General features: G+C 42.1%; 46 protein-coding genes, 1 tRNA gene and 2 pseudogenes. 42 read left to right on the top strand and 7 right to left on the bottom strand.

Annotation, left to right across the window (positions count from 1 at the left end):
• Nucleotides 1-575 precede the first annotated feature (575 nt).
• The 6 genes from DW862_RS11765 (at nt 576) to DW862_RS11740 (ending at nt 14,226) form a co-directional block, all read left to right on the top strand.
• The gene (locus DW862_RS11765) at nt 576-3,899 is read left to right on the top strand and encodes a TonB-dependent receptor (protein WP_162612964.1); all 3,324 of its coding nucleotides are present in this window, start codon (nt 576-578) and stop codon (nt 3,897-3,899) included.
• 16 nt (nt 3,900-3,915) lie between these two features.
• Nucleotides 3,916-5,784 carry a RagB/SusD family nutrient uptake outer membrane protein gene (locus tag DW862_RS11760; RefSeq protein ID WP_087318023.1) on the top strand — a complete coding sequence of 623 codons (1,869 nt, stop codon included), beginning with the start codon at nt 3,916-3,918 and terminating at the stop codon, nt 5,782-5,784.
• A gap of 22 nt (nt 5,785-5,806) precedes the next feature.
• Entirely contained in the window at nt 5,807-7,690 is a 1,884-nt protein-coding gene (locus DW862_RS11755) for a DUF5006 domain-containing protein (RefSeq protein ID WP_087318039.1), read from the top strand.
• Nucleotides 7,691-7,796: 106 nt separating this feature from the next.
• Nucleotides 7,797-10,121, top strand: coding sequence for a family 20 glycosylhydrolase (locus DW862_RS11750; protein WP_120068347.1), 2,325 nt, complete (start codon nt 7,797-7,799; stop codon nt 10,119-10,121).
• A gap of 72 nt (nt 10,122-10,193) precedes the next feature.
• Entirely contained in the window at nt 10,194-11,327 is a 1,134-nt protein-coding gene (locus DW862_RS11745; RefSeq protein ID WP_087318025.1) for an acyltransferase family protein, read from the top strand.
• Between the two features lie 22 nt (nt 11,328-11,349).
• Complete coding sequence (locus DW862_RS11740) at nt 11,350-14,226, top strand: Ig-like domain-containing protein (RefSeq protein ID WP_087318026.1); 2,877 nt, start codon at nt 11,350-11,352, stop codon at nt 14,224-14,226.
• 191 nt (nt 14,227-14,417) lie between these two features.
• On the opposite strand, the gene DW862_RS11735 is transcribed toward DW862_RS11740, so the two are convergent.
• Nucleotides 14,418-16,097, bottom strand: coding sequence for a SulP family inorganic anion transporter (locus tag DW862_RS11735; protein WP_087318027.1), 1,680 nt, complete (start codon nt 16,095-16,097; stop codon nt 14,418-14,420).
• 249 nt (nt 16,098-16,346) lie between these two features.
• Between DW862_RS11735 and rbr the strand changes: the two genes are divergently transcribed.
• A complete protein-coding gene (gene rbr, locus DW862_RS11730) occupies nt 16,347-16,925 on the top strand; it encodes a rubrerythrin (RefSeq protein WP_087318028.1) in 579 nt (192 codons plus the stop codon).
• Nucleotides 16,926-17,082: 157 nt separating this feature from the next.
• On the opposite strand, the gene DW862_RS11725 is transcribed toward rbr, so the two are convergent.
• Nucleotides 17,083-17,358, bottom strand: coding sequence for a DUF4884 domain-containing protein (locus tag DW862_RS11725; protein ID WP_004312856.1), 276 nt, complete (start codon nt 17,356-17,358; stop codon nt 17,083-17,085).
• A 2-nt stretch (nt 17,359-17,360) separates the two neighbouring features.
• A complete protein-coding gene (gene nadB, locus DW862_RS11720) occupies nt 17,361-18,932 on the bottom strand; it encodes an L-aspartate oxidase (protein WP_049701485.1) in 1,572 nt (523 codons plus the stop codon).
• A 106-nt stretch (nt 18,933-19,038) separates the two neighbouring features.
• Here nadB and DW862_RS11715 point away from each other — a divergent pair, with 106 nt between their 5' ends.
• The 3 genes from DW862_RS11715 to dacB all read left to right on the top strand — a co-directional run bounded on the left by DW862_RS11715 (nt 19,039) and on the right by dacB (nt 22,439).
• Nucleotides 19,039-19,491 carry a PH domain-containing protein gene (locus tag DW862_RS11715; protein WP_087318029.1) on the top strand — a complete coding sequence of 151 codons (453 nt, stop codon included), beginning with the start codon at nt 19,039-19,041 and terminating at the stop codon, nt 19,489-19,491.
• Nucleotides 19,492-19,532: 41 nt separating this feature from the next.
• Nucleotides 19,533-20,876 carry a dihydrolipoyl dehydrogenase gene (gene lpdA / locus DW862_RS11710; RefSeq protein ID WP_117683621.1) on the top strand — a complete coding sequence of 448 codons (1,344 nt, stop codon included), beginning with the start codon at nt 19,533-19,535 and terminating at the stop codon, nt 20,874-20,876.
• Nucleotides 20,877-21,032: 156 nt separating this feature from the next.
• Nucleotides 21,033-22,439: a D-alanyl-D-alanine carboxypeptidase/D-alanyl-D-alanine-endopeptidase gene (gene dacB, locus DW862_RS11705; RefSeq protein WP_120068344.1), complete on the top strand. Its 1,407-nt coding sequence runs from the start codon at nt 21,033-21,035 to the stop codon at nt 22,437-22,439.
• A 314-nt stretch (nt 22,440-22,753) separates the two neighbouring features.
• Here the strand turns inward: dacB and DW862_RS11700 are convergent, their stop codons facing one another.
• Together DW862_RS11700 and DW862_RS11695 are read right to left on the bottom strand one after the other, a co-directional pair.
• Nucleotides 22,754-24,253 (bottom strand): acetyl-CoA hydrolase/transferase family protein, encoded by a 1,500-nt coding sequence (locus DW862_RS11700; RefSeq protein ID WP_120068341.1) that lies wholly within the window; start codon nt 24,251-24,253, stop codon nt 22,754-22,756.
• Between the two features lie 136 nt (nt 24,254-24,389).
• Nucleotides 24,390-24,851, bottom strand: coding sequence for a hypothetical protein (locus tag DW862_RS11695; protein ID WP_008023697.1), 462 nt, complete (start codon nt 24,849-24,851; stop codon nt 24,390-24,392).
• Between the two features lie 336 nt (nt 24,852-25,187).
• On the opposite strand from DW862_RS11695, the gene miaB reads away from it, so the two are divergent.
• The gene (miaB, locus tag DW862_RS11690) at nt 25,188-26,561 is read left to right on the top strand and encodes a tRNA (N6-isopentenyl adenosine(37)-C2)-methylthiotransferase MiaB (protein WP_120068338.1); all 1,374 of its coding nucleotides are present in this window, start codon (nt 25,188-25,190) and stop codon (nt 26,559-26,561) included.
• Between the two features lie 174 nt (nt 26,562-26,735).
• Here the strand turns inward: miaB and DW862_RS11685 are convergent, their stop codons facing one another.
• Nucleotides 26,736-27,449 (bottom strand): S24 family peptidase, encoded by a 714-nt coding sequence (locus DW862_RS11685; protein WP_008023698.1) that lies wholly within the window; start codon nt 27,447-27,449, stop codon nt 26,736-26,738.
• A 481-nt stretch (nt 27,450-27,930) separates the two neighbouring features.
• Between DW862_RS11685 and DW862_RS11680 the strand changes: the two genes are divergently transcribed.
• The 20 genes and pseudogenes from DW862_RS11680 (at nt 27,931) to folK (ending at nt 47,454) form a co-directional block, all read left to right on the top strand.
• On the top strand, nt 27,931-28,332 hold the full coding sequence (locus DW862_RS11680) for a hypothetical protein (RefSeq protein ID WP_008023700.1): 402 nt from the start codon (nt 27,931-27,933) through the stop codon (nt 28,330-28,332).
• 21 nt (nt 28,333-28,353) lie between these two features.
• Nucleotides 28,354-29,223 carry a DUF4373 domain-containing protein gene (locus DW862_RS11675; RefSeq protein ID WP_049701490.1) on the top strand — a complete coding sequence of 290 codons (870 nt, stop codon included), beginning with the start codon at nt 28,354-28,356 and terminating at the stop codon, nt 29,221-29,223.
• Between the two features lie 204 nt (nt 29,224-29,427).
• Nucleotides 29,428-29,946: an HU family DNA-binding protein gene (locus DW862_RS11670; RefSeq protein WP_004312452.1), complete on the top strand. Its 519-nt coding sequence runs from the start codon at nt 29,428-29,430 to the stop codon at nt 29,944-29,946.
• Nucleotides 29,947-30,047: 101 nt separating this feature from the next.
• Nucleotides 30,048-30,581 (top strand): N-acetylmuramoyl-L-alanine amidase, encoded by a 534-nt coding sequence (locus DW862_RS11665; RefSeq protein ID WP_120068335.1) that lies wholly within the window; start codon nt 30,048-30,050, stop codon nt 30,579-30,581.
• A 5-nt stretch (nt 30,582-30,586) separates the two neighbouring features.
• The gene (locus DW862_RS25915) at nt 30,587-30,682 is read left to right on the top strand and encodes a smalltalk protein (RefSeq protein WP_005681936.1); all 96 of its coding nucleotides are present in this window, start codon (nt 30,587-30,589) and stop codon (nt 30,680-30,682) included.
• A 116-nt stretch (nt 30,683-30,798) separates the two neighbouring features.
• Nucleotides 30,799-33,786: a hypothetical protein gene (locus DW862_RS11660; RefSeq protein WP_243636481.1), complete on the top strand. Its 2,988-nt coding sequence runs from the start codon at nt 30,799-30,801 to the stop codon at nt 33,784-33,786.
• Nucleotides 33,783-38,084: an RHS repeat-associated core domain-containing protein gene (locus tag DW862_RS11655; protein ID WP_243636480.1), complete on the top strand. Its 4,302-nt coding sequence runs from the start codon at nt 33,783-33,785 to the stop codon at nt 38,082-38,084. The genes DW862_RS11660 and DW862_RS11655 overlap by 4 nt, the downstream gene beginning before the upstream one ends.
• Complete coding sequence (locus tag DW862_RS11650; protein WP_120068329.1) at nt 38,035-38,520, top strand: hypothetical protein; 486 nt, start codon at nt 38,035-38,037, stop codon at nt 38,518-38,520. The genes DW862_RS11655 and DW862_RS11650 overlap by 50 nt, the downstream gene beginning before the upstream one ends.
• 105 nt (nt 38,521-38,625) lie before the next feature.
• Nucleotides 38,626-39,446: pseudogene (locus DW862_RS11645) on the top strand (RHS repeat-associated core domain-containing protein); the annotation flags it as partial.
• The gene (locus DW862_RS11640; RefSeq protein WP_120068325.1) at nt 39,406-39,975 is read left to right on the top strand and encodes a hypothetical protein; all 570 of its coding nucleotides are present in this window, start codon (nt 39,406-39,408) and stop codon (nt 39,973-39,975) included. The pseudogene DW862_RS11645 and the gene DW862_RS11640, both read left to right, overlap by 41 nt.
• A gap of 61 nt (nt 39,976-40,036) precedes the next feature.
• Nucleotides 40,037-40,628 (top strand): annotated as a pseudogene (locus DW862_RS11635) (RHS repeat-associated core domain-containing protein); the annotation flags it as partial.
• 76 nt (nt 40,629-40,704) lie between these two features.
• Nucleotides 40,705-41,250: a JAB-like toxin 1 domain-containing protein gene (locus DW862_RS11630; RefSeq protein WP_133304320.1), complete on the top strand. Its 546-nt coding sequence runs from the start codon at nt 40,705-40,707 to the stop codon at nt 41,248-41,250.
• The gene (locus tag DW862_RS11625; protein WP_120068319.1) at nt 41,240-41,965 is read left to right on the top strand and encodes a hypothetical protein; all 726 of its coding nucleotides are present in this window, start codon (nt 41,240-41,242) and stop codon (nt 41,963-41,965) included. The genes DW862_RS11630 and DW862_RS11625 overlap by 11 nt, the downstream gene beginning before the upstream one ends.
• 217 nt (nt 41,966-42,182) lie before the next feature.
• The gene (locus DW862_RS11620) at nt 42,183-43,082 is read left to right on the top strand and encodes a methyltransferase domain-containing protein (RefSeq protein ID WP_004298876.1); all 900 of its coding nucleotides are present in this window, start codon (nt 42,183-42,185) and stop codon (nt 43,080-43,082) included.
• A gap of 3 nt (nt 43,083-43,085) precedes the next feature.
• Nucleotides 43,086-43,967, top strand: a complete 882-nt coding sequence (locus DW862_RS11615; protein ID WP_074706993.1) for an ABC transporter permease — start codon at nt 43,086-43,088, stop codon at nt 43,965-43,967.
• 113 nt (nt 43,968-44,080) lie between these two features.
• Nucleotides 44,081-44,323, top strand: a complete 243-nt coding sequence (locus DW862_RS11610; protein ID WP_004298881.1) for a DUF3098 domain-containing protein — start codon at nt 44,081-44,083, stop codon at nt 44,321-44,323.
• A gap of 2 nt (nt 44,324-44,325) precedes the next feature.
• Entirely contained in the window at nt 44,326-45,180 is an 855-nt protein-coding gene (locus DW862_RS11605; RefSeq protein ID WP_004313684.1) for an undecaprenyl-diphosphate phosphatase, read from the top strand.
• On the top strand, nt 45,180-45,902 hold the full coding sequence (gene truB / locus DW862_RS11600) for a tRNA pseudouridine(55) synthase TruB (protein WP_074706990.1): 723 nt from the start codon (nt 45,180-45,182) through the stop codon (nt 45,900-45,902). Before DW862_RS11605 ends, truB begins: the two co-directional genes overlap by 1 nt.
• A gap of 17 nt (nt 45,903-45,919) precedes the next feature.
• The gene (gene queA / locus DW862_RS11595) at nt 45,920-46,978 is read left to right on the top strand and encodes a tRNA preQ1(34) S-adenosylmethionine ribosyltransferase-isomerase QueA (protein ID WP_004302895.1); all 1,059 of its coding nucleotides are present in this window, start codon (nt 45,920-45,922) and stop codon (nt 46,976-46,978) included.
• Nucleotides 46,978-47,454 (top strand): 2-amino-4-hydroxy-6-hydroxymethyldihydropteridine diphosphokinase, encoded by a 477-nt coding sequence (gene folK, locus DW862_RS11590; protein WP_009040709.1) that lies wholly within the window; start codon nt 46,978-46,980, stop codon nt 47,452-47,454. The genes queA and folK overlap by 1 nt, the downstream gene beginning before the upstream one ends.
• 106 nt (nt 47,455-47,560) lie before the next feature.
• Here folK and DW862_RS11585 read toward each other — a convergent pair whose 3' ends face one another.
• Nucleotides 47,561-47,746, bottom strand: coding sequence for a hypothetical protein (locus DW862_RS11585; protein ID WP_009040710.1), 186 nt, complete (start codon nt 47,744-47,746; stop codon nt 47,561-47,563).
• A gap of 228 nt (nt 47,747-47,974) precedes the next feature.
• Between DW862_RS11585 and metK the strand changes: the two genes are divergently transcribed.
• The 11 genes from metK (at nt 47,975) to DW862_RS11530 (ending at nt 57,219) form a co-directional block, all read left to right on the top strand.
• Nucleotides 47,975-49,267, top strand: a complete 1,293-nt coding sequence (gene metK, locus DW862_RS11580; RefSeq protein WP_008023738.1) for a methionine adenosyltransferase — start codon at nt 47,975-47,977, stop codon at nt 49,265-49,267.
• Between the two features lie 182 nt (nt 49,268-49,449).
• Nucleotides 49,450-51,117, top strand: coding sequence for a tetratricopeptide repeat protein (locus DW862_RS11575; protein ID WP_120068316.1), 1,668 nt, complete (start codon nt 49,450-49,452; stop codon nt 51,115-51,117).
• 126 nt (nt 51,118-51,243) lie between these two features.
• The gene (locus DW862_RS11570) at nt 51,244-51,615 is read left to right on the top strand and encodes a DUF3244 domain-containing protein (RefSeq protein ID WP_120068312.1); all 372 of its coding nucleotides are present in this window, start codon (nt 51,244-51,246) and stop codon (nt 51,613-51,615) included.
• Nucleotides 51,616-52,115: 500 nt separating this feature from the next.
• A complete protein-coding gene (locus tag DW862_RS11565) occupies nt 52,116-52,703 on the top strand; it encodes a TIGR00730 family Rossman fold protein (protein WP_032841920.1) in 588 nt (195 codons plus the stop codon).
• Nucleotides 52,700-53,533 carry a DUF4271 domain-containing protein gene (locus DW862_RS11560; protein WP_165861909.1) on the top strand — a complete coding sequence of 278 codons (834 nt, stop codon included), beginning with the start codon at nt 52,700-52,702 and terminating at the stop codon, nt 53,531-53,533. Before DW862_RS11565 ends, DW862_RS11560 begins: the two co-directional genes overlap by 4 nt.
• Before the next feature lie 4 nt (nt 53,534-53,537).
• Complete coding sequence (locus DW862_RS11555) at nt 53,538-54,284, top strand: uroporphyrinogen-III synthase (RefSeq protein WP_008023747.1); 747 nt, start codon at nt 53,538-53,540, stop codon at nt 54,282-54,284.
• Between the two features lie 5 nt (nt 54,285-54,289).
• A complete protein-coding gene (gene rnpA / locus DW862_RS11550) occupies nt 54,290-54,679 on the top strand; it encodes a ribonuclease P protein component (RefSeq protein ID WP_118408260.1) in 390 nt (129 codons plus the stop codon).
• Nucleotides 54,676-54,951, top strand: a complete 276-nt coding sequence (gene yidD, locus DW862_RS11545; protein WP_008641574.1) for a membrane protein insertion efficiency factor YidD — start codon at nt 54,676-54,678, stop codon at nt 54,949-54,951. The genes rnpA and yidD overlap by 4 nt, the downstream gene beginning before the upstream one ends.
• 24 nt (nt 54,952-54,975) lie before the next feature.
• Nucleotides 54,976-55,662, top strand: coding sequence for a TatD family hydrolase (locus tag DW862_RS11540; RefSeq protein ID WP_120068309.1), 687 nt, complete (start codon nt 54,976-54,978; stop codon nt 55,660-55,662).
• Between the two features lie 86 nt (nt 55,663-55,748).
• The gene (tyrS, locus tag DW862_RS11535; protein ID WP_008641576.1) at nt 55,749-57,041 is read left to right on the top strand and encodes a tyrosine--tRNA ligase; all 1,293 of its coding nucleotides are present in this window, start codon (nt 55,749-55,751) and stop codon (nt 57,039-57,041) included.
• Between the two features lie 107 nt (nt 57,042-57,148).
• Nucleotides 57,149-57,219: transfer RNA gene (locus DW862_RS11530), tRNA-Gln, on the top strand.
• Nucleotides 57,220-57,671: the final 452 nt, after the last annotated feature.

Below are 57,671 nucleotides of genomic sequence, written 5' to 3'. Positions count from 1 at the left end.
AATTTGATTCGATTATGAACTTGTTCAAACACCGACTTTTGCCCATATGATGAATCTATATACCCTGCTTGTCGGACATATATATTCAGCGTGGTGAGTATATATACCTACTACGCTGGATATATAGATCCATCAGCTAATTTGAAAGAACTGAATGCGCTGAAAGCACTCTACCTTGTTTGCAGTATCTTTCTGCGAGGGACGTCTTTTTTCGCTTTCAGCCGCTATTTCCTTCTATCAAGGCGTTTGCAGACAAAATTGAAACGGATGGAACCGGATTATAACATGAATATTCAATAAGAGGGCTTTGGTAAGGTTAGAACCGGATAGTTGGATATTGTAATCATTGTCTTTTTGTGATAAGAACCATTTCTCCGATGGAACGGGTTGATTTGGTGAAAAGTGAATATTTAATGGCTATTTTTAAAATACCTCTTTTTAAAAGCTACTCTACCTTTGTGACAAGAATGTTAGTTGGAAAAGCTATCTCGGCTCTTCATTCTTAAATCTGATGTCTATGAGACTTATTTTGTTAGCTAATGAATATATGAATCTTTATTATTAAATGTAGTATTATGAAAAAAAAGAGGCTTATGAAAAAACAAGGCTGCTTTGTTGTTCTTATGATGATGCTCTTGCTATTTCCTTCAGGAGCGTTTGCACAGCAACAAATGATTAAAGGACAAGTGGTAGATGATAAGGGGGAAACCATTATTGGAGCTACGGTCATGGTAAAAGGGGCAAAAGAAGGTACTTTGACCGACATTGACGGTAACTTTTCTGTCAAAGGTAAAATTGGCAATACCTTAACCATCTCTTACGTGGGTTATTCTCCCCTCGAAGTAAAAGTGACAAAACTTGAAGGCAACCGCTTCGTATTGCGGGAAGATTCAAAACTTCTTGATGAGGTTGTTGTAGTGGGTATGGACAAGCAGAAACGTAGCACCATTACGGCTGCTGTGTCTACTGTAAAGTCCGACGCTATTGTCAACCGCCCTATTACCGACTTGACAAGTGCCCTGCAAGGTAACGTAGCCGGTTTGAATTTTGATACAGATGCAGTATCCGGTGGTGTTGGTGGTGAAACTGGTGCTGAAATTAAATTCAATATCCGTGGTGCAGGTTCTATTAATGGAAGTGAACCATACGTGTTGGTAGATGGAGTGGAACAGAGTCTTCAGAATGTAAATCCGAATGATATCGAATCAATCAGTGTATTGAAAGACGCCTCTGCAGCGGCTGTATATGGTGCGCGCGCTGCTTATGGTGTAGTATTGGTTACTACGAAAAGCGGTCGGAAAGAAAAGGCACAGGTCACTTATCGTGGAACGGTCGGGTTCAGTTCACCTATTAATATGCCGGATCAGATGAACTCTATTCAGTATGCTAATTACATAAATGAAATGGCTGCCAATGGAGGTAATAAGCAGATAATTTCTGATGATCTTATTAAGAAGATGGAGGGGTTCATGCAAAATCCTTATTCGGCAGAGTTTCCGGGTATAAATGCGAATGCACTCGGGACAGATTGGGCATCTTCGAGAGATGCAGTATATGCAAATACAGACTGGTTCGATTTCTATTTTAAAGATGCTGCTATCCGTCATTCACACAATCTGAATGTAACGGGAGGTTCGGATAAGTTCAACTATTATGTAGGGCTAGGATACACTTATCAGGAAGGCCTGCTTGACCAGGTAGACGATAATCTGAGTAAATACAATGTAAATACGAAACTCCAGATTAAGGCTAATGACTGGCTGAAATTCAATTTTAACAATAATATAACGTTGAATATTATTAAGCGTCCGATGCCAAACCAGCTTATTTTCTACGCACGCGTTGGACAATCAATTCCGAATGCTCCGACGCATTATCCGATTGAATCCCAATATAATGACGCTACGGAACTTCGTAATATGAAGGAATCGCATTATGTACAGAATCGTATTTCGGATGCAATGTCTTTTTCTGCTACTGTTACTCCGTTGAAAGGATGGGATATAGTGGGAGAAATGAAAGTCCGTTTTGATGTGGAAGACAATAGTTTCAAGCGTGGATTTCCTACTTATGAAAAACCTGACGGAAGATTAGTCATGAACTCAGGTACAGATCAAGGGTATGCGTATCCGGGAATGAGTTACCTCAACTCGAAATGGGGTTCTTATACCCATGGCAATGCCTTTAATTATTATCTTTCTCCCAATGTGTCTTCATCTTATACTCATCAATGGGGAAGTCATTTCTTTAAGGCTATGGCAGGTTTCCAGATGGAATTACAGGAAAACTCCAGCGACTATACTTATAAAGACGGTCTTCTAACTGACGACATTTATTCTTTTGCCAGTGCCAATGGTATGTTATATGCGGGAGATGACCGTACGCATTGGGCTACGATGGGTATGTATGCCAAGTTGAACTGGAACTATAAGGAGACATATTTTCTGGAATTTAGTGGGCGTTATGATGGCTCTTCCCGTTTTGCACCGGGAAATCGTTGGGGATTCTTCCCTTCTTTCTCTGCCGGTTATGATATAGCCCATACGGACTATTTTAAGAATTGGAATCTTCCATTTTCCCAACTGAAAATACGTGTTTCTTATGGACGCTTGGGTAATCAAAATACGAAAGGACTTTATGATTATCTTGGGCTAGTGGATTTGTCGGCTGGTTCATCCAATGCCTGGCTGTTGCCGGGAGTGAATGCCACTCCTTCCAAAGGAGTAATTGTCAATACACCTAAGATGGTCAGCCCTTATATTACGTGGGAGAAAGTGGATAATGCCAATCTTGGTATCGACTTGATGTTACTGAACGACCGGCTTTCTGTTACTGCCGATATTTATCAGCGTACAACACATGACATGATTGGCCCGGCTGAGGCTATTCCGGCTATCGGGGGTATTAGTGATGATAATGCGGCAAAGGTAAATAATGCTACGCTACGAAATCGTGGTTGGGAATTGTCTGTACAGTGGCAGGATAAATTGAAATGTGGTTTTAGCTACGGTGTCGGATTCAATGTGTTCAACTATAAGGCGGTAGTTACAAAATATAATAACCCGGAAGGACTGCTTTTCAACAACCATACCGGCTTACCGGGGAATAAAGGATATTATGAAGGAATGGATTTGGGTGAAATATGGGGATATCAGGCAGATGACCTTTTTATGAGCAATCGAGAAGTGGATGAATACCTCAAGAAGGTGGACCTTAGCTTTTTCAAATCAAGCGACAGGTGGCAGCGTGGTGACGTGAAATACATTGATTCTGACGGTAATGGAAAAGTAGATCCGGGTAAAGGTACATTGGCAGATCATGGTGACCTAAAGAAGATTGGCAATGCTACTCCTAAATATTCTTTCGGTATCAACTTGAATGCCGGATACAAAGGATTTGAAGTGTCAGCTCTCTTCCAGGGAGTGGCTAAGAGACAATTCGCGATGGCAGGTGCCCAGTATCTTTATGGTGCAAACTGCTATTTCAAAGAACATCTTGATTATTTCAGCGCCCAGAATCCCGGCGGATATTTACCGCGCTTGGTTGACTCTAGTACTAAAGACTATGAAGCGAATGCAGGCTATAATACAACTCGTTATTTATTGAATGCGGCTTATATGCGTCTGAAAAATTTGACGGTTTCTTATAACTTTAAACCTCAATTGGTGAAGAATATGGGTCTGAGTGGCTTGAAAGTATATTTCACTTGCGACAACTTATTCACTGTCACTAAGTTGCCGAAACAATTTGATCCCGAAACAATCAATCAGGTGAACTGGATAGTTGGTGGTAGCAATGCTGCCGCTCCGGGACTTACTTCACCCTTGACTCAAAATGGTAATGGTAGAGTATATCCGATGAACCGGAATTTTGTATTTGGAATTGATGTCACATTTTAATTAGAGAGGAACTATCATGAAAAAGAAAATAATTATCCTGACAGCCTTCATGGGGCTGCTATTGTCGGCCTGTTCTGATTTTCTAGATCGGAAACCATTGACGCAGCCTGAAGATAAAGGCTTTTTAGTAGGTCGGGAACAGCTGGAGAACTACATTAATGGTTTATATAGCGCATTGCCGACACCCACTCAATTTGGTATGAGTGTCAGAGGAGAAGAAGTGAATAGTGACAACATTTTGGCAGAGAAGTATGACAAACGCCTGAATGGTGAGAATAATCAGTTCAGTGGTGCTACTGACTGGGAGAAGGGTTATCAAAATTTGCGTAATGTCAACTATTTCTTCTATCATTATGAGGTTCCGGAGAACTTGGAAACAGATGAAGTTCTTTCACTCAGGGGAGAAGCTTATTTCTTACGTGCATATTGGCACTTCTATTTGCTTACCCGCTTTGGAGATATACCTATTATGGATGATTTTTGGGATGGAAACGCGACATTGGAAGGTTTGCAGATTCCGGCTTCGAAACGTTCGGATGTTGCCCGGTTTATATTAAGCGACTTGAAGGCTGCTATCGGTGAGATTCCCGAAGCAAAGGCAAGTCTGTTTCCCCGTAGCAAATATTCGGGATTACGTATTAACAAAGAGGCGGCTGCTATTTTGGCTATGAGAGTGGCGCTTTATGAAGGCTCATGGGAAAAATACCATAAAGGGACTGATTTTGCTAAGGAAGATAATTCTGCCGAGTTCTTTCAAGAAGTATTGAACTGGGGTGACCAGCAACTTTTTCCTGCAGGTTTGACTTTGAATACAAAGGAGACTGATGATGAGGCTGTTAATCCGGAAGATGCGTTTGCACACTTATTTAATAAAGGGGATTATTCCCAAATTTCGGAAGCGGTATTCTGGAAGAAATATTCCGTGGATGGTGGTGTATATCATGTGTTAGGCCAATTGCTTGCCGGAGGAGTGATAGATAACCAGGGACCTGCAGGATTATCAAAATCATTGGTCGACAATTATTTGAATGCAGATGGTTCTTTTATTAATCCGGAGGATGAAAAGTATAAAGATTTCAATCAGATGTTCGAAGGCCGTGATGGGCGACTTCTTGCCACTGTGATGCATACGGGATCCAAATTTCGTTCAGCAGCCGGATCGAAAGCTGCTAAACCAATGAATGTGAAAGCTTATGATGCTACTGGTACTGAAGAAGAAATGAAAGAAAAAAATGCTGATATTGTTTGTCCGAACTTGACTGGTGACGGTAAATACAAAAGTGTTACGGGATTCCATATTAATTTGGGTATTGACACTGCTTATGTAGAGGGAAACTGTGAAACGGGTATTATTTTATTCCGGTATGCGGAAGGATTGCTCTGTTATGCGGAAGCTGCGGCAGAATTGGAAGGAAAATGGAACGACGCTGTATTGAATAAAACATTAAAACCACTGCGCGAAAGGGCAGGTGTGACATGGGTAGAGCCGAAAGCTGATCCTAATTTCCCATTTACCGGCCTTACTCCTTTGTTGCAGGAAATTCGCCGTGAACGACGTTCGGAACTGGCTCTTCAAGGATTCCGTCTGGACGATTTGATGCGTTGGGCAGAAGCCGGAACATTGAAAGGTATGAAAGGACGTGGCAGAGGTGCTTATTTGGGTGAAGACGGTATCCTGTATCAAAGTTACTCGCCCAAAGATCATGAGACATTGAAGTCTGTATTGGTAGATAATGACAAATGGATGGATCCGTTGCAACAGTATTTGCCGAATGGATATCTTTTTAATTTGAACCGGGATTATTTATTGCCGATACCACAGGATGAATTACAGATGAATCATCAGATACATCAAAATCCGGGTTGGGAGACAGTTAGCGAATAAATACTTAATGAACCATATTATTATGATAAAGAAAATACTATATAGATTTTTGCCCGTTTGCCTGCTAGTGGCAGGATTCTCGGGTTGTAAGGACGATACGATGGAGCCATTGCCGGAAACTGTGCCTTTGATAGTGGAAGCAAATGCGAAGAGCTTTGTAATGGGGGAGAAATTGATACTTACTGTAAAAGTGAATGATACAAAGAATCCGGATCGGGTTTCTAATGAGGATTTTGATATTTATCTCACTGCCAAAGACGGAGAGAAAGACGCTTCAAGAACGGCATTCAAATCTTTCCCTTCAATGGTTACTTTTCCAAAAGGAGAAAAATCATTCGATATAGAATTACCGATTATCGAGAGAGGATTGGAAGCTAAACAGAAGTTGTATGTGAATGTAACATCTTTTGTGCGTGGTTATGCCATGAAGGAAGCTACTCAATCTATTGTTGTCTCCGATCTCCATTATACCATAGTATCTTTAAAAAACAATTCGGATAGAGTGATAAATGAAGGTGACGAGTTTACTATTCAGGCAGAAGTTCCTGTTCCGGTAACGGATGATATGGATATTAATATCACTGTACCTGATGAGCAAAAAGATTTTTATGTGACGTTACCCCCTGCTACATTGACTATTAAAGCTGGAGAAAAAACAGGAGAAGTGAAAGCTAAGACCAAGCATAACACAGAACCTACCCAGACTGAAACACTGATTTTGAATTTTACTACCCTTTCCGGTATCCATCCGTTGGATAATGGAAAGTTGGAAATTACGATGAACGACCTTGAGGCTAAAAAGGGAAGTGAAATTGATGATGAACGATGGGTGTATGATCAGCCTGGGATTGCGTTTGCTTCAAGTGCTAAATTGACTGCAGCTAATGCACAATATGGACAGGCAAAGGAAATAAAGGAAATGGATCCGCATCCGAATGCTGAATTGGCCAAGGCAGGTTGGAAGTTTTATAATGCATGGGAGTTCCATAGTTTTGGAAATTCCGGCGATATGTGGAACAATACTAATAGCTATGGAAATAAGTTACCTCAGTTTTTGGCAGCACGTAGTACAATAATTGTACAAAATCATGCAGCTTGTATCAATGAGCAGTTCTCCAATATCACAGAACAGGGTTATCTACAGATGATACAGATGAAAGTTGCATCGCAGGCTACATCACCGGCAAAAGGGGCAAGAGAGTATGGAACTTCTGCTTATTATGGTTGTGGGACAGGTTCTGCATGGAAGTCTAATAGTCAGTTGATATCAGCAGGCTGCAGAATGGAAATCCGTGCCCGTCTCCGTGGACAGCGGAATGGTTTCAATATGGGTATCTGGCTGATGTCTGATGATGCTGCTACTCAAAAGACTTATTCGGAAATTGATATTCTTGAAAATCCGGTCGGTTCGGCTACCGGAAACAGGGCACATCAGACATTCCACGGTGGACCTACTACTGTTGATAAGAATAGCAAGACAGCCAATAACACTATAAATATGGAGAATTGGAATATTTATTGGTTGGAATGGCGTTCTGATACTGAAGTTGCATTGGGAATTAACGGAAAAGAAACTGTATGTCTGAAGAAGAGTGAGTGGACTGACGATCAGTGGACTTTTACAAATGAGAAGAATCCGAAGGGGCTTAAGTTTATTCTTACGATGGGAGCCCCCAGCCCATGGGCACTTGGCAAAGAAAATGGTACAGAAACAGGTGGCGTATGGAGTCCTAATCCTGAATTAAAGTGGGATGCTGGCTTTGCCGATTTTAATAATTATGAACGTGACAAGAATAACGATGCTATTCCCCGTATGGAGATTGATTGGATTCGTACTTATATAAATAAATCTTCGGTAGAGGAGTATGACAATAATAGAAATAGAAATAAAACGAAGTTCTATTAATCACAAACTGTCTTAATTAAATTTCGCAAGTGCCTTGTAAGGCTTCCATAAAAAGGGGCGGAAGAGGTACTTGCGATTTTTTTAACAACCAACTGACTATCAAACCATGACGAAATACATCTTAATCATTTGTATGCTGTTTGCATCCATATCGGATGCATGCGCGGACAACTTGACATCACCCCCTATTTCAATAGTCCCCCGTCCGGTGCAGGTTGTGCCGGGCGAGGGTAACTTCACCTTCTCCGCCCGAACCTTGTTTTCGGTAGAGAACCACGAGCAGGCTGTCATCGTCCGCAACTTTCTGAACTTATTGAAGAAAAGCTCGGGGATCACCCCGCAGTTGGCAATAGGTAGCAGTGAGAAGAGTCATGTCTGTTTTACGACTGACTCTTCTTTAAAAAGCGAAGCCTATCAGTTGGCGGTTACTCCTGAGCAGATTCAGATAAAGGCATCCGATATAAAAGGTTTCTTCTATGCACTGCAGACCATCCGCCTGCTGTTGCCGTCGGCTGTCGAAGGCAACCGTCAGGTTGAGAATATCCAATGGAGTATTCCCGCAGTAACCATTCAGGATGAACCGCGCTTCGGCTATCGGGCATTGATGCTGGATGCAGCTCGTTTCTTTATTCCCAAGGAAAACGTGTTGCGTATTATCGACAGTATGGGTATCCTCAAAATCAATACCCTTCATTTCCATCTCACGGACGATAACGGCTGGCGATTGGAAATCAAGAAATATCCCCGCCTGACGGAAGTGGGAGCATGGAGAGTGAATCGCATGGACGTTCCCTTCTATTTCCGCCGTAACGCCGAACCGGGTGAGCCCACTCCTATCGGTGGATTTTATACACAGGAAGATATTAAAGAAATGATCTCCTATGCTGCCGACCGCCAGATAGAAATTATCCCCGAAATAGATATGCCGGCTCACAGCAACGCTGCACTGGCTGCCTATCCGCAACTGGCCTGCCCCGTAGTAGACAGTTATATCGGAGTAATTCCGGGTTTGGGCGGAAGTAATTCGGGAGTGATTTATTGTGCTGGAAACGATAGTGCCTTTACATTCTTGCAAGATGTTTTAGATGAAGTGATGGCAATCTTCCCTTCGCGATATATTCATCTGGGAGGAGATGAGGCGCAGAAAGGATACTGGAAGAAATGCCCGCTTTGCCAGGAACGGATAAAGAAAGAGCACCTTGCCAACGAAGAAGATCTGCAAGGCTATTTTATGAAACGAATGAGCGACTATGTGCGTAGCAAAGGGCGTGAAGTGATAGGCTGGGACGAACTGACAAACAGCAGCTTCCTACCGGAAGGCGTTATTATCCAAGGCTGGCGCGGATTCGGTGCGGCTGCTCTGAAAGCTGCGGAAAAAGGACATCAGTTCATTATGACGCCTGCCCGCATCATGTACCTGATTCGTTATCAAGGCCCGCAATGGTTCGAACCCCAGACCTATTTCGGCAATAACACGCTGAAAGATGTCTACGACTACGAACCGGTGCAGGCGGACTGGAAACCGGAATATGCTTCTTTGCTCATGGGCGTACAGGCATCCATGTGGACGGAGTTTTGCAATAAACCGGAAGATGTGGATTATCTGGTGTTTCCCCGTCTTGCCGCCCTGGCGGAAGTGGCATGGACACAGCCCGCACACAAGGACTGGACTTCGTTCCTGAAAGGGCTGGATGCCTATAATGAACATCTGACAGCTAAAGGCATCGTTTATGCTCGTTCGATGTACAATATCCAGCATACGGTAACTCCAAACGACGGAATACTTGAAGTGGAACTGGAATGTATCCGCCCCGACATGGAGATACATTATACGACGGATGGCAGCGAACCTACGGCAACCTCACCGCTCTACGAAAAAATAGTGCTTGTAAAAGAGGCGCTTACTTTAAAAAGTGCTACTTTTACGCACGGCAGACAGATGGGAAAGACATTAATACTTCCTGTCCGGTGGAATTTGGCTACTGCCAAGCTTGTATTGACAACCAATCCGACTGAAAAGCTCCTGACGAATGGAATACGAGGAAGCTTGAAATATTCGGATTTCGAGTGGTGCTCATGGACGGACAATGATTCTGTCTCTTTCACGATTGACCTGCTGAAGCCGGAAGTGCTGAACACATTGACATTGGGATGCATCACGAACAATGGAATGGCTATCCATAAGCCGGCATCCGTGAAAGTGGAAGTTTCGGATGATAACTCCAAGTTCCGCGAAGCCGCCATGCAAAGCTTCACGCCTAAAGAGATTTTCCGCGAAGGGAATTTTATAGAAAACCTGTCATTGAAACTGGGAGGCATACAAGGGCGTTATGTACGTGTGACAGCCAAAGGCCCGGGAGTTTGTCCTGCATCTCATGTACGTCCGGGACAGACATCAAGAATCTTTTTTGACGAAGTGATACTCGAGTAAGACGAGTCAGGCTGATGTGAATAAAGTGGCGTTGGATAAGACGATAATCAAGTCAATATAAAAGTTATACGTATGAAGAACAAATTACCGGAAAACAATTCCACCCGCCTTGCCTCATTGGACATTCTGAGAGGTTTTGATTTATTTCTCTTGGTCTTTTTTCAACCTGTATTTGCGGCGTTGGTGCGGCAGATGAACCTGCCGTTTCTTAACGACATACTCTACCAGTTTGACCATGAGGTTTGGGAAGGATTCCGTTTTTGGGATTTGGTGATGCCGCTTTTTCTCTTTATGACAGGAGCTTCCATGCCGTTTTCATTGTCGAGATACATAGGGACTACCGGAAGTTATCGGCCTGTTTATCGCAGGATTCTGAGACGGGTCATCCTGTTGTTTGTCTTCGGGATGATTGTACAAGGCAATTTGCTTGGCTTGGACAGCCAACATCTTTATTTGTATTCCAATACGTTGCAGTCTATTGCTGTCGGTTATTTTATTGCTGCGGTTATTCAGTTGCACTTCCCGTTCAAGTGGCAGGTAGGGATAACGTTACTGCTCCTTCTCGTCTACTGGATTCCGATGACGTTTTTGGGCGATTTTACACCGGCGGGAAATTTTGCGGAACAAGTGGACAGATGCGTCTTGGGTCGTTTCCGGGACGGAGTATTCTGGAATGAGGACGGAAGTTGGAGTTTCTCGCCATCCTACAACTATACATGGATATGGAGTAGCCTGACATTCGGAGTGACCGTCATGCTCGGAGCGTTTGCCGGAAAAATAATGAAAGAGGGTAAGGCGAACCGTAGAAAGGTGGTGCAAACGTTGCTGGTTGTCGGACTTGTTCTTGTCGGTTTAGCGTTGCTGTGGAGTCTGCAAATGCCCGTTATCAAACGTATCTGGACAGGCAGCATGACTCTGCTTTCCGGTGGCTATTGCTTTCTGCTGATGGCATTGTTCTATTACTGGATTGATTATAAAGGACATACCCGGGGACTGGAGTGGCTGAAAGTGTATGGCATGAATTCCATTACGGCTTATCTGCTGGGTGAGGTCGTGAATTTCCGTTGCGTTGCCGCTTCGGTCAGCTACGGGCTCGAACAATATCTGGGTGGTTATTACTCCGTATGGCTTACTTTCGCCAATTATCTGATTGTCTTTTTCCTATTAAAGGTGATGTATAAGCACGGATTATTTTTAAAAGTCTGATAAATAAAAGAATAAAAATAGTATGATTAAACGAATATATTTACTGTTGATGCTGTTTGGAGGATGCTTGTTTTCCATGAGAGCGGCTATTAAGGAAGAGATTTATGTCAATCATATAGCAGATACTGTGGAGTTTGGCAATGAATTCCTCACTCGCAAGTTTCTGGTGAAGAATGATAAAGTCCGCACGTACATGATTGAAAATAAGCGTATGGGGAAGCAAGTTTCCCGTATCATTCCCGAAGCCACTTCAGAAGATTTTATCATCCGTACGCTGAGTGCGGATTCGGTCGTTGCGGATATTCGTTCTTCGGATCTTTTTTTGCAGAGAGTACAGGTCGCGGATGAAGGAAAGGATGGCAAGAAGCTGGTTTTCCATTATAAGAGCTTCCGCCACCAGAAGGTGGACTGGCAGGTGAATATGGTTCTCACATTGGAGGAAGGGAAGCACTATATGAGGAAATATCTGGAGATTACCGTCCCCGATTCGCAACGTCATTTGGCGCGTTTGGATTATATTGATTTCGAACCGATGAATCTTCCCGAAGGATATGCCGTTTGGACGCATCCGGTAATGGAACAGGGAGTGGGCGGTGTCAGCGGATATTACATCTCTTTGGGACAACCGGTGTATATACAGGGCATGTTCTTCGGACTTGAATTTCCGGCTTCGGAGACGGAGATTGAGGGAAATCAAAAGGTACGTATTCGCTATTATTCAGGAAAGAGCTTTGAAATGCTTGCTTCGGAAGGTCGTATGGTGGACAGCGGGACGTTTACCACCTGGAAAGAAGTAATCGGTGCTACCCGCAGTACGGATATGGATGTTATTCAAACGGACTTTTTCAGTTATATCCATGATATTTCCGTTCCGGTAGACTTCCGTATCCAGTATAACTCGTGGTATGACTTTATGCTCGACATCAATGAGAACAATATCCTCAACTCTTTCCGTGAAGTAGAACGCGGACTGACGCAGAATGGTGTTCGTCCGATTGACTCTTATGTGATGGATGACGGTTGGAATGCCTACGGTCCATGGCAGGAAGAGAACAAGGCCAAATTCTGGTCGTTCAACAGTAAATTCCCGAACGAACTGTTTACGCCTTCTGACTTGTCGCACCGCCTTTCTTCCGATTGTGGATTGTGGCTGGGGCCTCGTGGCGGCTATAATTATTTTATCAAGTTCGCCCGGTTTCTGGAAGAAAACGGGAATGGAAAGCTGAACCGCAATTCAAGTGATATTTGCACCAATCATAAGGTGTATTGCGAGAAACTGAAGACGTTCTTTCTGGACTGCCAGCAACGGTTTGACGTGAATTATTGGAAATTGGACGGATTTTCTGCACGTCCGCCGCAACCCGACCCGCAGGGGAATTATATTTCCGGAGGTTATCAGGGGATGTACTATGTCACCGAGCATTGGGAACGCTGGATTGATATATTTCAAGCCATGCGCAACCAGCGCGGGGAGAAAAGAAATGATTTATGGATTAACCTGACGTGTTATGTCAACCCCAGCCCGTGGTTCCTGCAATGGGGAAACTCCGTGTGGATGCAGAACTCGCAGGATATCGGACGGCTGAATGTAAAACGCCTGTCGCAACTCGACCAGCTCTTGTCTTACAGGGACGACCGCTATTTCGATTTTGTGAAGACACGTGCGTTCCAGTTCCCTTTGGCGCATCTTTATAACCACGACCCGATTTATGGCAATACCGCCAATCTTGCCGGAAAGATGAATGATGATGAATTCCGTACGTACCTGATGATGATGGCTACCCGCGGCACTGCTTTTTGGGAGCTTTATTATAGCTATAATATGATGAACGAGGGACAGAAATGGGTCATAAATGCCGATGTACTCCATTGGATTAATGATAACTATGAAATCCTGAAGCATGCCAAACTGATAGGGCAGACTCCTGCAAAAGGAACTCCTTACGGTTATTCGGCATGGTCGGGACAGGAAGGGATTATTTCTGTCCGCAACCCGTCTGATGAGGTGAAAGAGTTTGACTTCACCCTCGACCGTATTATCGGAATGCCCGAAGGGTTGAAAGGCTTGTATCGTACCTCGGTGTGGACGTATCGGGCAGGTGAACAAAAAGAGGATACAAAGGATCATTTGTTCGGCTATGGCGAACAAATCTCCCTAAGTTTGCAGCCGGGTGAGGTGCGGATTTGGAAATTCAGTACCGTGCCTGATAAGGAAGCCCCTGCCCTGCGGATAGTTAAGACGACCTCTCCGACTTCCCTGACTGTTGAGTTTAATGAACCTGTGATGCTGAAAGACGGAATATTCTCTGTTTCGGGGAATGAGATTACCGCTACTTCGATTTCTGCGGACAGGCGTGTTGTGACATTGGCATTGGCTCGTGAAATGGAAAAGGATAATAAATATCGTCTGAATATTTCGGGAGTAAAAGATGACGCGGGAAATACAAAAGAATTATGTACCTCTTTCCTTTATTTTGAGAATCAGGAAATACCTGTTTTGATGGGAATCAGTGGTGGCGGGGATTTCAACGTGTCTTTCCGTTTGAAAACTGATAAAAATGCCGTTTCCTTGTTGCGTCAGGGAAAAGATATTTCGGTAGATTTGGATGCGGAAGGACGGCTTACATTCGTGGTAAAAGGGTTGAAAGTCGTTTCCAGACAACCTGTTAATAATAATAAAGAGTGCATTGTGTCTTTATGTCGTGAGAAGAATGGAATGTTGAAAATCTATCTGGATGGTGAATTGGAACAGTCGGCTTATGCTGCGGCAATAGTGAATCCGAGTATTAAAGCAACTCCGGTTATTATAAATGCCTCATTGGAGAATGCTCTCGGACAGTTGAAGCTTATAAACCGTGCGCTTGATTATAAGGAAAATAAGAACATGGTTCTGAAATAAAAGAGGTGAGGGTGTATCAAATAAAGGTCAGCGTGGTAGAATAAATGATGATAATGTCCTGTTTGCAGGAAATATAGATGCTGAGTGTTGGGTAGATAGATCTAACACACAGCATCTATATGCCGTACACATTGGATCTATATGTCCAATACGCACGGTATATATAGCTTGCAAGTAGCTGATAAACAGCGTTATTCTACCAGACTTTTTGCTCTATCCAATGCTACGTTGATATTCGGGCAGATATTTTCTTTTCCCAGCAACTCGTAGAATCCGGCTTTTTCCAGTACATTATGCACGTTCTCGTTGACTCCCGAAAGAATAATGGTAGTCTTTTCCTTCTGCGACATTTCGCAGAGAGCAGTCAGGTTATGAATACCTGTGGAGTCGATGAACGGAACCTTGCGCATACGGATGATACGTACTTTCGGGCGGTCTCCCAGTTGTGTCATTGTTTCTTCAAACTTGGTAGCGATGCCGAAGAAATAAGGGCCGTTGATTTCGTATACCTCTATACCTTTGGGAATCATCAGGTTTTCTTCGTGTACGGTAATATCCGATTCTTTATTCGGGTCAATCTCATCGGTAATCACCGAGATTTCGGTAGTCTCCATGACACGTTTCATAAAGAGGACGCAGGCAATCACCAATCCTACCTCGATAGCGACAGTCAGGTCGAAGATAACAGTCAGGAAGAACGTGATAAGCAATACGGTGACGTCCGATTTCGGATTCTTCAGTAAGGCTCTGAATACACGCCATCCGCTCATGTTGTAAGATACGATGACCAGTACTCCGGCAAGGCATGCCATCGGGATATATTGTGCGAGTGGCATCAGGAAGAGCAGAATCAACAGTAATACTACTGCATGAATGATTCCGGCTATCGGTGTCTTACCTCCGTTGTTGATATTCGTCATGGTACGGGCGATAGCTCCGGTGGCAGGAATACCTCCGAACAGCGGAGCTATGATATTGGCTGCTCCCTGTGCAATCAGTTCTGTATTGGAATCGTGGCGGTCGCCTATCACACCGTCAGCTACCGTTGCAGACAACAGTGATTCAATAGCTCCCAATACGGCAATGGTGATAGCTACCGGAAACAATTCTCTGATAGCTTCCCAATCCAACGCAGGCACAACGGCATCGGGCAACTCCGATTTAATGGTGAAACGGTCGCCGATTGTCTGGATGCAGTCGATCCCTCCGAAAGTTTTCATCAGGTAAACGGCTACCGTGACTACGATGATGGCAATCAGCGAGCCGGGAATTTTCTTTGAGAACTTCGGAGTGATGGCGATGATAATAATGCTGACAATGCTTACGATGGTATTCCACCAGTTGATCGTATCGAAGTGACGGAAATAAATCATCCACTTCCCGACGAAGTCTCCCGGCACTTTCTCGTCTCCGAAAGATAAACCGAAAATATCGGCAATCTGGGTCGTGAAAATAGTGACGGCGATACCGCTGGTAAATCCGACGATGATAGGGTAAGGAATGAATTTGATGACCGCTCCCAGCTTGAACACTCCTAATAATACAAGGAGTACGCCCGCCATCAGCGTGGCTACAATCAGTCCGGCCTCGCCGTATTGTTGTATGATGCCATAAATAATGACGATAAATGCTCCTGTAGGACCGCCGATCTGGACTTTGCTGCCTCCCAACAGGGAAATGATGAATCCCGCAATGATAGCGGTGATAATACCTTTTTCGGGTGAAACTCCCGAAGCGATACCGAAAGCGATAGCCAGTGGAAGCGCCACGATACCTACGATGATGCCGGCCATCAGGTCCGCCATAAACGTTTCTTTCGAATAATTCTTTAGACAAGAAACCAGTTTGGGTTTAAATTCAAATAGCTTCATTTTTAGATGTTATTATACGTGTACTCTGTACTTTTTTGCAAACTAGAGGTTGCAAAATTAGATAAAATAATCGAAATAAGTATGTTTTTGAACATACTATTTGTCTGTTGATAGATTTCATCAATGAGGTGATAGTTTTTATTCATTAAGAAAAGGTGGTTTATTGTGAACAAATGGCTTATATTTGCGTTATAAATAGTACGACAAGTTACGTTTGGTAATCAACCAATTTAAAATATATATAGAATTATGGCTAAGAGTATTAAAGGAACTCAAACAGAGAAAAATCTGTTGACTTCATTCGCAGGAGAATCACAGGCAAGAATGCGTTACACTTATTTTGCAAGTGTGGCTAAAAAAGAAGGCTACGAACAAATTGCAGCTATTTTCACTGAAACTGCCGATCAGGAAAAAGAACATGCAAAACGTATGTTTAAGTTCCTCGAAGGCGGTATGGTAGAAATCACTGCCAGCTATCCGGCCGGTGTAATTGGTAATACACTTGAAAATCTTCGCGCTGCCGCAGCGGGTGAACATGAAGAATGGTCACTGGATTATCCTCACTTTGCCGACGTGGCAGAACAGGAAGGTTTCCCGATGATTGCTGCTATGTACCGCAATATCTCCATCGCAGAAAAAGGTCACGAAGAAAGATATCTTGCCTTCGTAAATAACATCGAAAATATGACTGTATTCGCTAAAGAAGGCGAAGTGGTATGGCAATGCCGTAACTGCGGTTACATTGAAATCGGTAAGGAAGCTCCTGAAGTTTGCCCGGCATGTCTGCACCCACAGGCTTATTTTGAGGTGAAGAAGGAAAACTATTAATCTACGGATGGATAGATAAATCTCGAATGATTTAGATAAAGGAAGAGGCTGTCTAACATGCCCCGAAAAAAAGAAATCACCCCTGTCAGAGTCATTGTTTGAACTGCTGATAGGGGTGAAATCGTTAAAAAGAGATTAATTAGACAGCCTCTTTTCGTTATCGGTTTGGTATACTGTCTTTATAAATAGTAATTGTCCTTTTTCTTGTTGAATCATTCTTGATACTGGTTACATCTCCCCGGGTCGTGAAATACACATAGTTTCCCAAATCGAGAAAACGGTACACTTTCACTCCGTCGTGCTCGAACAGATAACTGACTTCATAAGTCTGGTTATTTTCCGATTTTCCACTTTTCAGTGGAATACCTGCATAGCAGGAAGCTAGTCCCGTTATGCAGAAGAAAAGAATAAAGGTCCGAATCAATGTTTTCATAATCATTTCTTCACGTGAGGATAATCTATCGTATAATGTAATCCGCGGCTTTCCTTACGCTCCATTGCTTGGCGCATAATCAGATAACCCACATTCACCATATTACGCAATTCGCAGATTTCTCTGGACGCTACGCTACGTTTGAACAGGCTTTCAGTCTCTTCGTAGATAATATCGAGTCTGTCCCAGGCACGTTTTAGACGGAGGTCGCTGCGGACAATACCTACATACGTACTCATAATCTGGTTCACTTCCTTCATACTTTGCGTAATGAGCACCATTTCTTCCGGCGAACGGGTTCCTTCGTCATTCCATTCGGGAATATTTTCATTATAAGAATATTGATCGACCACTTGTAGACTGTGTTTGGCGGCAGCGTCGGCATATACGACTGCTTCTATCAGTGAGTTGGAAGCCAGGCGGTTGCCTCCATGCAATCCTGTGCAGGAACATTCTCCCACGGCATAAAGACGTTCGATGGAAGATTGTCCGTCCAAGTCGACAAGGATACCTCCGCAGAGATAATGGGCGGCCGGGGCTACCGGGATATAATCTTTCGTGATGTCGATGCCCAGGCTAAGACATTTTTCGTAGATATTGGGGAAGTGTTTCTTTGTTTCTTCGGGATCTTTGTGGGTGACGTCCAGATATACATGGTCGTCTCCGCGGTTCTTCATCTCGTTGTCGATGGCGCGTGCCACGATGTCACGGGGAGCGAGCGAAAGACGGGGATCATATTTCTGCATGAACTCTTTGCCGTCCATTGTACGCAGTACACCTCCGTAACCACGCATTGCTTCCGTTATCAGGAAAGAAGGGCGGTCTCCCGGATGATATAGGGCGGTAGGGTGGAATTGTACAAACTCCATATCCTTCACCGTACCTTTGGCACGGTAAACCATGGCGATGCCGTCTCCGGTAGCGACTAGCGGGTTAGTGGTTGTTTTATAAACGGCTCCTACTCCACCGGTAGCCATCAGCGTCACTTTGGCAAGATAGGTATCTACTTTTCCCGTTTTCGGATCGAGGATATAAGCACCATAACATTTGATGTCCGGTGTCTGACGGGTTACGGTTACACCCAAATGATGCTGTGTCAGGATTTCAATGGCAAACTGGTTTTCGATGACCGTGATATTCGGATGGCGTTGTACGGCTTTAATCAGGCTGTCCTGAATTTCCGCTCCCGTATTATCTTTATGGTGAAGAATACGGAACTCCGAGTGTCCGCCTTCGCGGTGCAAGTCAAATTCGCCTTTCTCGTTCTTGTCAAAATCCACTCCCCACTTAATCAGTTCTTCAATTTGTGCGGGAGCTTCGCGCACTACTTTTTCTACTGCGGCACGGTTACTGATCCAGTCGCCGGCAATCATTGTGTCTTCAATGTGCTTGTCGAAATTATCCACCAGAAGGTTGGTGACGGAGGCTACCCCTCCCTGGGCGAAGTACGTATTGGCTTCTTCCAGCCCACTTTTACAGATAAGAGCAACTTTACCTTTGTGCGCCACTTTCAGCGCAAAACTCATACCGGCAATTCCGGAACCGATAACGAGGAAATCGAATTTTCTTACCATAATCTTGTTATTTCTCACCGCAAAGCTACAAAATAAGTTACTTCGTTGTACTTTTCGTTGTCACTAATTCATAAAATTGCTACCTTGCAGGCAAAAATCTGACAAAATGAATCGAATTTTTCATGCCCGCATCGCCTGGTACCAATATTTCCTGTTGGTGGTGCTTACTGTGAATGCCGTCGGCGCATTGTGGTGTAAGTATATCTTAGTGGCGGTACTGTTTATGTTGATGCTGATTGTAGTGATCGAACAAATTATACACACTACTTATACATTGACAACAAACGGTGATCTGGAAGTCTCACGTGGTCGTTTTATTCGCAAGAAGATCATCCCGCTTTCCGAAATTACCGCAGTCAGGAAATACCATTCCATGAAATTCGGCCGCTTCTCGGTGACGGATTATATCCTGATAGAATACGGAAAAGGGAAGTTTGTTTCGGTGATGCCTGTCAAGGAACAGGAATTTGCAGAACTACTCGAAAAGAGAATGTTCGCAAAGAAAATAAAGGCCACGGAGGCAATAGACCCGGTAGACTCTCAAGCGGATGAATCGTAGCATGTTTTGATAATAATGAAAAGATTAACTGATTATATACTATGAAATATCAAGTAATTATCATTGGTGGCGGTCCTGCGGGATATACGGCTGCCGAAACTGCCGGTAAAGGTGGTTTGAGCGTATTGCTTATCGAAAAGAATAGTCTGGGTGGCGTCTGTCTGAATGAAGGCTGTATTCCTACGAAAACATTGTTGTATTCGGCAAAGACTTATGACAGTGCAAAACATGCATCAAAGTATGCAGTCAATATCCCGGAAGTCTCTTTCGATTTGCCTAAGATAATAGCGCGTAAAAGTAAGGTAGTGCGTAAACTGGTGCTGGGAGTGAAAGCGAAGCTGACTGCCAACAATGTTACAATTGTATCAGGAGAAGCGCAGGTCATTGATAAAAATACGGTTCGCTGCGGGGAAGAGACTTACGAAGGAGAGAATCTGATATTATGTACGGGTTCGGAAACTTTCATTCCCCCTATTCCGGGAGTGGACGCGGTGAACTACTGGACGCACAGGGATGCTTTGGACAGTAAAGAATTGCCGGCTTCTTTGGCTATTGTTGGTGGCGGGGTAATCGGTATGGAGTTTGCGTCGTTCTTCAATAGTTTGGGAGTACAGGTGACGGTGGTTGAGATGATGGACGAAATCCTGGGTGGAATGGATAAGGAGCTTTCCGCTTTGCTCCGTGCGGAATATACAAAACGAGGTATTAAATTCCTGCTTAGTACGAAAGTGGTCGGCTTGTCGCAAACGGAAGAAGGGGCTGTTGTTTCTTATGAGAACGCGGAGGGAAACGGCAGTGTCATTGCAGAAAAGCTGTTGATGAGTGTCGGCCGTCGCCCGGTGGCGAAAGGTTTCGGGCTCGAAAACTTGAATTTGGAGAAGACAGAGCGTGGCGCTATCAGAATTAATGAAAAGATGCAGACTTCTGTGCCGGGCGTGTATGTTTGTGGTGACCTGACAGGATTCTCTTTGCTCGCCCATACGGCTGTTCGTGAAGCGGAAGTTGCCGTACATTCCATCTTGGGAAAGGAAGATGCCATGAGTTATCGGGCTATTCCGGGCGTAGTCTATACCAATCCGGAGATTGCTGGAGTGGGTGAAACGGAGGAATCGGCGTTGGCAAAAGATATCACTTATCAGGTTATCAAACTTCCGATGGCTTACTCCGGCCGTTTTGTGGCGGAGAATGAGGGCGTGAACGGAGTCTGCAAAGTATTGTTGGACGAACAGCAACGGGTGATTGGAGCCCATGTATTGGGCAATCCGGCTTCGGAGATTATCACTCTTGCGGGCACTGCCATTGAGCTCGGATTGACGGCAGCGCAATGGAAAAAGATTGTTTTCCCGCATCCTACGGTAGGAGAGATTTTCCGGGAAGTGTTATAAACGGATTCCGATATCTGCGATCGTTCATTGATGCGGGTATCTTACTGATAAAATCAAATATATGATGAGAAAATATATAATCACTCCGGCCTTATTGGAAATAGTTTGTATGGTGATGTGTCATTGTACATTTGTTGATGTCATAAACTGTATTGTATGAAAAAAAGTCTTTTGTTGGTCACCCTTTCAGTTTGTTTGTTGCCACTTTGGGGACAACAAAATTTCTCCCGGATAGATTCGCTTATCAAGAAGATGCTCCCCGAAGCATCCGAGGTCGGCATATCCGTCTACGATCTGACGGCTAAGAAATCACTTTATAACTATCGTGCGGAGAAACTTTCCCGTCCTGCCTCTACAATGAAGCTGCTGACGGCTATTACCGCCCTCTCCCGCCCCGAAGCTGCCGAACCTTTCCGCACGGAAGTATGGCACGATGGCGTGATAGAACATGATACTTTGCAAGGCAACCTGTATGTGGTAGGCGGATTCGATCCTGAATTTAACAGCCAGTCGATGGATTCATTGATAGAAGAGGTAATCACTTTCCCTTTTTCGGTGATTAACGGACAGGTGTACGGCGATGTTTCGATGAAAGACTCTCTTTATTGGGGTAGTGGATGGGCATGGGACGATACCCCTGCGGGCTATCAGCCCTATCTCTCTCCATTGATGTTTTGCAAGGGGACTGTGCAGGTTTCTGTCGTTCCCTCTACAGTGCAGGGAGATACTGCAAGTGTTTCCTGTCAACCTGTATCCTCCTATTATACAGTGACGAATCAGACGAAAACACGTACCTCTTCTGCCGGAAGATTCTCTTTCACGAGAGACTGGCTGACGAATGGCAATAATCTCCTCGTTTCGGGCAATGTCACTTCGATCAGAAAGGACGATGTAAACATCTACGATTCTCCCCGTTTTTTTATGCATACTTTCCTGGAGCGTCTTCGTGGGAAAGGAATCACGACTCCCCAGTCGTATGGTTTTGCCGAATTGCCTCGTGATAGTGTGACTGTAGAACGGATGGCTTGCTGGAATACTTCCGTGCAGAAAGTGCTGAACCAGTTGATGAAAGAGAGTGATAATCTTAATGCGGAAGCATTGCTCTGTCGCTTAGGAGCCCAGGCTACGGGAAAGAAGCAGGTGGCTGCCGAAGATGGTATTGTCGAGATTATGAAATTGATCCGTCGCCTGGGGCATGACCCGAAAGACTATAAGATTGCCGACGGTTGCGGACTGTCCAATTATAATTACCTCTCTCCTGCCCTGCTGGTGGACTTTCTGAAATATGCGTACTCGCAAACAGAGGTGTTTCAGATGTTATATAAATCTCTTCCCGTTGGCGGGGTGGACGGAACATTGAAATTCCGGATGAAAGGTACTCCTGCCTTCCGGAATGTTCATGCCAAAACAGGCTCGTTTACGGCAATAAATGTGCTTGCGGGCTATCTGAAGATGAAAAACGGACATGAAGTAGCCTTTGCCATTATGAACCAGAATGTGCTTTCGGCAGCTAAGGCACGGGCATTTCAGGATAAGGTGTGTGAGGTGATTATCGGGAAATAGATGGTGTCATAATACCTAACTTGAAAGACTTATCCCTGCTAAAGCTCTGTGCAGCAGAAGCACTTTCCTAAAGAAAAGTGTTTTGACACCCCAAAACAACCCAAGTGGAATTTCGTTGTTGAATCCGATTTCTATGTTGTCATAGGTTAAGTTTCTACTCTCCATGGAGGGCTTATTGATTCTTCTATAACTTATTGATTTTTCTATAAAAAGATAATTGTATTCCCTAATAAGCAAAAATCGTTGGATTTTGTTTACCAGAGAATACAATTATACTTGTTTAGAATCGAATATTGTAAATCCTATATTCTATATTACTTGGCGTATTCAGCCCAATTGGTATTCTTCATATCGCCGCTTTTAGCCAACTCTGCGTGCATACCAAGTGCAGCCTGAATAGCGTGTGGAGTCTGCGCGCGGTTGCCGGCCAGTTTGAGGTAATCCCAAAGAAGCTCTTTGTAGTCAGGATGAGCACAGTTTTCGATGATGGCTTGTGCACGTTCTTTCGGACTCTTGCCACGAAGATCGGCAACACCTTGCTCGGTGATAACGATGTTAACATCGTGCTCCGTGTGGTCGTGGTGGGATACCATCGGTACGATTGCACTGATCTTACCTTCCTTAGCCACAGACGGACAAGTGAAGATAGAAATGTAAGCGTTGCGGGTAAAGTCTCCCGAACCACCGATACCGTTCATCATTTTTGTTCCGCCGATATGGGTAGAGTTTACGTTGCCGTACAGGTCGACTTCGATGGCTGTATTGATAGAAATGATACCGAGACGACGTACTATTTCCGGGCTGTTTGAGATTTCCGACGGACGGAGAACCAATTTATCGCGGAAGAAATCCATATCGTTGTAAATGCCTTCCAGACAGTCGTTTGTTACAGTCAGTGAGCAGGCACTACCGAATTTGATACGTCCTTCACGAATCAGTCCGATTACAGAGTTCTGGATTACCTCTGTGTACATTTCGAATGCAGGAATCGTTTTATCACGTCCCAAAGCACCGAGCACAGCGTTGGCGATGTTTCCTACACCCGATTGCAAGGGTAAGAAAGTAGACGGGATGATACCACGTTTCATGTCGGCAGCGAGGAAGTCGGCAACATTCTCTCCGATTTTGTCGGTCAACGGATCGGCAGCGGCGAAAGAACGGGCTTCGTCCGGCCAGTTGGTTTCTACTACGCCTATAATCTTTTTCGGGTCTACCTGAACGTAAGGCTGTCCGATACGGTCACTTGGTTTGTAAATAGGTATTTCGCGGCGGTAAGGCGGGTCGAGCGGTTCGTACACGTCGTGCAAACCCATGCAGGATTTGCTGTGTGCGCTGTTCAACTCTACGATGATCTGGTCGGCCAAACGGCAGATGGTCGGAGCGATACCACCGGCGGCAGTCAGATAAATCTTTCCGTCCGGAGTCACTTCGCACGCCTCGATGATGGCCACGTTCACTTTGCCCATGAATCCGTAGCGCACTTCCTGTGCCATTTGTGAGAGGTGTATGTCGTTGTAGGCAATCTCTCCGTTGTTCACAGCTTTGCGGAAATCAGCGTTGGTAGTATAAGGGGCGCGGTAGCGGATCGCTTTGGCACGTGACAGTACGCCGTCGCAGGACTCTCCTGTCGATGCTCCTGTGAAAATTCCTACTTGAAACGGGTTTCCTTTCGCATGTTCTGCTTCAGCAATTTTTGCGAGTTCGGCTGTTACAGCCTTGGCCGTTCCGGCGGGAGTAAATCCGCTTAGGCCGATGTTGTAGCCATGTTTAATCAGGCTTGCAGCTTCCGCTGCCGAAATACGATTGAGTGACATAAATAGTAAATTTCGTGTTAAATACAGTTGATATCTAATTAGTTGAAAATTCGCTCAAAATGTATGTATACAGGTTGACACCTGATACTCCATGTTTAATACTTAATACTTAAAAGAAGTCTCCTCCGACTGTCGGTCAGTATTTCCGTTGAAGTATTTCTCCCCAGATAATGGCTCGGCGTGCTTCTTCTGCCGAATGAATCGTAAAGTCTTCTTTATTGTCGGGTGAATCGTGAGGAGTATTATAGTGAGCACCTTGCCGACTGTTTTGTTCATCCTGTGCGACACTGTTCGCAAGAGATGCAGCCACGGATACTTCTTCTTTTTTCTTTTTTTGTTTCGAAGTTTGCTGTTTGGAAAATTGTTTGGAAGCCGGTTGTTCGCGAAGAATCGGCTGGAACAGCTCTTCCAGGGATTTGGGCCTGCCCCAAGCTTCGGGCATAGGAGCGGCATCGGGGTTTACTTCAACCGGAGATGGCATTGTGGGAACGGGGTGCTTGGCTTTAGCCTTTTTCGCCTTGCTGTTTTTATTCACCTCTTTGAATATTCCCACAAGAATGACGCCTGCTATCAAGAGAAATTTCAAAAAATCTTCCATTGTGCTTCACATCTAAATAGTTATCCGCCAAAGGTAGGCATTTTATCTGGTTTGAACTAACATTTGGGCATGAAAAAAGGGCAGCTTCACAGCTCCCCTTAATTTTTTTAACCTAAACCTTAACTATGAAAAAATCTAATGTTTCTTTCATTGCACAAATGTGAAAAATAAATTTAAATTTGCCAAGTATATGGATGGAAAATGTTTATCCTCTTAACATAAATTACAAATTTGCTTGCCAAATCATCAATTTTTGCGTTATTTCTGTGTCAATTAACCACTTATTGAAAGTGAAGCCGTATCTTTGCATCCGAATTTTTAAACTAAGATTTAAGTATGAACGAATTAACGGGAGCGGACTTTAAATCCGCAACTGAAATGACTGATGACAACAAGAAGTTGTTTATCGAAACATACGGCTGCCAGATGAACGTAGCCGACAGTGAGGTGATTGCATCGGTGATGCAAATGGCGGGTTATTCCGTAGCTGAAACGCTGGAAGAGGCTGACGCTGTGTTTATGAACACTTGTTCTATCCGCGACAATGCGGAGCAGAAGATCCTGAACCGCCTGGAGTTTTTCCACTCGCTGAAGAAAAAGAAAAAGCGCCTGATTGTGGGTGTACTGGGTTGTATGGCCGAACGGGTAAAGGATGATCTGATAACGAATCATCATGTCGACCTGGTAGTCGGTCCGGATGCTTACCTGACGTTGCCCGATTTGATTGCTGCCGTAGAGACTGGCGAGAAAGCAATCAATGTGGAGCTTTCTACTACCGAAACTTATCGGGATGTGATTCCGTCGCGTATCTGTGGCAATCATATTTCCGGCTTTGTGTCCATCATGCGCGGTTGTAACAATTTCTGCACTTATTGCATCGTTCCCTATACTCGCGGACGTGAGCGTAGCCGTGACGTGGAAAGCATCCTCAATGAAGTGGCAGATTTGGTGGCAAAAGGTTATAAAGAAGTCACCCTGTTGGGACAAAATGTCAACTCATACCGTTTTGAGAGGCCGACAGGAGAAGTGGTTACCTTCCCGATGTTGCTCCGAACAGTGGCCGAAGCCGCTCCGGGGGTGCGTATTCGTTTCACGACTTCCCATCCGAAGGATATGAGTGACGAAACGTTGGAGGTGATTGCACAAGTGCCGAATGTATGTAAACATATTCATCTGCCTGTGCAGAGCGGTAGTTCCCGCGTCCTGAAACTGATGAACCGTAAGTATACCCGTGAATGGTATCTGGACCGGGTGGCAGCTATCAAACGCATCATCCCCGATTGCGGACTGACTACCGATATTTTCTCCGGTTTTCATTCTGAAACGGAAGAAGATCATGCCATGTCGCTTTCGCTGATGGAAGCGTGTGGGTACGATGCTGCTTTCATGTTTAAATATTCCGAGCGTCCGGGAACGTATGCTTCCAAACATCTTGAAGATAATGTGCCCGAAGAGGTGAAAGTCCGCCGCCTGAATGAGATTATCGCTTTACAGAACCGTCTGTCTGCCGAATCCAACCAGCGTTGCATCGGAAAGACGTATGAAGTGCTTGTGGAAGGTGTTTCCAAGCGTTCGCGCGATCAACTGTTCGGCCGTACGGAACAAAACCGTGTGGTGGTGTTCGACAGAGGTACGCATCGTGTCGGTGATTTCGTCAATGTGCGTATCACGGAGGCTAGTTCGGCTACGCTGAAAGGGGAAGAAATCTGATTTCACCACAGAGGACGCAGAGGTCTTATTCTCATAGTCGTGGCTGTCTTGTAGTTGTGACTGCCTGTACGGTATGTGGTAACTGCGCTTATACAACACATCCTGTGGAGGCTTTGAGGATTAATATAAAAAATCAGTGTTCCTCTGTGTCCTCTGTGTCCTCTGTGGTGAAACTTACATCATCATGTGTCTCCTGATGGAGAACTTCACAATCGCCATTGCGTTGATGGACGCGAATGGAATATCCATCGGTTCGTGGTGTGTGTTGTAACTCACCAGTTTGAGATGACCTTCTTTCTCCGAACGGTTTACGTACTTTACTGCCAGATACTCGTCTCCGTCAATCATAAACGACACCAGGTATATCTCCCCGTAAATGACATTGTCGAAACTGCTGATTTCTTTATATCCGATAATGTCTCCCGATTTCAATATAGGGTACATGCTGTCTCCGTTGACGTAGACCGCCCCGTCGCAGACGGATATATTGGGAATCAATATCTTCCCCAGTGCATACTGCTTTTTATTGGTGAACAATGTTTTCAGGTTCGCTGCTGCCGTAATGTCGTATAATGTCACGCTACGGTCGTCTATTGGTTCGGGTGTTTTCGGATTGTGTATAATCTCGACTTCTCCCTGCACCAGTTCGCTTTCGCAATGTCTCGGCTGATGTTTCGGATTTCCTTTTCCCAATAATAGCCAGTTGTAGTCTACCTTGTCCCCCAATTTGTCGAGCAACAAGCGGAAATCGATGCTGTTTCGTGCGCCCCAATTGGTGACTGTGGCTCTCGAAACTCCCAGATATTCAGCTAGTTCGCTGTCTCTTTTTAGGTTTAACGCCTGTTTGGCACGCTTGATGATACCTAATACATCCAAATTTGTATCCATTCTGTTTTTTTATTTAAAAGACTAATCCCGGATTTATAAATGGCAGCTATAAAATGGCTGACTAAAAAACGTGTTTACTATATGTTTATAATCAATGACTTGTAAAATAATTAAGATTAAAAATGAAAACTAATGTTTTATTTATGAAAAAATATTCTATCTTTGTCCCATTGATTAATAGAAAACGTTTCAAAAATATAAATTAAAAACGGATATGCCATGCAAAACTTCAAGAAAAACACCGAAACCTTGAAAATTTCTCATCCGCCACCTGCGGAAAGCTTGCTGATACCTGTTAACAGCTATTTCCTCAAATGTTAATAGCTATTTCTCTAACCATTAATACCTGAAATGCCAGATGTTAATACCTGGCAATAGGATAACAAAAGGATAACATATTGTATACGAATACTCCGTATTTGGATGATTACAGACCTGACTGATAAAAACTAGCATTTATAATTTATAATTGGATAACAAAATGAAAAGTTCAAAAGTACAAACACTGTGCGTTTGCGGATGTTGCAAACGCTCTCTTCCGGCAAGTGCCTTTTATATCAATAAGAAAACCGGTCTTCCCGGCAACTACTGTAAGGAATGTCGTAAAACTGTCAGCCGGAACCACCGGAAGAACGAGAAACGCTCCCTGGCATGCGACAGGGAAAGCAGTTATCCGGTAATTACCTCTACGGAAGATCCCACGTTGCGGCGGGAACTTATTCTGCATGCCCTTGAAACCGTAGCTGCCAGCATTGAACGGAAAAGGCGGAAAGTCCGTGAATCGGAATTTGAATACGAATCAGGTTCTGAATCCCAATCCGGATCAGTCTTTGAATTGGAATTAGAATCAAAATCAGGATCAAAATTAGAATTGGCAGACTGATTTATAAAAACAATTTATATCATGGGACGAATAAAACAAGGGCTTGACTATTTCCCTTTGAATACCGATTTTATGCACGACCGTGTCGTACGCCGTGTGATGAAGCGTGAAGGCGATTCTGCCTTCACGATCCTGCTCTATACCCTGTCTTATCTATATTCGGGCGAGGGTTATTATATTCATGTCGACGATGACTTCTATGACGAACTCTCCGACCAGCTCTTCAGCACGGACAACGATAGTGTCCGCCGGGTGCTTCGTCTGTTTGTGGAGTACGGTTTCTTCGATTCCTCTCTCTACGAACGTTACGGCATCCTGACTTCCGCCGACATTCAGCGGCAGTTCCTTTTTATCACTAAACGTCGCAGCCGCCGTCATATTTCTCCGGACTACTGTCTGCTGCCGGATGAGGAAACCGTACACTCCACCCTTTCGGATGCTGTTGCAGAAACCCCGGATATTGTAACGCAAACCCTCGATACTGTAACAGAATCCCCGGATACTGCAACAAAAAGCACCCTCATAAAAAGAAAAGAAAAAGAAAGGAAAGAAAACATCCTCCCTAACCCTCCTTTGCCCAAAGGAGGGGATGAGGAAGAAGAGGGAGGAAATTTTTCTAACAGAAAACCGGCGAAGAAGAAACGTGAACTGACACAGTCGGATATTGACCGGATGCAAGCTCCTGCTGACGGACACCCGCGCAACCTTTCCGGACTGTTGGATAACCTTCGTCTTTATCATATTCCTCCCTCCGAACAGTATGCAATCGTGCTGAAAAGTAATTACGGAGAAATCGGTGGTAAGGTTTGGAAGGGTTTCGGTGTCATTCGGGCAAGTGCCGGAAAGATCAAACTGCCCGGTCATTATTTGTTGAGTGTCCTGAATAACTGAATTAATGAGGATTATGATGCTATTATATTATATAATGTATTGTAAATTAGTAGTATAGTAACGAATTTTCATATTAACGAATTTATTAACGCACACTTTTAAAATCTCTTGCACAGACAGAAATAAGGTCTTATATTTGCATTGTCGATAAGCTTAAAGACACAGACAAACTAGAATTATTAACGACTAAAAACTATTACAATTATGCCAGTATTGTACAAACCCTTCCAGTCAACTCTGGAAGACAAAAAAAGCGGTAAAAAACTCTTCTATCCCCGAGTTGTACGTTCGGGAAACGTAGATTCCGCACAACTTTCGAAAGAAATAGCAGCCTACTCTTCCCTCTCTCCGGGTGACGTAAAAAACACACTCGACAACCTAGTGACGGTGATGGGGCAACACTTGCAATCTTCGGAAAGCGTAAGCGTGGACGGTCTTGGTACCTTCCGTATGGTGATGGTGGCTCGTGGCAAAGGTGTGGAAACCTCTGACGAAGTGTCGGCTGCACAGGCTACACTTACCGTCCGCTTCCAACCGACAACGACTAAGAATCATGACCGTACTACCGCTACCCGTTCGATGGTGACCGGTGCGAAGTGTGCCCGTTATGATAAACTTGTTTCCGATGCAAGTAGTGCAGGAGGCGGTAACTCCGGTGGAAGCGACAAGCCCGGTGGAGGCGGTAATGAAGGAGGCGGAGAAGCGCCCGATCCGGCTGCATAAATGACGTCACGGCAGTGAGGAGTACACAAAATGTAAACGACAAACTTCGTAGGCTTAACTAAACATTTGGCTTTTAACTAAACTAGAAATCATCCACTAACATGAGGATTATTAACTTGATTGTGGTGTATTGCAGCGCCACGAGGGAGGATTGTACACTTTCTCCGGAAGATTTGGACCGGTTGCACCGGCGTCGCGGATTTAACGGAACAGGCTATCACTACTACATCCGGAAGGATGGAACAGTGCACCTTACCCGGCCCGTGGAACGCATCGGAGCACACGCCAAAGGTTTCAACGCTCACTCGATAGGTATCTGCTATGAAGGTGGTCTGGATTGCCGGGGAGGCCCGGCAGATACCCGGACTCCGGCACAACGGGCTACGCTCCGGCAACTCGTTGGGCAACTACAGGAGAAATTTCCCGGTTGCCGGGTATGCGGACACCGGGATCTTTCGCCGGATCTCAATGGAAACGGTGAGATAGAGCCGGAAGAATGGATTAAACAGTGCCCGTGCTTTGAGGTGGCAAAGGAATTCAATGAGTTCGGAGAGTCTGCTACCGGAACTAAGAATAAGAACACGAAAGAACACAGAGTAACACAACACATTAAAGAACAGAAAGGAGGTAAATGATGGCAATGAAGAAATCAGTATGGGATATGATCCTGAAGGTGGTTATCGCAGTGGCTTCAGCTTTGGCTGGCGTTTTGGGCGCTAACGCGATGAATCTGTAATTAGTTGAATTGTGGGACGTGCGCGCCGTCCCACAATTTTGATGGTTAGATAATTAATTGAACGATAGATAATTAGAAATATAAAAATATTTATTAAAATGCAGAAAACAATATATATGCAGAAGATTTTTTTACTCATTGTAATGACTTTCAGTTACTCAATTGCTATGGCGCAGCAGTTTAAGTCACCGGATGTGATACCGTCTTCTCCCCAAAGTCAGCTAATAGAAAATTTTTATGAGAAATATTTTAATAATAATATTTCATCCCGTGGAGAAAAGACTATTGATATCAATTTATATAATATTGAGATGAAAGATTTTAATGTTCCCATTAATATCTCGTACAACACTTGTGGAATCAAATATAAACAGCCGTCTGGTGATGTCGGAGTGGGATGGACGTTATCCCCTGCTGCAAGGGTGTCCAGAACAATTATTGGTTATGCCGATGAAGCAATGAAAAGAGTGCCTACATTATTTGATGATTTAAATAAATTGAATAATCATATTGATGTAGACAAATATCTGTCTGCTTTTTCGTCTGGAATAATGGGTAATGTCTCCTATTTCTCTGTCGCATCGCGGGACCAGGGATGTGATATTTTTACATTTAGTACATTAAGCGAGAGTGGACATTTTGTTTTTCCGGATCCGTCTACATTGGATAAGGTTGAAATCCTGGAAAAGATAAATTGCCAAATTACTCCTATCTTAACAGGAAGATTGTTGACTGGATTTCAAATTGTTGATGGACATGGTGTTACTTATAATTATGGTGGTAATGCCGGCGAACATGTTCATGAAGACGCGTATCGAACGGATATTTCGTCGGGAACTACAGGATGGGCTCTGAAAAGTATTGTAACGGCAAAAAATGATACGGTTCGTTTTGATTATGTCGAATATACAGACCGTTCTATTACAGAGTCGGAATATAAGACGTTGTCTGTAAGTGATTCTTATGCCTATCGTATGTACGTAGAAGATGAAGGAGATGTTCAGGTACAACAAGAATATGATCTAAGTACTACACTGAATATTAATATAACTTTGCCCAACTATACAACTTTCTTATTGTCAGGAATTGAGGCGAATGGAATAAAAGTGAATTTCTTTCGTGCGTCAGCAGGTGGCATTCATTCCAACGCGGTAGATAGTATAACCGTGGTCGATAAACAGTCTGGTGATGTTATTAAACAAATCAGCCTCTTATATTCCGGGATGAACAAACGACCGCATTTCTTTTTAGACAGGCTGGAAATGGATGGCCAAAAATATTATTTGTCGTATTATACGCCTTCTAATTTAGGATTGGGTGAATATGATGATACACATTATACATTTGATTTATGGGGGTATTATTTGTATTCTTCTGCACAACTGGATAAGGTTTATTTACCGATAATAAGTCGTGAATTTGTTGATGATAGTTTTGTGTTTTTTAAACCCGTCCCTGGAACAAATTTACATGGCGATGTAATCAAGAAGTTATCCCAGATTATTCCAAATGTGAACTTCAAAAATGATTCGGATAACACAAAAGCACATCTTTTTTCTTTGAAGAAGATATATTTTCCTACCGGTGGGTCACAAGAATTCATATATGAACCCAATGAGTATTTATTGAATTCCGCTCGTGTGAAGGGGGCCGGTATCAGATTGAGTAATGTTAAAACTTATGATGATAATGGCAATTTACATGAGCAAAGGTATAAATATGGAGAAAATGAGGATGGAATTGGTGTTCCTAGTTTTCATTTGAGTTGTGAAACCTTTGCAGATGTGAAACAGAACAGAATACAATATAGAACATCTCCAGGGCTTTATGATTATGTCTCATTTTGCTCACGTATTTATTCTCCGGTGGCTTTTGGAGATGCTAACATTAGTAGTAATTTTTTCGTAGAATATCCGCAAGTACATGTATATAATAAACAGGAAAAGGGTGAAAATAAGATTTCGTATCTTTTTAACCTGCTTCAACCTCTTTACATAGATGTGATGCCTGAAAATACTAATGAGAAATATGTAGGAAGCCCTGATTTACTGAATAACAGGGGATGGAAATCTTATATACACAGATATCAATATGGAATAAAGACTAACATAGCATCATGCCGGTACTTTAATTCGGACGGATGTTTAGTTAAAAAGGAAGATTATACCTATTGTAGAAGCGCTGGTTTGGTTATGGACGGAGGAATTAAAATGGAGCAAGTTGTTATTCCTGTTTATCAGGATACGTATGATTTTGCTCATACGATCGAGCTTTCCAGGCCATCTCTTTTCAAATATATGACTTACTCGGTCATGTCCGGAAGGGATTTGTTGAGTAAGAAAGTCGTTAGTGAATATTTTGATGGGGGAACAGTTGTTTCAGAGGAAGGTTATGTCTATGATGATAAGAACCAGTTGATAAAAGTTATTCGTACCTCTCAAAATGGTGGTGGTGATTGTAGGATAAAGAATATAAAGTACCCCTATAACTATACAGATGCCATAAGTAATCTTATGGTAGAAAGGAATATGCTCGATTATCCGGTTGAAACTATAACCGAATATAATGGTGAGGAAGTTTATCGTGAACAGATAAAATATGGACTGTATCAAAATCTGCTATTACCTGCTTATGTTGATGTATCTCACGATGGACCCCTTGGGCTGAAAAGAGAAATGACTTATGTTTCGTATGATAAAAAAGGAAATATATTAGAATATGTTGATAAAAATAATAATCATACCTGCTATATATGGGGATATAATTATAAATATCCTATAGCGGAAATACAAGGGGCGACATACGACTCTGTAAAAAGCGTTTTAGGTCATGAAAATAATGATTTATCCTATCTGCAAGGGTATGGAGAATATCAATTAGAGCGTGAGCTAAATAAACTACGGATGGCTTTTAGAGATAACCATCCGGTCTTTATTAAAACGTTTCTGTATAAACCGTACGTCGGGGTTACTTCAATAACTACTTCTGATGGCTTTACTACTAAATATGGCTATGATCAGTTTGGGTACCTTAAAGAATCTTATTTGGAAAGAAACGGAAGAAAACAATTAATTCAGGAATTTAAATACAATTATAAGCTATGATAAAACAACTTCGGATCATAATATTATTCATATTGTTGGGTACAGGCACTTGTCTAACGGCACAAAATAATACTGTCACTCCTTTATTTGCGGGAAAAATCGGCTATCATCAATATTTTGGGAATGATATTCTACTTAAAGACGTAGTTTCTCCTTCAGGGGGGAACGGGACTTATTCTATATCGTGGGAATACCGGTATACTGATTCAAATGAATGGAGTGAGATTACCCGGCTTGCTCAATCTGACTATGAGGGGGGATGCTTGGTTTCATCCCAACTTTTCAATACATACAGAGCGGAAGGGGTATATATCAGAAGAAAGGTTGTAAGTGGTACCTTGGTTGCATATTCTTCGGATATTAGAGTGAAAAGGCTCACAGAACCTTTGTCTTTTACCAATAGAGGCGGGGAGGCTTATATTGATCTTATCAAGCATTGTCCTTCGCTGCCTGGTGATTTTATCTGTACAGAATTATGGCTTGGAGAAAATACATCTGATTGGTGTAGTTTCCTGTATACCGGATGGGAAAATACTGATCATCCTGCTACTGTAAAAATAGAAGTTATGAGAAATTTTGGAGATCACCGTAGCGGGCAGATTGAACTTCTGTATCGTGGATTTTCACGTAATAGCAATTTTTCTGTAGACATGAATAATTACCAGAAGTATAAAGTTACCGTAAAAGTTGAACAGAACTGGAACTTTTTTGATGACGTATTCTTGTTTATTTCCTCTATGCATGAAGAACCGATTGATTCAGGTGAGACTTCTCGTGGCATTTGGGTCGAGAATGACGGGACAAGGGATGATTTGTTCAGATGGTGGCAATACAGTCATGACCAGATACATTGGGTGGATGTCTTTGATGTACCGGATTTGAGAACAGTATATCAGCCGGGTCCGTTGTATCAAACCACTTATTTCAGAATGATGGCTAATGACGGGGTTGATGTATATACTTCGAATATTGTGTCTATAAAGGTGCGTGAGAGATTGAATCTTTCGTCAAAGAATTACATACATACGCGTACTTATACTACTCCGGATGGAATGGGGTTCAGGGATGATGTTGAATATTTTGACGGTTTGGGGCGTTCTATTGAGAATGTCAAAGTGAAGCATAGTGTTGATGATACGGATCTGTTGTCAATTACAGAGTATGATAAAATGGGACGCTTGTTTAGAGAATGGCTGCCTGGGGTATCGGAACCCGGCAATTGTGGTGCATTTGTCGAAGCGGAAGAGTTGAAGAATAGTTCCGTCTTGTCTAATGGAAACGATGTTATGCCTTATACAAAAACGTTATATGAAAATTCGGCTATAGGGAGAGTGGAGAGCCGATATGGTCCGGGTATGGAATGGCATAATCGGGGAAAAGGGATTAATAGCAGATATTTAACAAATGTATCTAAAGATACTACCTTGCTGGACTTGTGCGATTCATTGGTGTGCTTGCGTTATACCGTGCCGACTGATAGAACACGACTTTTTGTTAGTTGTGCAGGAACCTATGCTTCCGGGGAACTATATGTCGTAAAAGAGGTTGATGAAGACAATTATGTAAGGTATGAATTTACGGATAAAGAAGGAAGGATCGTGCTGATTCGCAGTATAAATGGTAATGAAGGAATGGATGACACATACTATATATATGATATATTCGGAAATTTACGAGTTGTTCTTCCTCCGATGTGTTCTGCCAATTTTTGTTCAGGTTCTCTTACGGATAGTGCTTCTGTTTTATCCGATTATGCTTTCTTGTATAAGTACGATACCCGTAACCGTTGTGTTGGGAAAAAACAGCCTGGTTGCGAGTGGGTGGAATTAGTGTATGATCGTTGCGACCGGTTGATTTTTACTCAAAATGGAAAAGAACGGGCAAATAATGAATGGGCTTTTCATTTGGAAGATTTGTCGGGGCGCTCTGTGTTGAACGGTGTTTATCGCGGTACGCCTGATTTTCAGAATTGTGCTTCAGAGGATATTTATGCTGAATTTACTTCAAATATAGATTTGCCTTGCTATGGATATACTATTTATGGATTGCAGAATCATTATTTGGACATACAACAGGTTTATTTTTATGATACTTATGAATATCAGAACTTATTGCCGGATTCTTTGTCTTCACTATGGTATGTATTTGATAATAATTACGGGGAACGCTATGAGAATAGCCAGAGTTCACCTCATTGCAAAGAACAGCTAACAGGAAGTATCGTTCGAATATTGGGAACGGAAGAATACCAATATGCCAGTTATTATTATGATTATTATCATAATTTGATTCAGGAACGTAAGACGACATCGGGTGGAAATAAGAAAGTAAATAAATCGCTTTTTAATATTCTCAAGCAGCCTGTGAGTGTCTGCTCGGAATACGAAGGAGGAGTTTTAAATAAATTGTATAGTTATGATCGTGCAGGAAGGCTGATTCACGAAAGACATTGTGTCGTAGGTAAGGATACTGTCGATCTGTTGTATGGTTATGACAAGTTAGGAAGGCTAAAAAGACTGGAACGTATTCATGGAAAAGATTCAGTAATTACAGAAAATGCCTATAATATACGTAGCTGGCTGACCGGTATTGATAGTAATGCAGGGTTTGTAGAACAATTGCATTATGTGGACGGATTGGGTGATCCCTGTTATAATGGAAATATTAGTAGTATGACATGGGAGGCTGATGGCGTGAAAAGAGGTTATAAATTTATGTATGATGGCAGAAGCCGCCTGCTTCGTGCTGTATATGGTGAAGGTGAAGGCTTGAATGTCAATCAGGATCGTTTTAATGAAGAGATAACCGGGTATGATAAAAATGGGAATATCCTTGGTATTAAAAGATGCGGAAAGAGATCAGAGGATGAAGATGGCTTAATAGATAACCTTGTCATGAGTTATAATGGAAATCAATTGAAGGCTGTATCTGATAGTGTAACAGGTTCTGCCCATGCTGATAATTTTGAATTTAAAGATGGAGCAGATCTGCCGGTCGAATACTATTATGACTCAAACGGAAATTTAATACAAGATTTAAACAAAAAGATTTCTGAAATTCAGTATAATTGTTTAAATTTACCCAGCCGTATAGAGTTTGAGGATGGAGGTGTTATTTCCTATCTTTATGATGCCAAAGGAACAAAGTTCCGAACAACGCACGTAATAGCCGGAAAGACCACAACTACTGATTACTTTGACGATGCGATCTATGAAAATGGTGTGCTCACTACTTTGTTGACGGAGTTGGGATATATTTCCCTTGTTGATGGCAAGTATCATTATTACTTGAAAGATCATCAGGGTAATAATCGTGTGGTCGTGGATCAGAATGGTAGTGTAGAGGAGGTGAATCATTATTATCCTTTTGGTGGTACATTTGCTTTGACTTCATCTGTTCAACCTTACAAGTACAACGGTAAGGAACTGGATAGACAAGGTGGTCTTGACTGGTATGATTATGGGGCGAGACATTATGATGCGGCGCTAGGAAGATGGCATGTTGTAGATCCGTTGGCGGAGAAATACTATTCGATTAGTCCATATGCGTATTGTGGTAATAATCCTATTATGTTAGTTGATGTCAATGGTAAAGAGTGGGGTATTGTTTTGAATGCCAATGGAACTAAGACTGTAACTCTAGCTGTTAATTTCAATGTTGATTCAAGTCTTAATCTGACATCGTCTCAAATTAATGCATATAAAACAGCTATTAGTACACAGTTAAACAATACATTTCAAGAAGCTTCTGGAGGGATGGTATCAACTGCTGTTACTTTTTATAGTGGAAATGAAAACATATCGCAATCGTTGTCTTTGGGGAAAATGGATGGCACATTAGGAGGGGGCACTACCTATTTTAGTTCTTCTGTGAATTTGTTTAATCCTAAGGGGGAGTTGAGATCACTTTCCAATATAGCTTCGGATGCCACACATGAAGTATTACATACATTAAGGCTAGGACATCCATTTGAATTGACGCAAACAGCAGATACAGAGTTGGTAAGGGTAGCTCCTAACTCTTTTGTATCTACTTCTACAACGGATAAGAATATTGTGAATAATATTATGAACTATCCTCAAATTACTATTGATGGTATGAAAGGCTACGATCTAAATATGTTAACAAAAGGGCAGCTGAATTATATATTAAATGAGATAAACTTACAAAAACGAGGATATGGTTTTGTTCCAAAATATAATTCAGTGTTAACTCCTGAACAAAATGCTAATTTATATAAACAATATTATGAAGACTATTGGCTTAATTTCCCAGGAACTCCTGTTCAGAATCAATAAAACATATCTATTGATTGTTGTAGTGCTATGTATCTGCTCTTGTAATTTAATAAAAGGGCAACAAAAAAGTGATTTTGTTACATATGATAGTTTATCGCAGAAAGAGGTATATACTTTTGTTGAAAAAATGCCTTTTTATAAGGGAGGTGAAGCAGCTTTCATATCTGATTTTAGCAGAAAATTTCGTCCTGTTTATTCTGATACTGAACCTAAACAAACAATCTTGAAAGTTCAGTATGTTATAGATAAAGAAGGGCATTTGATAGGTGCTAGAATTTACAATAAGAAAGAGGGGGATAAGCTTTCGGCTTTTGAAGAAAATGGTTTGAAAGCATTAAATTTAATGCAAAATTGGCAGGCAGGAATTCATGAGGACAAAGCTGTGAATGTAATATTGACAAGAGTAATACATGTAGATATAAATCATACTGATTAAAATTTAGGTATTTTCTTGTTCATCTGTACTTGTAATGTGAACTGTTTTTGTCTTACCCTGGTATAAGTTGGCTAGAAAATAGTCAATTTGTATCAGGGTATTTTATATTATAACTCAAACGGAAATTTAATACAGGATTTAAACAAAAAGATTTCTGAAATTCAGTATAATTGTTTAAATTTACGCAGCTGTATAGAGTTTGAGGATGGAGGTGCCATTTCCTATCTTTATGATGCCAAAGGAATAAAGTTCCGGACACGTATGTAATAGCTGGAAAGACCACAACTACTGATTACTTTGACGATGCGATCTATGAAAATGGTGTGCTCACTGGAAGAAACTTATCATTTTCGTATAGCGGTGGTAATATAACTCATTCTAACCCTTTCGTTCAGTCGGTTATAACAGCGTATCAATATAATAAGGCGAATGGTATAAAAATGGGTAATGGAGGTGGAGCTTCAACAGTTGCAATAGTAGAAAATACTGATATAAAAGTGAATGTGATGGAAGCTATATATGATAACAAATATAGTCCGGATGCTGCACGTGGTACTGGATGTATTTATTGGAAAAGTGATTGGGGGGCACAACATGATAATGGTACTGTAAATTCTCCGGCTACTATATTTGATCATGAAGCAGATCATGCGCTAGAACATAAAATAAATGCTCAAGAGTATGAGGTAAACAGGGTACGTGGCAGCGACCTGCAGTATCAGACAAAAGAAGAAAGACGAGTGATAACCGGTTCAGAACAGAAAACTTCAAGGGCTAATGGTGAAACTCGTCCAGGGCAAGTTACAAGAAGAAATCATAATGGGAAAACTGTAATAACAAAAGGAGTTACTTCAAATGTAATTGACGAACAAAAAACACTGGAATATGAGAAAAGAAAGAAACCTGTATGGACTTCGGAGCCATAAAAGCAGTTATTATTCTATTTCATTATTTTTACTATTATTATTTGTGACATCTTGTAAAAGTAATCAATTATTAATTGATAATAACGATGTTGAGAATGTAAACTTTTGGTTTATAGGAGATGTAGATACAAATATTCCTATCACCGATTGTTTGCACATTGTATTTGGAAATGATAACCATAAAACGATTATTCGTGATAGGAAGATTATTGATCGTTTTGTAGCTCTGGTTAATCAGTTGAAACCTGCCGGACCTGATTCTTATATTGATCTTAGAGTAAGTTCGCTTATAAAACTAAAACCGATAAATGGTGAAAGGAGACCTGATATTAGGGTCTGTATTGGTGCTGGTGGTTATGGGGTGTTTTTAAATGATGTATTGATGAAAGGAAATTCTAAAGAACTTCAGAAATTTGTTCAAGAAGAATTGTATGATTCTCTTACTCCGTATGAATGGTTACCTGATTTTATCAAAGGGTATCTGAAAGATCATCCGGAAGAAAAAAGTAAATATTTGCCTGACGAATAAGAAGTGTCTTACCCTGATACAAATTGGCTAGAAAACAGCCAATTTGTATCAGGGTATTTTATATTATAACTCAAACGGAATTTTAATACAGGATTTAAACAAAAAAAACTGAAATTCAGTATAATTGTTTAAATTTACCCAGCTGTATAGAGTTTGAGGATGGAGGTGTCATTTCCTATCTTTATGATGCCAAAGGAATAAAGTTCCGAACAACGCATATAATAGCTGGAAAGACCACAACTACTGATTACTTTGACGATGCGATCTATGAAAATGGTGTGCTCACTACTTTGTTGACGGAGTTGGGATATATTTCCCTTGTTGATGGCAAGTATCATTATTACTTGAAAGATCACCAGGGTAATAACCGTGTGGTCGTGGGTCAGAACGGTAGTGTGGAGGAGGTGAATCATTATTATCCTTTTGGTGGTACATTTGCTTCGACTTCATCTGTCCAGCCTTACAAGTACAACGGTAAGGAACTGGATAGACAAGGTGGTCTTGACTGGTATGATTATGGGGCGAGACATTATGATGCGGTGTTGGGAAGATGGCATGTGGTGGATCCATTAAGTGAAAAATTCTACAATTGGAGTTCCTATACATATTGTTTGAATAATCCGATACGAAAAATAGATCCTACAGGTATAGTTCCAAGAGATTATAGAATCGATACTAATGGTAATATTAGGCCGGTTAATAAACCTGATGCCAAACCAGATCGATTGATTGGAACAAATCAATCAACAGGGGAAAGACGAAAATGTAACAGTGAGTGATAAAAATATCCTTCCAGTTTTAGCAGGAAAAAGTAATATTGAAAATAAGGCTGTTCCTTTGGAAGGGAAAATAATAAGAAGAGTGAGTAAAGGTGAATATAGTGTTGAAGTTGTTCCTACAATGAGGCAAGGACATGTAGCAATAATACGTTCGAAAGTAGATGCAAAGAATTTGTTTGTTTTTGCGTCAAAAACGTCTAATGTTGAATGGAGTTTGTCGCACTATAAAAATGGAAATTCTGTTGTTGGTACTCTTCATCAGAATAGTCAAGCGCCTAGTTTCTCTGTTTTAGGGGAAGATTACAAACTTGAGAATCAAGTATACGATGCTCATAGCCATACAGGTACGAATCCTAATGTGGACTTTGTTCCATCGGCACCTGATATTAATGCTGCAAGAAGTTTAATAATGGCGACACCAAATGCTAAAGTTTATATATATGCACCTTGGAAGCCTGGTAACCAATGGATAAATTTAAATAGTTATGCGAAATAGAAAAGTAGCTTGTTTATTAATCCTGTTGTTTTTTTCAATTATATATGGAATTAAACTAATAGTTGATGCAAAATCTCATCCTAAAATAGTTTTTACTGATTTACCTGGACTAATTCGTACTGGCTATGATTTTGTGGACGACAGTCATGCTTTCCCTAAATTATGTACATTATTAAATGATTCTTTGTTGCTTAAAAAAGGTGGCGTGAAAATGGCGGTATTTACTAATATTAATTTGTCAGATAGTACAATCGACTGGTGTTTGTCGTACTATAACGATGAAACTGAACTGTTAAGAGCAACTGATAGGTATTTTTTTAATATTGATCTGTATGAAGGGGGACATATAAAAGTACAAAACACCCCTACTCAATTATCTGATATCCGCGGTTTAGCTGTAGATTATATTTTTTATCCTGATAGTGCAAGTAGAAGACGTATTTTTACTAGGCGTAATATCAATCAGGAAGAAGAATTAGAAATATCAGGTGCCGGAGTGTATATGAAAGTACATATAGAAGATAATAATGGTTTCTCGATTTCTGATTGGCGAGTCTTTTATAATTGCTTGTATGACTTAATAAAGTTATTCGAAGATGAAAGAAATAAAATATCGTTGAAAATATGGGATAAGGACTATGATTCGCTTTCGTTTCAGGAAAAGGAAAAAATTGTAGATTTAGCTGGTTATCGTATTAATATAGAATTTAAATAGTTTCTGTTAACCTGACTTTTTGATCTTTCTTCAAAAAGATATCTTGTCCCGATATGAGCTGTAAAAACTACTCTCATCTTGCATCGGGGACAACTCTTCTATTAAAAGTCCTTAACGAAACCCCAATCCATCACTTTTTATTTGTTTCTTTGCACCAAATTCGGGTATAGTGTTGTCTTGTCATTCGAGGCAGCACTTAATTTTGCTTAGATAGTTAATGGAGAAACTCAGTATAAATGCTTGTCCGGTGTGTGGCGGTGCGCACTTGAAACGCGTCATGACTTGTACGGATTTTTATGCTTCGGGCGAACAGTTTGAACTGTATTCGTGTGAGGACTGTGGATTTACATTCACACAAGGAGTCCCCGTGGAAGCAGAGATAGGCAAGTATTATGAGACTCCCGACTATATCTCTCACACTGATACGCGCAAAGGCGCAATGAATAATATCTACCATTATGTACGTTCCTATATGCTGGGCCGCAAAGCGCGCCTGGTAGCTAAGGAAGCGCATCGTAAAACAGGGCGTTTGCTCGATATAGGTACGGGAACCGGTTACTTTTCTGATACGATGGTTCGCCGGGGCTGGAAAGTGGAGGCAGTGGAGAAAAGTCCGCAGGCACGTGAGTTTGCGAAGCTGCATTTCGATCTGGACGTAAAGCCCGAATCGGCTTTGAAAGAGTTTGCTCCCGGCAGTTTTGATGTCATCACCCTTTGGCATGTGATGGAACATCTGGAACACCTTGGTGAAGTGTGGCAGCGACTTCATGAGTTGCTGACAGAAAAAGGAGTATTGATTGTAGCTGTACCCAATTGCTCTTCTTATGATGCTCAACGCTATGGCGAGTATTGGGCGGCATACGACGTTCCCCGTCATCTCTGGCATTTCACTCCGGGCACTATACAACAACTGGCTTCCCGTCATGGTTTTATCATGGCGGCGCGTCATCCGATGCCGTTCGATGCGTTCTACGTATCCATGTTGAGCGAAAAACATCGTGGCAGTTCGTGCAGTTTCCTGAAAGGGATGTTTGCCGGAACGTTAGCATGGTTTAATGCTTTAGGACGGAAAGAACGCAGTAGTTCCATGATTTATGTATTCCGAAAAAAGAGATAACGCATGGGAAATCAAAACAAATATAAGTCAGGTTCAATCTTCGACATGCAGTTCATTACGTCGAGTATCAGTACGACACTGGTGTTGCTGTTGTTAGGACTGGTTGTCTTTTTCGTATTGACGGCGCACAATCTTTCCGTATATGTCCGCGAGAATATCAGTTTCTCCGTTCTTATCAGTGACGATATGAAAGAAGCGGATATACTGAAACTTCAGAAGAAACTGAATCAGGAACCTTTCGTGAAACAATCCGAATACATCTCTAAAAAACAAGCATTGAAAGAGCAGACGGAGGCAATGGGAACCGACCCGGAAGAATTCTTGGGCTATAACCCCTTTACCGCTTCCATCGAAATCAAGCTCCATTCCGACTATGCCAATTCCGACAGCATCGCGAAGATAGAGAAAATGATTAAAAAGAATACCAATATTCAAGACGTGCTCTATCGAAAGGAACTGATTGACGCTGTGAATGATAACATACGAAATATCAGTCTGGTGCTGCTCGCTCTGGCAGTGGTGCTCACTTTTATTTCTTTTGCCCTGATAAACAATACGATAAGACTGGCTATCTACTCGAAACGCTTCCTCATTCATACGATGAAACTAGTAGGGGCGAGTTGGGGATTCATTCGAGGGCCATTCCTTCGAAAGAATGTATGGAGCGGAATACTGGCAGCCATTGTTGCCGATTCCATATTGATGGGAACCGCCTATTGGGCCGTGACGTATGAACAAGAATTGTTTCAGGTCATCACGCCCGAAGTCATGTTGATTGTCTGTGCAAGCGTATTGGTATTTGGAATTGTAATAACGTGGCTATGTGCCTATTTCTCCATGAATAAATATTTGAGAATGAAAGCCAACAGCCTGTACTATATTTAGCGGATGGCGAATGGCTGGTTACAAACCTGTGTTTGTGTGTGATTAGCATCCGTAACGCCCTACTGATAGATTAAGGGAATGATTGTAATTAGTAATTTGTAATTAAATAAACTATGTCTGACAAGCAGAAATTTGCCTTTGATAAAGTGAACTTTATCTTGCTCGCGATAGGGATGGCGATTGTTATTATCGGCTTTCTATTGATGACGGGACCTACATCGTCCGAAACCTCTTTTGAACCCGATATTTTCAGTGTACGCAGAATCAAGGTAGCGCCAGTCGTTTGCCTGTTTGGCTTCTTGTCTATGATTTACGCTGTATTACGCAAACCTAAAACACAAAAAACAGAAGAATAAAGATGGGGGACTTAACGACATTTGAGACGATTATTATTGCTATTGTAGAAGGATTGACAGAGTTTCTTCCAGTTTCTTCTACGGGACACATGATTATTACGCAAAACATTTTAGGAGTAGAAAGTACTGAATTTGTAAAAGCGTTTACTGTTATTATCCAGTTTGGCGCGATTCTTTCAGTGGTTTGTCTTTATTGGAAGCGTTTTTTCCGGTTGAACCATACACCGGCTCCTGCGGGAGCTTCCGCTTTGAAGTGTTTTCTGCATAAATTCGATTTCTACTGGAAATTACTGGTAGCTTTTATTCCTGCCGCCATTTTGGGATTCCTGTTCAGTGATAAGATAGACGAGATGCTGGAAAGTGTAGCGATAGTGGCAGTGATGTTGGTGATCGGTGGTATATTCATGCTGTTCTGCGATAAGATTTTTTCGAAAGGAAGCGAAGATACAGTGCTGACAGAAAGAAAGGCATTCAATATCGGTTTGTTTCAGTGCATTGCCATGATACCGGGGGTATCCCGTTCGATGGCTACCATCGTCGGAGGTATGGCCCAGAAGCTGACTCGCAAGGATGCTGCCGAGTTTTCATTCTTCCTTGCCGTGCCGACCATGTTTGCGGCAACCGGCTACAAGGTGTTGAAACTCTTCCTGGATGGCGGTACGGAGATTCTTCTCAACAATATGCCGGCACTTATTATAGGTAATGTAGTAGCTTTTATCGTCGCTTTGCTGGCTATCAAGTTCTTTATTAGCTTTGTTACGAAATATGGTTTTAAGGCATTTGGCTGGTACAGAATTATTGTTGGCGGAACCATTTTGGTAATGCTGCTGCTTGGATACAACTTAGAAATTGGCTGATGAATTTTAAAAAAGGAGAAGTACTGTTTTTCAATAAACCTTTCGGATGGACTTCATTTAAAGTAGTAGGGCACGCCCGCTATCATATTTGCCGTCGGATCGGAGTGAAAAAACTAAAAGTCGGCCATGCCGGAACGTTGGATCCTCTTGCAACGGGGGTGATGATTGTATGCACAGGCAAGGCAACCAAACGAATAGAAGAGTTTCAATATCACACGAAGGAGTACGTCGCAACGTTGCGTTTGGGTGCTACTACCCCGTCATACGATTTGGAACATGAGATAGATGCCACCTACCCTACCGAGCATATCACAAGGGAGCTGGTGGAAGAAGTGTTGACGCGCTTTATCGGTGCCATCGATCAGGTGCCTCCTGCTTTCTCTGCCTGTATGGTAGATGGTAAACGTGCCTACGAACTGGCCCGGAAAGGCGAAGAAGTCGAACTAAAAGCAAAACAGCTTGTTATCGACGAGATTGAATTGCTGGAATGTCGCCTGGACGATCCGGAACCGATGATTCAAATCCGTGTCGTATGCAGCAAAGGAACATATATTCGTGCTCTGGCGCGTGATATTGGTGAAGCGCTCCATAGTGGAGCCCATCTGACAGGATTGATCCGCACCCGTGTAGGTGACGTCCGGTTGGAAGACTGCCTGAACCCCGAACACTTTAAAGAGTGGATTGACGGACAGGAAATAGAAAATGAGGAAGAAAATAATTAACGTAATAAGGAATAGATATGAAATTATCACAATTCAAATTTAAGTTACCCGAGGATAAGATCGCTCTACATCCTATGAAATATAGGGATGAGTCTCGTTTGATGGTATTGCATCGTAATACAGGTAAGATTGAGCACAAGATGTTCAAAGATGTGTTGGACTACTTTGATGATAAAGATGTGTTTATATTCAACGATACGAAGGTATTCCCTGCCCGTTTGTATGGTAACAAGGAAAAGACAGGTGCTCGTATCGAAGTATTCTTGTTGCGTGAGTTGAATGAAGAACTTCGTTTGTGGGACGTATTGGTCGATCCGGCACGTAAGATCCGTATCGGTAACAAACTTTATTTCGGTCCGGACGATTCGATGGTGGCCGAAGTGATTGATAACACTACTTCCCGTGGGCGTACGCTCCGTTTCCTTTATGACGGACCTCATGATGAGTTCAAAAAGGCTTTGTACTCTTTGGGTGAGACCCCACTTCCCCACTCTATCATCAACCGTCCTGTGGAACCGGAAGATGCAGAACGCTTCCAGTCTATCTTTGCGAAGAACGAAGGTGCGGTGACTGCTCCGACTGCTAGTTTGCACTTCAGCCGTGAGTTGATGAAACGTTTGGAAATCAAAGGTATAGACTTTGCATATATCACTTTGCACGCTGGTTTGGGTAACTTCCGCGACATCGACGTAGAAGACTTGACAAAGCATAAGATGGATTCGGAACAAATGTTTGTAAACGAAATGGCGGTGAAAACTGTTAACCGTGCCAAAGATAACGGCAGAAATGTTTGTGCGGTAGGTACGACCGTAATGCGTGCTATTGAAAGCGCAGTCAGCACCGACGGACATTTGAAGGAATTCGAAGGGTGGACTAATAAGTTTATCTTCCCTCCGTATGAGTTTACCGTAGCCAATTCAATGATTTCCAATTTCCACATGCCGCTTTCTACCCTGCTGATGATTGTAGCTGCTTTCGGTGGTTATGACCAGGTGATGGATGCTTACCATGTAGCTTTGAAGGAAGGTTACCGTTTCGGCACGTATGGAGATGCAATGTTGATTCTGGACAAATAATGGCAAAAGTATATTTGGGACTCGGCACTAACCTTGGAGATAAAGAACAGAATCTCCGGGATGCCGTGCAAAAAATAGAAGAGCAGGTAGGGAACGTAGTTTCCCTGTCTGCTTTTTATGTTACTGCCCCCTGGGGCTTTGCTTCTGAAAACAGTTTCCTGAATGCGGCCGCTTGTGTAGAAACGGAATTATCTCCATTGGAAGTATTGCAAGAGACGCAAATGATTGAAAGGGAGCTGGGGCGTACCAAAAAGTCCGTCAACGGAATATATAGCGACCGTCTGATTGATATTGACCTGTTACTTTATGAAGATTTAGTGCTTTCTGTGACCTCTGCTTCCGGAGCAGAGTTAACCCTCCCCCATCCGTTGATGGCAGAACGTGACTTCGTTATGAAACCACTGGCGGAAATTGCTCCGGACATCTTGCACCCTGTGTTGGGAAAGACAATGAAAGGTATTTTGAACGCACTCTAACCCCTGTTCGGTGGGCATATATACTCACCGTATTGGGCATATATGTACAGCGTATTGGATATATATATCCAGTATGGTGAGTATATATACGCACCAAACAGACTATTTATTTCTTTTTCTCCGCAATAAACACCGGCAAATAGGCGATGCATCCTATCAGTACTGCATACAGCAAATGAATCTCCTGAAACGGCTTGTCGATGAAATGGCAAACAATGGCATAGATAGCAATCGTGAATCCTACATAGAGCGCCAGCACCAAAAGCGTTTTTAATTTCTTATTTAGAATCATTATAAATCTATTTATGTGTTAAATACGTGGCAAAGATACTCATTATCTCCAAAATCTCTTTATCTTTGCAACCGAAATGAAAGTGTGGACAGATTTGAGTAGCTTGCAACCACGGAAAAAAATGCTAAAACACGTCTGATTGACGCCTTTCGGCTTATCCTTTGCAGCACTCGCCTCTCCTACTCTCTCATTCTTGATTCTTATTTTTTAATTCTTAATTTAAGAAAGATGGGATACTTATTTACATCCGAATCGGTGTCAGAAGGACACCCCGACAAGGTAGCCGATCAAATATCGGATGCCGTGCTTGACAAACTGTTGGCTTACGACCCCAGTTCGAAAGTAGCTTGCGAAACACTAGTGACTACCGGACAAGTGGTGCTAGCGGGTGAAGTGAAAACAAAAGCGTACGTTGACCTACAACTCATTGCACGCGAAGTGATTAAGAAAATCGGTTATACCAAAGGAGAGTACATGTTCGAAAGCAACTCTTGTGGTGTACTTTCCGCTATTCATGAGCAAAGCCCCGATATCAACCGTGGTGTAGAGCGTCAGGATCCGATGGAACAGGGTGCAGGCGACCAGGGAATGATGTTTGGTTATGCTACCAATGAAACGGAAAACTACATGCCGCTTTCTCTTGATTTGGCACACCGCATTCTGCAAGTGCTGGCCGACATCCGTCGTGAAGGAAAGGTAATGACTTACCTCCGCCCCGATGCCAAAAGCCAGGTTACTATCGAATATGATGACAACGGAACGCCTGTCCGTATCGATACAATCGTTGTTTCTACACAACATGATGACTTTATCCAACCGGAAGATGACTCTCAAGCTGCTCAACTGAAAGCTGACGAAGAAATGTTGTCTATCATCCGCCGTGATGTGATCGAGATTCTGATGCCTCGTGTAATTGCTTCTATTCATCACGATAAGGTGTTGGCACTGTTCAATGATAAAATCATCTATCATGTGAATCCTACCGGAAAATTTGTAATCGGTGGTCCTCACGGAGATACCGGTTTGACCGGTCGTAAGATTATCGTTGATACTTATGGCGGTAAAGGTGCTCACGGTGGTGGTGCTTTCTCCGGAAAAGATCCTAGCAAGGTAGACCGTAGTGCAGCTTATGCAGCACGTCACATCGCAAAGAATATGGTTGCGGCAGGCGTAGCAGACGAAATGCTTGTACAGGTGAGCTATGCTATCGGTGTGGCTCGTCCAATCAATATCTTTGTCGATACTTACGGCCGTTCTCACGTCAACATGACTGATGGCGAGATTGCGCGTGTTATCGACCAATTGTTCGATCTTCGTCCGAAAGCTATCGAGGAACGTCTGAAACTTCGTAATCCTATTTATCAGGAAACAGCTGCTTACGGTCACATGGGACGTGAACCGCAAGTGATAACGAAGAAATTCTTCTCTCGTTACGAAGGAGACAAAACTGTGGAAGTGGAACTCTTTACATGGGAGAAACTCGATTACGTAGATAAAATTAAAGCTGCTTTTGGTCTGTAAAACAGTCTGAAACAGGGCTTAACTTGTTAAGAAAGAGCTGCAATTTCAACTTCTTTTAATGGAAATTGAAGTTGTAGCTCTTGATTTTTAATAAGTTATATTTAAATAAATGTTTTTTGGCTACTAAGTATGTTTTATCGGAAATTGCTACTTTTGTATCGTAAAATAAAACAGACTGCTAAATGAAAACAAGATGTTGTTGTTCTAAACGCTATTTATTGGTGTTCTCTATTTTACTTGTCAGCGTAGGTAGCATTTTTATGTCTGTCTCTCTTTCTTCCTGTTCCTCTCCTTCAGTGAAGAATCCATTGTTATTATGCGCTGATTCATTAATGGAGACATGTCCTGACAGTGCCTTATCTATTTTGGAATCAATTACCTGTCCGCAGAAAATGCCACGTGCTGACCGGGCGCTTTATGCGCTACTGCTCACCCAGGCACGGCATAAAAACTATATTGCTTTAGAGGATGATTCATTGATAAAAACGGCTGTTGACTATTATGGTGATAAGAAGAAAAGTTTGCGTGCTGCAAAGGCTCATTATTACTGGGGAGCTACTTATCGGGAGATGGGGTATACTTCATTTGCTGTAGAAGAGTATTTGACAGCAATTCGATTGATGCCTGTTAGGGATGAATTCTTAGCAATGATTTATGATAATCTTGCAGACTGCTATGAAAAAGATGATTTGTATGATATAGCGATTGAGGCTTATCGTCAAGCTTATCAGATATTGGAGGGGGAAAGTCAGCAGACATACCCATTGAGAGGCATTGCGCGTATCTGTTTATTGCAAAATAAGAAGGATAGCGCATTGTTTTATTATCAAAAAGCTCTTGACTATGCATCAGCAGAGCAAGACTCTAGTTTGATAGGGGCTCTTTATCATGATCTTGCTATGGTTTACAATGAAAAAAAAGACTATGTTCAGGCCGATAAATATGTGTCAAAAGCAATGATGATACAAGGAGACGATGCTGTTAATGTCTGTTTGTCAAAAGCTCAAATTATGTTGAACTTAAATAGGCTTGATTCTGCCAGTTATTTCTTTAGTAAGAATATAGATCGACTTAATATTTATGGCAAGGCTGTTTGTTATGATGGAATGCATCAAATTGCAAAGAAAAGAGGTGAATGGAAGGTCGCAACAGAAAATATGGATGCATATAGAGTACTTTATGATTCTATGCAGATTATGAATGACAATGAAGAACTCAATCGGTTAATGGATAAGCATCAATTAGAAGAACATAAGAGGTTATTGTCGGAGCATACTAAAATGTTGGTTTTTACTTTGGTTTTTACATTCTTTTTCTTGATGATTATTTGTGTCTTTTGTTTTATGTGGAATGATAGGAAGAGGAAAAAGCGTTATATAGCATTGCAACGTGAATTAACCCAAAGGCGGGTGGATACTATGTTACTCAAAGAAGAAGAGGTTTCTGAATCTAATAAAGAAGATTTAGATAAGAAAAGATCGGAGTTGACAGAGCAACAAATTCAATTATGTATATCTGTACTTAAAACAACTGATTGTTACGATCAATTGGAAGCGTTGGAGAAAGCAACTCATAAGCAATTATTGGCAATGCGTAGCTTGAGGAAAGATATACGTTCTACCATTTCTAATGCATTTGTTGATGTGATGATGAATTTGAAGGAGCGCTATCCGGCTTTAACAGGTGATGATCTATTTTATTGTGTTCTTTCATTGCTTTGTTGTTCAAAAACTGTTATGATGGAGTTGATGGATGCCACGTCTGATGCTCTTAAGACACGCAAAAATCGTATAAAGAACAAAATGGATACTCAAATTTTTGATCGTGTGTTTGGTGTTGATCTTCAGTGATATATATAGGTTTTTCTAGCTCTGTTTTACATCTAAATGGAGAACTGTTACCATTGTTACCACATAAAAATCGTTTATTTTACTTCATCTGTGTATTTTTGAAGCGAAATTTTAAACCCATTTATTATGAAAGCTAAATTTTTACCTTTTTTGTTGTTGACTGTCTTACTTCAAGTAAGTATGTTTTCCTTTGCACATGAAATGATATCTGCACGTCAAATCAGGCTAAAGAATAAAACAGAGGTACAACATCGATCTGTCCCTGTTACTCCTGCTGCTTTTATTGAAAACTCATTGTTGTCTATAGACCTTCTTTCTACTGTTCCTACTGTAACTGTTATCATAAAGAATGCAGAAACAGATGAAGTTGTTTATACGTCTACTGATTTAAATGTAGATAAGATTTATATTGATCTTACAGGTGAGGGGAAAGGTAAATATACTTTGGAGATACAACTTCCAAAGGAGGCCTTTACCGGAGATTTTGAATTAGAATAAATCTTTGAAATATATATTATTTGCAACTAACATAATGATGATATACCTAAATCATTAACTGATGAAGCCCCGCTGTTGAAATATATGGCGCATTGCTGAAATGGCGATTAGATGACCGAAAGGGGAAAGATCGGTAAATTCTATCCGTGGGCTTAATAAACCTTGTGAAAGGCGCATAAAGGTATATTGAAACGTAGAATTAAAATCACTTTTTTAAATTGTATGCTGAATACTACTGGTAGGGTGTTCGAATGATTTTATGATTCGAATAATAAAGTTCATTCAGCAACAATTTGATACACCTGTTAGTAGATGAGATATCTGTGATAGATGTATTCTTTGTGAGAAAGGTTCTTGGACTTCTGGATAAGGAGTCCAAGATTTTTTTTATAGGGATAGATAAATGTAGAGATAAAAATGATCTCTGATTAAGTTGAATGTGAATAACGGAATTTTTTCGTAATTTTGCCTTCTCGATATAATAATGGATAGTGATGAAGATGAATCAGATAAATTCCGTATGTGTATATAGCGCTTCCAGTACCAAGATAGACGCTGTTTATTTCCAAGCAGCCGATACTCTCGGGCGTTTGCTTGCCGAACACCGTATTCGTTTGATAAATGGAGCCGGAAGTATTGGCCTGATGCGTTCTGTGGCAGATGCTGTATTGAAAAATGGTGGTGAGGTGACAGGTGTGATTCCTCGTTTTATGGTGGAGCAAAACTGGCATCATACGGGATTGACAGAACTGATTGAAGTAGAATCCATGCACGAACGCAAGCGGAAGATGGCAGATTTGAGCGATGGTATTATTGCTTTGCCCGGTGGATGCGGTACCCTTGAAGAACTGCTGGAGATTATTACCTGGAAACAATTGGGATTATATCTCAATCCGATTGTAATCCTCAATATAAACGGATTCTTCGATCCACTCCTCGAAATGCTTGAAAAAGCTATTGATGAGAACTTTATGCGCCGGCAGCATGGCGATATATGGAAAGTGGCGCAGACGCCGGAAGAAGCGGTTCAATTGCTTTATGAAACTCCTGTATGGGACATTTCCATTCGTAAATTTGCAGCGATATGATAGGCGACACACTAAGTTCCCGAAGTGCGGATACGCTGTCCCTTCTTCGGCAGAACCAGACTAGTCCGGCAAAGGCGGACACTGATAGTCTGCAGTTGGTTGATCTTCATGCTGTACAAGAAGTTGATTCCGGCTTTGAGGGGACCCCTATCTCCTACTCTCCCCGCACGGACGATGCCATTGCGTTGACCTTGCTGGCTTGCTTCTTTCTTTCCTCCATAGCCTTGGCGCGCGGAAAGAAATTTCTCTCCCAACAGGTGAAAGACTTTGTATTGCACCGTGAACGAACGAGTATTTTTGATAGTTCTACGGCAGCCGATGTGCGTTATCTCCTTGTGCTTGTGTTGCAGACTTGTGTCTTGTCGGGTATCACATTTCTCAATTATTTTCATGATACATGCCCTGCTTTGATGAACCAGGTATCCCCCCTCCTTTTGCTGGGTATCTACGTTGGATTCTGCCTTGCTTATTTCTTACTAAAATGGCTGATTTACATGTTTCTTGGGTGGACGTTTTTTGATAAAAATAAGACAAATATATGGCTGGAATCCTATTCTGCGCTCATATATTATGTCGGATTTGCCCTCTTTCCATTCGTTCTTTTTCTAGTTTATTTTGATTTAAGTCTCACAAATTTGGTCATAATTGGGTCTATTATTTTAATTTTCACTAAAATATTGATGTTTTATAAGTGGATAAAGCTTTTTTTTCATCAATTTAGCGGGCTTTTCCTATTAATTTTGTACTTTTGCGCTCTTGAAATAGTACCTTGTCTGCTACTCTATCAAGGTATGATTCGAATGAACAATATTTTGCTAATAAAATTTTAGGACGTTGAAAATTAAAAAAGTACTAGTGTCGCAGCCTAAGCCTGCGTCAGAGAAATCTCCCTATTACGACATAGCTGAAAAGTATGGCGTTAAAATAGATTTCCGACCATTTATTAAGGTTGAAAGTCTTTCGGCGAAAGAATTTCGGCAACAGAAAATTTCGATTCTCGACCATACTGCCGTAATATTCACTTCGCGCCATGCTATTGACCATTTTTTCACTTTGTGTACTGAATTGCGCGTGACAATTCCCGAAACGATGAAGTATTTCTGCGTGACGGAAGCTGTTGCATTGTATATTCAGAAATATGTGCAATATCGCAAGCGTAAGATCTTCTTCGGAGCTACCGGAAAGATTGAGGACCTGATACCTTCCATTGTGAAGCATAAAACGGAGAAATATCTCGTTCCGATGTCAGACGTACACAATGACGATGTGAAAAACTTGCTCGACAAGAATAACATTCAGCATACAGAAGCTGTGATGTACCGTACAGTGAGCAACGACTTTACACCGGACGAGGAGTTTGATTATGACATGTTAGTGTTCTTCAGCCCTGCCGGAGTGACTTCATTGAAGAAGAACTTCCCTGATTTTAATCAGAGAGAGATTAAGATCGGAACTTTCGGCTCTACTACCGCACAGGCTGTACGTGACGCAGGTCTCCGTTTGGACCTTGAAGCTCCTACGGTGCAGGCTCCGTCAATGACTGCCGCACTTGACATGTTTATCAGAGAAAACAATAAATAAACAGAGTGGGTATATATACTTTGTGTAAAGCCGAAAGGCTGAATAGTAAAATTTTGATCGGAAAGATGTTTGAAGGCGGCGTTTCGAAGTCGTTTTCCATCTTTCCGATACGCGTTGTATATATGCCTGTCGAGCAGGGAGAGGTTCCTGCTTCTATACTAATCAGTGTATCGAAACGTCGTTTTAAGCGAGCGGTGAAACGCAACCGTGTGAAACGTCAGATACGCGAAGCCTACCGGAAGAACAAATCTCTCCTGGTGGACGAACTGCAACGCCGGGAGCAACGGTTAGCCGTTGCCTTTATCTATCTGTCGGACGAGCTTATTGCAACTTCCGAATTGGAAGAAAAGATGAAAATAGCGCTTGCGCGCATCTCTGAAAAACTATCCTCATGAAACCTCGTAACTCCCGGATATCTGCCCTGTGGGTATTCGTAACGGGAATTTTGAGGAAAGTATTCTCTTTCTTGTTGCTTGTTCCCATCTACTTTTACCGGGTTTGTATTTCGCCTCTTACTCCTCCCTCTTGTCGATTCACGCCAACTTGTTCGGCTTATGCTGTCGAAGCAATTAAGAAACACGGTCCTGTAAAGGGGCTTTACCTCGCTGTGCGGCGTATTCTGCGATGCCATCCCTGGGGTGGTTCCGGCTATGATCCCGTACCTTGAAGCAATTAAAATGAGAAATAGAAGATGAAAAAGAATGTGACTGACATTTTGGATATTCATACTCATAAACTGGAGGCCGATTCTCTGGGAAAATCTATCGTGAATTATCCGCTGTTGGCGGACTCTCCATCGTATATGCCTTTCGCAGGAGATGTGGAAGTGGATAGGGGATATTATTATTCTGTCGGCATTCATCCCTGGGAGTTGACAGAGCATAATGCCGGACAGCTTTTGGATTATCTTAAGCAGCAGTTGCGGAAAAAGCAGTTTGTCGCCGTAGGAGAAGCGGGATTGGATAAATTGGCAGTAGCTTCAATGGAACTTCAGTTAACGGTGTTTAAAGCGCAGGTGAGGCTGTCGGAAGAGTATGGTTTGCCGTTGATTATCCACTGCGTGAAAGCGGTGGACGAGCTGTTAGCAGTGAAAAAAGAATTTCGTCTCCAACAAGCTTGGATATGGCATGGTTTCCGTGGAAAAACGGAGCAGGCGGTGCAGTTGCTAAAGAAGGGCTTTTATCTTTCTTTGGGAGAGTATTATTCTGATGAAACGATGCGGACAGTACCCGACGAACGGTTGTTTCTGGAAACGGACAACAGTTCGCTTGATATTGAAGATATCCTGTGCCGGGCAGCCAAAGTGCGTGGGGTAGAAGTGGAAGCGTTGCGTGAGACGATCCGCCGAAATATCCAAAATGTCTTTTTTAGGGCGTAAGAGTTGTATCTTCCGAGAAAGAGTCGTACTTTTGTCGCACATGGAATTGGAATACAATAAAAACCAAATAATTAAAGAGTAATACGATGAATTTTGTAGAAGAATTGAGATGGCGTGGCATGTTGCAGGACATTATGCCGGGAACAGAAGAGTTGTTAAGCAAAGAGCAGGTGACTGCCTATTTGGGTATCGACCCGACTGCTGATTCGCTACACATTGGTCACCTTTGTGGAGTGATGATCCTTCGTCATTTCCAACGCTGCGGTCATAAGCCGTTGGCACTGATCGGTGGCGCTACAGGTATGATTGGAGACCCTTCCGGAAAATCAGCAGAACGTAACCTGCTGAACGAGGAAACATTGCGTCACAATCAGGCGTGTATCAAGAAACAGCTTGCCAAGTTCCTCGACTTCGAGTCGGATGTGCCTAACCGTGCCGAACTGGTGAACAATTATGACTGGATGAAAGATTTCACTTTCCTCGATTTTGCTCGCGAAGTAGGTAAGCACATTACTGTGAATTATATGATGGCAAAAGACTCTGTAAAACGCCGTCTGAATGGTGAAGCGCGTGATGGATTGTCATTTACCGAGTTCACTTATCAGTTGCTTCAAGGATATGACTTCCTTCATTTGTATGAAACAAAGGGCTGTAAGCTTCAGATGGGTGGTTCTGACCAATGGGGAAACATTACTACCGGTGCCGAATTGATCCGCCGTACCAATGGGGGAGAGGTGTTCGCACTGACTTGCCCGCTGATTACAAAAGCTGACGGCGGTAAGTTTGGTAAAACAGAATCCGGAAATATCTGGCTGGACCCTCGCTATACTTCACCTTACAAGTTCTATCAATTCTGGCTGAATGTAAGCGACTCCGATGCCGAGCGTTATATCAAAATCTTCACTTCTATCGAAAAAGAAGAAATTGAAGCACTGATTGCCGAACATCAGGCTGCTCCGCACTTGCGTCTCCTTCAGAAACGTCTGGCTAAAGAAGTAACTGTGATGGTTCACTCGGAAGAAGATTATAACGCAGCGGTTGACGCATCCAATATTTTGTTTGGTAATGCTACTTCCGACGCTTTGCGCAAATTGGACGAGGATACATTGCTGGCTGTATTTGAAGGAGTACCCCAATTTGAGATTTCCCGTGATGCGTTGGCAGAAGGAGTGAAGGCAGTAGATTTGTTCGTCGATAATGCGGCTGTATTTGCTTCGAAAGGTGAGATGCGTAAGTTGGTTCAAGGCGGTGGCGTTTCGTTGAACAAAGAGAAACTAACGGCCTTTGATCAGGTAATCACAACTGCTGACTTGCTCGATGAAAAATATCTGCTTGTTCAGCGCGGTAAAAAGAACTATTTTTTGCTGATTGCAAAGTAATAATGCACGATTCACTCGATAGAATGTAAAAAAGTGAACGAAATATTTGGAGGTTTGCTTGCAAACCTCTATCTTTGCACCGCTTTTTAACAGAAAGCACATAAGTTTGGACTATGGTGTAATGGTAGCACAACAGGTTTTGGTTCTGTTTGTCCAAGTTCGAATCTTGGTAGTCCAACGAAGAAAAGCCCCGAAAGAGACATCTTTCGGGGCTTTTCTTTCGTGACTCTGAAGTCGTCGTTTTTGTATATCCTTATAAAATTGAAGTATATAGGGGATCAGCGTATATAGAATTCATTAATCTTATTTTATTCGTTATATTGACTATTTTAATGCTTATCGTGTTGGTCGTTGAATAGCTTGTATTTTATTATAGAAGGTTCAAAGTGTATTAGGTAGAAATCTCTCCCAAATCGTATTATAGTTCGTTAAAAAAGTGTACATTGCACAGATTCTGGACATTTTTGGTGGATAATTGGAACAAAATTGCAAGGTAAACCCGTTTTCTTTTGCTATTTTTGCATCGTGTACGTAAACGAAGTGCACGTAGAAAGAGAACTTATTCAATAACTATAAATAATGCGAATCAGTAGTTGAACTCTGATTCCTTGTTTTAGAAAATTAGATAAA

This window comes from Bacteroides sp. AM37-9, from assembly GCF_003603455.1.
In the GTDB taxonomy this organism is placed as follows: Bacteria; Bacteroidota; Bacteroidia; order Bacteroidales; family Bacteroidaceae; genus Bacteroides; species Bacteroides xylanisolvens.
The sequence above is the reverse complement of the archived record's forward strand: the minus strand, read 5'-3'. Positions and strand labels throughout refer to the sequence as shown.

Coding starts and splice junctions, on each gene's coding strand:
- DW862_RS11750 (WP_120068347.1), top strand. CDS start 7,797: ATGACGAAATACATCTTAATCATTTGTATGCTGTTTGCATCCATATCG.
- nadB (WP_049701485.1), bottom strand. CDS start 18,932: ATGGTAAGAAAATTCGATTTCCTCGTTATCGGTTCCGGAATTGCCGGT.
- DW862_RS11760 (WP_087318023.1), top strand. CDS start 3,916: ATGAAAAAGAAAATAATTATCCTGACAGCCTTCATGGGGCTGCTATTG.
- DW862_RS11660 (WP_243636481.1), top strand. CDS start 30,799: ATGCAGAAGATTTTTTTACTCATTGTAATGACTTTCAGTTACTCAATT.
- metK (WP_008023738.1), top strand. CDS start 47,975: ATGGGATACTTATTTACATCCGAATCGGTGTCAGAAGGACACCCCGAC.
- DW862_RS11575 (WP_120068316.1), top strand. CDS start 49,450: ATGAAAACAAGATGTTGTTGTTCTAAACGCTATTTATTGGTGTTCTCT.
- yidD (WP_008641574.1), top strand. CDS start 54,676: ATGAAACCTCGTAACTCCCGGATATCTGCCCTGTGGGTATTCGTAACG.
- DW862_RS11680 (WP_008023700.1), top strand. CDS start 27,931: ATGAAAAGTTCAAAAGTACAAACACTGTGCGTTTGCGGATGTTGCAAA.
- DW862_RS11650 (WP_120068329.1), top strand. CDS start 38,035: ATGAAGACTATTGGCTTAATTTCCCAGGAACTCCTGTTCAGAATCAAT.
- DW862_RS25915 (WP_005681936.1), top strand. CDS start 30,587: ATGAAGAAATCAGTATGGGATATGATCCTGAAGGTGGTTATCGCAGTG.
- DW862_RS11625 (WP_120068319.1), top strand. CDS start 41,240: ATGCGAAATAGAAAAGTAGCTTGTTTATTAATCCTGTTGTTTTTTTCA.
- DW862_RS11725 (WP_004312856.1), bottom strand. CDS start 17,358: ATGAAAACATTGATTCGGACCTTTATTCTTTTCTTCTGCATAACGGGA.
- DW862_RS11740 (WP_087318026.1), top strand. CDS start 11,350: ATGATTAAACGAATATATTTACTGTTGATGCTGTTTGGAGGATGCTTG.
- DW862_RS11735 (WP_087318027.1), bottom strand. CDS start 16,097: ATGAAGCTATTTGAATTTAAACCCAAACTGGTTTCTTGTCTAAAGAAT.
- DW862_RS11700 (WP_120068341.1), bottom strand. CDS start 24,253: ATGTCACTCAATCGTATTTCGGCAGCGGAAGCTGCAAGCCTGATTAAA.
- DW862_RS11540 (WP_120068309.1), top strand. CDS start 54,976: ATGAAAAAGAATGTGACTGACATTTTGGATATTCATACTCATAAACTG.
- DW862_RS11615 (WP_074706993.1), top strand. CDS start 43,086: ATGGGAAATCAAAACAAATATAAGTCAGGTTCAATCTTCGACATGCAG.
- DW862_RS11560 (WP_165861909.1), top strand. CDS start 52,700: ATGATAGGCGACACACTAAGTTCCCGAAGTGCGGATACGCTGTCCCTT.
- DW862_RS11605 (WP_004313684.1), top strand. CDS start 44,326: ATGGGGGACTTAACGACATTTGAGACGATTATTATTGCTATTGTAGAA.
- DW862_RS11715 (WP_087318029.1), top strand. CDS start 19,039: ATGAATCGAATTTTTCATGCCCGCATCGCCTGGTACCAATATTTCCTG.
- DW862_RS11675 (WP_049701490.1), top strand. CDS start 28,354: ATGGGACGAATAAAACAAGGGCTTGACTATTTCCCTTTGAATACCGAT.
- lpdA (WP_117683621.1), top strand. CDS start 19,533: ATGAAATATCAAGTAATTATCATTGGTGGCGGTCCTGCGGGATATACG.
- DW862_RS11655 (WP_243636480.1), top strand. CDS start 33,783: ATGATAAAACAACTTCGGATCATAATATTATTCATATTGTTGGGTACA.
- DW862_RS11570 (WP_120068312.1), top strand. CDS start 51,244: ATGAAAGCTAAATTTTTACCTTTTTTGTTGTTGACTGTCTTACTTCAA.
- DW862_RS11620 (WP_004298876.1), top strand. CDS start 42,183: ATGGAGAAACTCAGTATAAATGCTTGTCCGGTGTGTGGCGGTGCGCAC.
- queA (WP_004302895.1), top strand. CDS start 45,920: ATGAAATTATCACAATTCAAATTTAAGTTACCCGAGGATAAGATCGCT.
- DW862_RS11745 (WP_087318025.1), top strand. CDS start 10,194: ATGAAGAACAAATTACCGGAAAACAATTCCACCCGCCTTGCCTCATTG.
- folK (WP_009040709.1), top strand. CDS start 46,978: ATGGCAAAAGTATATTTGGGACTCGGCACTAACCTTGGAGATAAAGAA.
- truB (WP_074706990.1), top strand. CDS start 45,180: ATGAATTTTAAAAAAGGAGAAGTACTGTTTTTCAATAAACCTTTCGGA.
- DW862_RS11755 (WP_087318039.1), top strand. CDS start 5,807: ATGATAAAGAAAATACTATATAGATTTTTGCCCGTTTGCCTGCTAGTG.
- DW862_RS11685 (WP_008023698.1), bottom strand. CDS start 27,449: ATGGATACAAATTTGGATGTATTAGGTATCATCAAGCGTGCCAAACAG.
- DW862_RS11665 (WP_120068335.1), top strand. CDS start 30,048: ATGAGGATTATTAACTTGATTGTGGTGTATTGCAGCGCCACGAGGGAG.
- tyrS (WP_008641576.1), top strand. CDS start 55,749: ATGAATTTTGTAGAAGAATTGAGATGGCGTGGCATGTTGCAGGACATT.
- DW862_RS11585 (WP_009040710.1), bottom strand. CDS start 47,746: ATGATTCTAAATAAGAAATTAAAAACGCTTTTGGTGCTGGCGCTCTAT.
- dacB (WP_120068344.1), top strand. CDS start 21,033: ATGAAAAAAAGTCTTTTGTTGGTCACCCTTTCAGTTTGTTTGTTGCCA.
- DW862_RS11670 (WP_004312452.1), top strand. CDS start 29,428: ATGCCAGTATTGTACAAACCCTTCCAGTCAACTCTGGAAGACAAAAAA.
- DW862_RS11765 (WP_162612964.1), top strand. CDS start 576: ATGAAAAAAAAGAGGCTTATGAAAAAACAAGGCTGCTTTGTTGTTCTT.
- DW862_RS11565 (WP_032841920.1), top strand. CDS start 52,116: ATGAATCAGATAAATTCCGTATGTGTATATAGCGCTTCCAGTACCAAG.
- DW862_RS11695 (WP_008023697.1), bottom strand. CDS start 24,851: ATGGAAGATTTTTTGAAATTTCTCTTGATAGCAGGCGTCATTCTTGTG.
- rbr (WP_087318028.1), top strand. CDS start 16,347: ATGGCTAAGAGTATTAAAGGAACTCAAACAGAGAAAAATCTGTTGACT.
- DW862_RS11640 (WP_120068325.1), top strand. CDS start 39,406: ATGAGAAAAGAAAGAAACCTGTATGGACTTCGGAGCCATAAAAGCAGT.
- miaB (WP_120068338.1), top strand. CDS start 25,188: ATGAACGAATTAACGGGAGCGGACTTTAAATCCGCAACTGAAATGACT.
- DW862_RS11610 (WP_004298881.1), top strand. CDS start 44,081: ATGTCTGACAAGCAGAAATTTGCCTTTGATAAAGTGAACTTTATCTTG.